51 protein-coding genes (1 of these 51 running past the window's edge) are annotated in these 57,671 nt (G+C 63.1%); 26 read left to right on the top strand and 25 right to left on the bottom strand.

What is annotated here, in order from left to right:
• From AC22G6_RS16990 to AC22G6_RS16980, 3 genes are all read right to left on the bottom strand, one after another.
• Positions 1–34, bottom strand: partial view of a diguanylate cyclase gene (locus AC22G6_RS16990; RefSeq protein ID WP_487367755.1) — the beginning only. 1,757 nt of this gene lie to the left of the window's left edge; only the first 34 of its 1,791 coding nucleotides appear in the window; it begins with the start codon at positions 32–34; the stop codon falls past the left edge of the window.
• 368 nt (positions 35–402) lie between these two features.
• On the bottom strand, positions 403–852 hold the full coding sequence (locus AC22G6_RS16985; protein ID WP_487367754.1) for a c-type cytochrome: 450 nt from the start codon (positions 850–852) through the stop codon (positions 403–405).
• Between the two features lie 107 nt (positions 853–959).
• Positions 960–3,074, bottom strand: a complete 2,115-nt coding sequence (locus AC22G6_RS16980; RefSeq protein WP_487367753.1) for a putative bifunctional diguanylate cyclase/phosphodiesterase — start codon at positions 3,072–3,074, stop codon at positions 960–962.
• A gap of 292 nt (positions 3,075–3,366) precedes the next feature.
• Between AC22G6_RS16980 and gtfA the strand changes: the two genes are divergently transcribed.
• The 3 genes from gtfA (at position 3,367) to AC22G6_RS16965 (ending at position 7,236) form a co-directional block, all read left to right on the top strand.
• Positions 3,367–4,809: a sucrose phosphorylase gene (gtfA, locus tag AC22G6_RS16975; protein ID WP_487367752.1), complete on the top strand. Its 1,443-nt coding sequence runs from the start codon at positions 3,367–3,369 to the stop codon at positions 4,807–4,809.
• 12 nt (positions 4,810–4,821) lie between these two features.
• A complete protein-coding gene (locus AC22G6_RS16970; protein ID WP_487367751.1) occupies positions 4,822–5,130 on the top strand; it encodes a DnaJ family domain-containing protein in 309 nt (102 codons plus the stop codon).
• Positions 5,131–5,403: 273 nt separating this feature from the next.
• Positions 5,404–7,236 carry an ABC transporter ATP-binding protein/permease gene (locus AC22G6_RS16965; RefSeq protein WP_487367750.1) on the top strand — a complete coding sequence of 611 codons (1,833 nt, stop codon included), beginning with the start codon at positions 5,404–5,406 and terminating at the stop codon, positions 7,234–7,236.
• Here AC22G6_RS16965 and AC22G6_RS16960 read toward each other — a convergent pair.
• Positions 7,222–8,328, bottom strand: coding sequence for a glycoside hydrolase family 5 protein (locus tag AC22G6_RS16960; protein ID WP_487367749.1), 1,107 nt, complete (start codon positions 8,326–8,328; stop codon positions 7,222–7,224). The genes AC22G6_RS16965 and AC22G6_RS16960 overlap by 15 nt on opposite strands.
• Before the next feature lie 221 nt (positions 8,329–8,549).
• Between AC22G6_RS16960 and AC22G6_RS16955 the strand changes: the two genes are divergently transcribed.
• From AC22G6_RS16955 to AC22G6_RS16905, 11 genes are all read left to right on the top strand, one after another.
• Positions 8,550–10,238 (top strand): glycoside hydrolase family 13 protein, encoded by a 1,689-nt coding sequence (locus AC22G6_RS16955; protein ID WP_487367748.1) that lies wholly within the window; start codon positions 8,550–8,552, stop codon positions 10,236–10,238.
• A 27-nt stretch (positions 10,239–10,265) separates the two neighbouring features.
• Positions 10,266–10,607, top strand: a complete 342-nt coding sequence (locus AC22G6_RS16950; protein WP_487367747.1) for a zinc ribbon domain-containing protein YjdM — start codon at positions 10,266–10,268, stop codon at positions 10,605–10,607.
• 71 nt (positions 10,608–10,678) lie between these two features.
• On the top strand, positions 10,679–11,101 hold the full coding sequence (locus AC22G6_RS16945; RefSeq protein ID WP_487367746.1) for a cytochrome C: 423 nt from the start codon (positions 10,679–10,681) through the stop codon (positions 11,099–11,101).
• Between the two features lie 431 nt (positions 11,102–11,532).
• On the top strand, positions 11,533–12,054 hold the full coding sequence (locus AC22G6_RS16940; protein ID WP_487367745.1) for a TRAP transporter small permease: 522 nt from the start codon (positions 11,533–11,535) through the stop codon (positions 12,052–12,054).
• A 10-nt stretch (positions 12,055–12,064) separates the two neighbouring features.
• Entirely contained in the window at positions 12,065–13,354 is a 1,290-nt protein-coding gene (locus AC22G6_RS16935) for a TRAP transporter large permease (protein ID WP_487367744.1), read from the top strand.
• 12 nt (positions 13,355–13,366) lie between these two features.
• On the top strand, positions 13,367–14,392 hold the full coding sequence (locus AC22G6_RS16930; protein WP_487367743.1) for a TRAP transporter substrate-binding protein: 1,026 nt from the start codon (positions 13,367–13,369) through the stop codon (positions 14,390–14,392).
• An 8-nt stretch (positions 14,393–14,400) separates the two neighbouring features.
• Positions 14,401–15,657 carry a diaminopropionate ammonia-lyase gene (locus tag AC22G6_RS16925; protein ID WP_487367742.1) on the top strand — a complete coding sequence of 419 codons (1,257 nt, stop codon included), beginning with the start codon at positions 14,401–14,403 and terminating at the stop codon, positions 15,655–15,657.
• Positions 15,654–16,910, top strand: a complete 1,257-nt coding sequence (locus AC22G6_RS16920; protein WP_487367741.1) for a Zn-dependent hydrolase — start codon at positions 15,654–15,656, stop codon at positions 16,908–16,910. The genes AC22G6_RS16925 and AC22G6_RS16920 overlap by 4 nt, the downstream gene beginning before the upstream one ends.
• Complete coding sequence (locus tag AC22G6_RS16915) at positions 16,907–17,854, top strand: N-carbamoyl-D-amino-acid hydrolase (RefSeq protein WP_487367740.1); 948 nt, start codon at positions 16,907–16,909, stop codon at positions 17,852–17,854. Before AC22G6_RS16920 ends, AC22G6_RS16915 begins: the two co-directional genes overlap by 4 nt.
• Before the next feature lie 77 nt (positions 17,855–17,931).
• Complete coding sequence (locus AC22G6_RS16910) at positions 17,932–18,792, top strand: MurR/RpiR family transcriptional regulator (RefSeq protein ID WP_487367739.1); 861 nt, start codon at positions 17,932–17,934, stop codon at positions 18,790–18,792.
• Positions 18,793–18,870: 78 nt separating this feature from the next.
• Entirely contained in the window at positions 18,871–19,206 is a 336-nt protein-coding gene (locus AC22G6_RS16905) for a 5-carboxymethyl-2-hydroxymuconate Delta-isomerase (protein ID WP_487367738.1), read from the top strand.
• Positions 19,207–19,398: 192 nt separating this feature from the next.
• Here the strand turns inward: AC22G6_RS16905 and AC22G6_RS16900 are convergent, their stop codons facing one another.
• From AC22G6_RS16900 to AC22G6_RS16890, 3 genes are all read right to left on the bottom strand, one after another.
• Positions 19,399–19,944: an AbiU2 domain-containing protein gene (locus AC22G6_RS16900; protein WP_487367737.1), complete on the bottom strand. Its 546-nt coding sequence runs from the start codon at positions 19,942–19,944 to the stop codon at positions 19,399–19,401.
• 72 nt (positions 19,945–20,016) lie between these two features.
• The gene (locus tag AC22G6_RS16895) at positions 20,017–21,651 is read right to left on the bottom strand and encodes a TIGR04141 family sporadically distributed protein (RefSeq protein ID WP_487367736.1); all 1,635 of its coding nucleotides are present in this window, start codon (positions 21,649–21,651) and stop codon (positions 20,017–20,019) included.
• 101 nt (positions 21,652–21,752) lie between these two features.
• On the bottom strand, positions 21,753–22,334 hold the full coding sequence (locus AC22G6_RS16890) for a hypothetical protein (protein ID WP_487367735.1): 582 nt from the start codon (positions 22,332–22,334) through the stop codon (positions 21,753–21,755).
• Between the two features lie 1,402 nt (positions 22,335–23,736).
• On the opposite strand from AC22G6_RS16890, the gene AC22G6_RS16885 reads away from it, so the two are divergent.
• The 3 genes from AC22G6_RS16885 to AC22G6_RS16875 all read left to right on the top strand — a co-directional run bounded on the left by AC22G6_RS16885 (position 23,737) and on the right by AC22G6_RS16875 (position 27,022).
• Positions 23,737–25,284, top strand: coding sequence for a GGDEF domain-containing protein (locus tag AC22G6_RS16885; RefSeq protein ID WP_487367734.1), 1,548 nt, complete (start codon positions 23,737–23,739; stop codon positions 25,282–25,284).
• Positions 25,285–25,430: 146 nt separating this feature from the next.
• Positions 25,431–25,919, top strand: a complete 489-nt coding sequence (locus tag AC22G6_RS16880) for a 5-carboxymethyl-2-hydroxymuconate Delta-isomerase (protein ID WP_487367733.1) — start codon at positions 25,431–25,433, stop codon at positions 25,917–25,919.
• Between the two features lie 71 nt (positions 25,920–25,990).
• The gene (locus AC22G6_RS16875; protein WP_487367732.1) at positions 25,991–27,022 is read left to right on the top strand and encodes a GGDEF domain-containing protein; all 1,032 of its coding nucleotides are present in this window, start codon (positions 25,991–25,993) and stop codon (positions 27,020–27,022) included.
• Between the two features lie 170 nt (positions 27,023–27,192).
• Here the strand turns inward: AC22G6_RS16875 and AC22G6_RS16870 are convergent, their stop codons facing one another.
• The 6 genes from AC22G6_RS16870 to AC22G6_RS16845 all read right to left on the bottom strand — a co-directional run bounded on the left by AC22G6_RS16870 (position 27,193) and on the right by AC22G6_RS16845 (position 33,086).
• The gene (locus AC22G6_RS16870) at positions 27,193–28,215 is read right to left on the bottom strand and encodes a TRAP transporter substrate-binding protein (protein ID WP_487367731.1); all 1,023 of its coding nucleotides are present in this window, start codon (positions 28,213–28,215) and stop codon (positions 27,193–27,195) included.
• A 44-nt stretch (positions 28,216–28,259) separates the two neighbouring features.
• Positions 28,260–29,195, bottom strand: coding sequence for a hydroxymethylglutaryl-CoA lyase (locus AC22G6_RS16865; protein ID WP_487367730.1), 936 nt, complete (start codon positions 29,193–29,195; stop codon positions 28,260–28,262).
• Positions 29,196–29,207: 12 nt separating this feature from the next.
• Positions 29,208–30,446 carry a CaiB/BaiF CoA transferase family protein gene (locus AC22G6_RS16860; RefSeq protein ID WP_487367729.1) on the bottom strand — a complete coding sequence of 413 codons (1,239 nt, stop codon included), beginning with the start codon at positions 30,444–30,446 and terminating at the stop codon, positions 29,208–29,210.
• Positions 30,447–30,694: 248 nt separating this feature from the next.
• Positions 30,695–31,582 carry a LysR family transcriptional regulator gene (locus AC22G6_RS16855; protein ID WP_487367728.1) on the bottom strand — a complete coding sequence of 296 codons (888 nt, stop codon included), beginning with the start codon at positions 31,580–31,582 and terminating at the stop codon, positions 30,695–30,697.
• A gap of 218 nt (positions 31,583–31,800) precedes the next feature.
• The gene (locus AC22G6_RS16850; protein ID WP_487367727.1) at positions 31,801–32,787 is read right to left on the bottom strand and encodes a zinc-dependent alcohol dehydrogenase family protein; all 987 of its coding nucleotides are present in this window, start codon (positions 32,785–32,787) and stop codon (positions 31,801–31,803) included.
• Positions 32,788–32,861: 74 nt separating this feature from the next.
• On the bottom strand, positions 32,862–33,086 hold the full coding sequence (locus AC22G6_RS16845; protein WP_487367726.1) for a hypothetical protein: 225 nt from the start codon (positions 33,084–33,086) through the stop codon (positions 32,862–32,864).
• A gap of 112 nt (positions 33,087–33,198) precedes the next feature.
• On the opposite strand from AC22G6_RS16845, the gene katG reads away from it, so the two are divergent.
• A complete protein-coding gene (gene katG, locus AC22G6_RS16840; protein ID WP_487367725.1) occupies positions 33,199–35,409 on the top strand; it encodes a catalase/peroxidase HPI in 2,211 nt (736 codons plus the stop codon).
• 50 nt (positions 35,410–35,459) lie between these two features.
• On the opposite strand, the gene AC22G6_RS16835 is transcribed toward katG, so the two are convergent.
• Positions 35,460–36,344 (bottom strand): Dyp-type peroxidase, encoded by an 885-nt coding sequence (locus AC22G6_RS16835; protein WP_487367724.1) that lies wholly within the window; start codon positions 36,342–36,344, stop codon positions 35,460–35,462.
• A 159-nt stretch (positions 36,345–36,503) separates the two neighbouring features.
• Between AC22G6_RS16835 and AC22G6_RS16830 the strand changes: the two genes are divergently transcribed.
• Positions 36,504–36,836 carry a Rieske (2Fe-2S) protein gene (locus AC22G6_RS16830; protein WP_487367723.1) on the top strand — a complete coding sequence of 111 codons (333 nt, stop codon included), beginning with the start codon at positions 36,504–36,506 and terminating at the stop codon, positions 36,834–36,836.
• 24 nt (positions 36,837–36,860) lie between these two features.
• Here the strand turns inward: AC22G6_RS16830 and stpA are convergent, their stop codons facing one another.
• From stpA to AC22G6_RS16795, 7 genes are all read right to left on the bottom strand, one after another.
• On the bottom strand, positions 36,861–38,138 hold the full coding sequence (gene stpA / locus AC22G6_RS16825) for a glucosylglycerol 3-phosphatase (protein WP_487367722.1): 1,278 nt from the start codon (positions 38,136–38,138) through the stop codon (positions 36,861–36,863).
• Between the two features lie 67 nt (positions 38,139–38,205).
• Positions 38,206–39,498: an MATE family efflux transporter gene (locus tag AC22G6_RS16820; protein ID WP_487367721.1), complete on the bottom strand. Its 1,293-nt coding sequence runs from the start codon at positions 39,496–39,498 to the stop codon at positions 38,206–38,208.
• Positions 39,499–39,593: 95 nt separating this feature from the next.
• Entirely contained in the window at positions 39,594–42,974 is a 3,381-nt protein-coding gene (locus tag AC22G6_RS16815) for a PAS domain-containing protein (RefSeq protein WP_487367720.1), read from the bottom strand.
• A 114-nt stretch (positions 42,975–43,088) separates the two neighbouring features.
• A complete protein-coding gene (locus AC22G6_RS16810; RefSeq protein ID WP_487367719.1) occupies positions 43,089–45,014 on the bottom strand; it encodes a putative bifunctional diguanylate cyclase/phosphodiesterase in 1,926 nt (641 codons plus the stop codon).
• A gap of 2 nt (positions 45,015–45,016) precedes the next feature.
• Positions 45,017–45,550: a YfiR family protein gene (locus AC22G6_RS16805; protein WP_487367718.1), complete on the bottom strand. Its 534-nt coding sequence runs from the start codon at positions 45,548–45,550 to the stop codon at positions 45,017–45,019.
• An 11-nt stretch (positions 45,551–45,561) separates the two neighbouring features.
• A complete protein-coding gene (locus tag AC22G6_RS16800; protein WP_487367717.1) occupies positions 45,562–47,520 on the bottom strand; it encodes a TonB-dependent receptor plug domain-containing protein in 1,959 nt (652 codons plus the stop codon).
• A 125-nt stretch (positions 47,521–47,645) separates the two neighbouring features.
• A complete protein-coding gene (locus AC22G6_RS16795; RefSeq protein ID WP_487367716.1) occupies positions 47,646–48,302 on the bottom strand; it encodes a c-type cytochrome in 657 nt (218 codons plus the stop codon).
• A 247-nt stretch (positions 48,303–48,549) separates the two neighbouring features.
• Between AC22G6_RS16795 and AC22G6_RS16790 the strand changes: the two genes are divergently transcribed.
• From AC22G6_RS16790 to nusB, 7 genes are all read left to right on the top strand, one after another.
• Entirely contained in the window at positions 48,550–49,107 is a 558-nt protein-coding gene (locus AC22G6_RS16790; protein ID WP_487367715.1) for a histidine phosphatase family protein, read from the top strand.
• Positions 49,108–49,211: 104 nt separating this feature from the next.
• The gene (gene cutA / locus AC22G6_RS16785; protein WP_487367714.1) at positions 49,212–49,547 is read left to right on the top strand and encodes a divalent-cation tolerance protein CutA; all 336 of its coding nucleotides are present in this window, start codon (positions 49,212–49,214) and stop codon (positions 49,545–49,547) included.
• A gap of 15 nt (positions 49,548–49,562) precedes the next feature.
• Complete coding sequence (gene dsbD, locus AC22G6_RS16780; protein WP_487367713.1) at positions 49,563–51,380, top strand: protein-disulfide reductase DsbD; 1,818 nt, start codon at positions 49,563–49,565, stop codon at positions 51,378–51,380.
• Positions 51,381–51,554: 174 nt separating this feature from the next.
• Complete coding sequence (locus AC22G6_RS16775) at positions 51,555–52,172, top strand: riboflavin synthase (RefSeq protein ID WP_108972162.1); 618 nt, start codon at positions 51,555–51,557, stop codon at positions 52,170–52,172.
• 19 nt (positions 52,173–52,191) lie between these two features.
• Positions 52,192–53,280: a bifunctional 3,4-dihydroxy-2-butanone-4-phosphate synthase/GTP cyclohydrolase II gene (gene ribBA / locus AC22G6_RS16770; RefSeq protein WP_487367712.1), complete on the top strand. Its 1,089-nt coding sequence runs from the start codon at positions 52,192–52,194 to the stop codon at positions 53,278–53,280.
• A 102-nt stretch (positions 53,281–53,382) separates the two neighbouring features.
• A complete protein-coding gene (gene ribH, locus AC22G6_RS16765) occupies positions 53,383–53,853 on the top strand; it encodes a 6,7-dimethyl-8-ribityllumazine synthase (RefSeq protein ID WP_108950256.1) in 471 nt (156 codons plus the stop codon).
• A complete protein-coding gene (gene nusB, locus AC22G6_RS16760) occupies positions 53,850–54,296 on the top strand; it encodes a transcription antitermination factor NusB (RefSeq protein ID WP_108950255.1) in 447 nt (148 codons plus the stop codon). The genes ribH and nusB overlap by 4 nt, the downstream gene beginning before the upstream one ends.
• A 113-nt stretch (positions 54,297–54,409) precedes the next feature.
• Here the strand turns inward: nusB and AC22G6_RS16755 are convergent, their stop codons facing one another.
• The 4 genes from AC22G6_RS16755 to AC22G6_RS16740 form a co-directional block, all read right to left on the bottom strand.
• A complete protein-coding gene (locus tag AC22G6_RS16755; protein WP_487367711.1) occupies positions 54,410–55,753 on the bottom strand; it encodes a DEAD/DEAH box helicase in 1,344 nt (447 codons plus the stop codon).
• A gap of 448 nt (positions 55,754–56,201) precedes the next feature.
• On the bottom strand, positions 56,202–56,498 hold the full coding sequence (locus AC22G6_RS16750; protein WP_267896515.1) for an HU family DNA-binding protein: 297 nt from the start codon (positions 56,496–56,498) through the stop codon (positions 56,202–56,204).
• A gap of 220 nt (positions 56,499–56,718) precedes the next feature.
• The gene (locus AC22G6_RS16745; RefSeq protein ID WP_487367710.1) at positions 56,719–57,318 is read right to left on the bottom strand and encodes a hemerythrin domain-containing protein; all 600 of its coding nucleotides are present in this window, start codon (positions 57,316–57,318) and stop codon (positions 56,719–56,721) included.
• A 106-nt stretch (positions 57,319–57,424) separates the two neighbouring features.
• On the bottom strand, positions 57,425–57,671 hold a 247-nt coding region (locus AC22G6_RS16740; RefSeq protein ID WP_487367709.1), incomplete at its 5' end, for an ABC transporter ATP-binding protein C-terminal domain-containing protein.

Raw genomic sequence — 57,671 nt, 5'->3', positions numbered from 1 at the left:
GCACAAAGATGGCAGTGCGGCCCGGCGTCAGCATGGCTCTGATCGGGATTTCTGGCCCCCGGGGGCCGGACCGTTCGTGAATCGTTTCAGGAATGTGCGCATCAATGCCCAGCTGCCTCATGACTGCGGTGTGCCGCACGACACAAGCCGCAAATCATATTTCATAAACCCACGCAAATGCAGTGGATTTAAGTTTTAGCGAGACCGAATGCATCAGTTTGTGCACAAATACAACGCCCAGCAGAATGACGCTGGGGACGGGCAGACCCGCGCCCGCGGGGATCGCGCATTGCAGGGCGGAAACAGGCGACGCCGGTCAAGGCTGCAGCGAGCGAAGCTCAGCTGCGGGTCACACCATCAGTGGAGAAATCCGGCGCAGGGCCACGACGGATCCTCCTCGGGTCACTTCTTCTTGAAGTCGTTGTGGCAGGACTTGCAGCTGTCGTACACCTTTTCGTACGCGGGCCCGACCTGCTCGAGCTCACGCGTCTGCGCCGCTGCAAGCAACGCGTCGGTCACCGCGAAGAAGGCCTCGCGCTCGCGCTCGAATTCATCTGCACGCTCCCACACCGCGGCCGTGGCCTTGGTCGGCGGATAGAGCGTATCGGCGGTGAAGTACGCCCACGGTGCATCCCGGCGCGCCACCAGTTCGGCGGACAGTTCGGCGAATCTTCCGGCGTCGTACTGTTTGTCGCGAAGCATGACGCCCATCGGCTCGAAGGCGCGGAGCATCGCCTTGAACGCGTCCTGGCGATGCTTCACCGGTTGCCCCGGCCCGGTATCCTCCACAGTCTGATTACAGGCAGTCAGGGCAAGCAGGACAAGAATGGAAGACAGGATCAATCGCGACATGCAGGGCATCCGGTGAGGAGTGGGTCGGGTAACAGGCAGCCCGATGGAGGGGCGCATTATAGGTGCTTCCACGGCGCCGGAAGTTCCCCTGCACCCGACTGGGGCGTTCAGACCGGCTTCTTCGGGATCACACCACCATCGGCGAGCAGCTGGCTCAGCGCGGCCTCGGGCACCGGCCGCGACAACAGGTAGCCCTGGAATTCGTCACACCCCTGAAAGCGCAGGAAGTCGAACTGGGCCTGGGTTTCCACGCCTTCGGCAACCACCGTCTTGCGCAGGCTCTGCCCGAGTGAGATCGCGGCACGGGCAATCATGGCCACTTCCTCTTCATGCTCAAGGTCGGTCACCAGCGAGCGATCGAGCTTGATGATGTCGAGCGGAAAGCGCCGCAGGTAGCTCAGTGACGAGTAGCCGGTGCCAAAGTCATCCATCGCCAGGCTGACGCCGAGCGACTTGAATTCGCGCAGGATACTGACCGCCCTGTCGCTATCGCCGAGAAAGACGGTTTCGGTCACCTCAAGCTCGACCTGAGATGGCGACAGACCGACTTCGCCCAGCAAGCAAGCGACATGCGCGACGACATCACCGCTCAGGAAGAGCCGCGGCGACAGGTTCACCGCCACGCGCAGGGGATGCTCGCGGCCGAGGTTCCAGCGCCGCGCGGCTGCAAAGGCCTGGCGCAGGATGGTCGTGGTCAGCGGGACGATGAGACCCGTCTCCTCGGCGACGGGAATGAAGCGGTCAGGACCGATGGACCCGAGCTGGGGGTCATTCCAGCGCGCCAGCGCTTCAACGCCAACGATGCGGCGCAGGTGGTTCACCTTCGGCTGGTAATGCACTTCGAAACAGCCCCGCTCGAGCGCGGCACGCATTGCCGCTTCAAGATTGAGCCGTTCTTCGGCGACCCGGTTGAGCTCCCGGGTGAAGAACTGGAAGTTGTTTCGCCCCCGATCCTTGGCCGCATACATTGCGACATCGGCGTGCTTGAGCAGGCTCTGCGCATCACGCCCGTCGTCGGGATAAAGCGCCACGCCGAGGCTCGCACCAACCTGGAATTCGCGCCCGGACAGCGCCACCGGGCGGCCGATCTCGGCCAGCACCCGGTCGAGTAGGGAGATGACGCTGCTGAGCTCGTCGTGATCGTTCAGCACCAGCACGAACTCGTCACCGCCCAGCCTCGCCACGGTATCCGAACTGCGCAGACAGCTTGAGAAACGTCCGGCGATCGCGGTGAGCAGATCGTCGCCAGCCTTGTGGCCCAGGCTATCGTTGATGAACTTGAAGTTGTCGAGGTCGATGAACACGACCGCCAGGCGGCAGCCAAGGCGCTCGGCGCGGGCAATGCCCTGATTGAGCCGGTCGCCCAGCAGCACCCGGTTGGGCAGACCCGTCAGCATGTCGTGATTTGCCTGACGCTCGAGCTGCGCCTGGTAATGCTTGCGCTCCGAGATGTCCTGCACCGTACCTTCGTAGCAGAGCAGCTCACCCTGCGGACCGCGCACGCTGTGCGCATTCTCCGACACCCAGATGCGCGAACCGTCATGGCGAAAGACTTCGGACTCGAAGTTGAGCACCTCGCCATGAGCCTGCATCAGGCGGTGAAATTCATCGCGCCGCTTCGGGTCGACATACAGGCGCCGCCCGATATCCGACAGGTTCTCGATCAGGGACTGGGGCGACGGGTAACCGTACAGCCGGGCCAGGGCCGGATTGGCCGCGAGGTAGCGCCCATCCTCCGTGGTCTGGAATATGCCCTCCGAAGCGTGCTCGAAGATGTTCCGGTAGCGGCTTTCGGCCTGCTCAAGCGCGCCGAGCGTTGCACGCCGCTCGGTGACATCCTCGATGAAGCCTTCGATGACGCACTCGCCATGCTCGTCGGCAACGGCCACACCGCGCTCGACCACCCACCGCAGTTCGCCACAGCGCTTGACGATGCGGTACTCCACGGCAAAGCGTCGCCCCCGGTCGGCCGCCTCGCGGATCGCCGCACGCACCCGGGGCCGGTCTTCGGCAAAGGTCAGTTGTTCCCACGAGATGCAGGTCTGATCGATCAGTTCCAACGCCGTGTATCCGGTCAGGCCTGCGCAGCCCTGACTGACGAAGATCATCGTCCAGTGTTCGTCGTCCACACAGCGGTAAGCCATGCCCTCGAGGTTGTTCATCAGGGTATCGAGGATGCGCGAACCGTCCAGCATCCTGCTCATGGTCACGTTCATGTTCATGTGCATGGACTCATTGCTGCGGTGGAAAGTTTTGGGAAGCACGGTGACTGTCGATGGGAACGGAGTAGTGCTCCCAAGCAAGGGGCAGGCCTGCCAGCAGCGCGCAGCCATCGTGCTGCACAAGCAGTGACACGCACCGCATCAGTGCGCTTCGTTCATATGCCGCCCCAGTCGTGTGCATCACGCACGGCACCGGCTTGCGCCCGGGGCGGTGGCCCCGTATCTTGTAAAAGAACGAGATGTGGTGTGCGCGCCGTGACGCGACAGGCACCTGAAAAAGGGAGAGTTATAGATGGCGCTCAAAAACAAGGTGCAGCTCATTGCCTATCCGAACCGGATCGGCACCCACCTGAACGATCTTGCCGATTTCATCGAACAGCACCTCGGCAAGGCGATCGGCGGACTGCACCTGCTGCCCCCCTTTCCGTCGAATGCCGACGGCGGCTTCTCGCCCCTGACGCACAAGGAGATCGATCCGGTCTTCGGCGACTGGGCAGACGTTGAGCGCATCGCCAGCCGTTACGACGTCTGTCTCGACCTGATTCTGAACCACATCTCGGATCAGTCGCTCGAGTTTCAGGACTTCAAGAAGAAGGGCAAGGCCTCCGAATACGCGTCCCTGTTCGTCGATGTCGACGCGCTGGGCGAAATCGGCCCTGACGATCTCGCCAAGATCCACATTCGCAAGGAGAAGGAGCCCTTCCGCGACGTCACCTTCGCGGACGGCACGCATGGCCGCGTCTGGTGCACCTTCAGCGAGAGCCAGATCGACCTCGACTACAACGCCGAGAAAACCTACGCGATGATGACCGACACCATCACCTTCCTCGGTGAACGTGGGGTCAAGCTGCTGCGACTGGACGCCTTCGGCTACACCACCAAGAAGATCGGCACCAGCTGCTTCCTGGTCGAACCCGATGTGTGGCGCATTCTGGAATGGTTCCGCAAGACCGCCGCCGAACGTGGCATCGAGATCATGCCCGAAGTCCACGACCACCCGAGCTATCAGTACGCGATTGCCCGCCGTGGCATGTGGGCCTACGCCTTCGCCCTGCCGCCCCTGCTGCTGCACGCGCTGATGGACCTCAACAGCAGCTATCTCAAGTCCTGGCTGCGGATGTGCCCGCACAATCAGGTCACCGTGCTCGACACCCACGACGGCATCTGCATTCCCGACGTCGAGGACATCCTGCCGCGCTACCACGTCGAAGCGGTCATCAAGAACGTCTCCGATCGCAGCGCCGACCCCATCCTGCGCCGCTCGGCGGCCAATGCGCACAGCGTCGGCGCCATCTACCAGCTCACCTGCACCTTCTTCGAAGCCCTGCAGTGCAATGACGACGCCTATATTGCGGCGCGCGCGATCCAGATGTTCGCGCCCGGCATCCCGCAGCTCTATTACGTCGGCCTGCTGGCCGGTCGCAACGACTTCGAGCTGATGGAGAAAACCGGTGAGGCGCGCGACATCAACCGCCACTACTACACCGTGGACGAAGCGGTCGCAGCCCTCGGCAGCGAAGTCGCCCAGCGCCAGTACAAGCTGATGGAACTGCGCTCGACGCACCCGGCCTTCGACGGCGAATTCGAGCTGCATTACTCGAACGACTCCAGCGTGTCGATGGGCTGGCGCAACGGCCCGCACAGTGCGCTGGTGTTCGTCGACCTGAACTTCCGCACCGCCACGGTGACCTGCACGGACTCGGACACCGGCCACGAGATCAGCTACCGGGTCTGAAGCCGCACGCCGATGTCGATTTTCGAGATCCTCGCCGAACAACGCATCGCAGACGCCATCCGTCGCGGCGAGCTGGACAACCTGCCCGGCGCGGGGCGTCCGCTCGTGTTCGACGACGAACTCTTCTTGTCCGGTGAACAGCGCATGATCAACCGGGTGCTCAAGAACGCCGGATTCACCCCGCCCGAGGTACGACTGCGCAAGGAACTGGCCGACCTGCGGGAGGCCCTCGCACGGAACCCCGATGACGAGCAGCGGACGCTGCTTCAGCGCGAACTCAACATGGTGCTGCTCAGACTGGGCGCACTGCGCCGCCACTGACACCCTCGCCCGGCGACACGCGCAGCGGGTGCGTTTCCGCACGGTGTGCCACGCAAAATTTTTTATCCGAACGTGCAAACTGATCACGGCAAATCCGGGCCTTTGCGATACTCTCAGCGGTATACGAAACAAGAGTGTATGCGGCGAAGGCGCGATGATCATGAGGGCTGCAGACAAGAGCGCTAACCGGCTGCAGTTGCAGCCACATCCCCCCGCTTCCGCGGCCTGCGGCCTGCCACATCGCGGGGATCCGCTGCGACCGGAATGACACAGATGCAAGCGGACGCAGCCTCCACATCGCCTCCACCCGCCGTACGCCGCGACGCAGCGTGGCAGTTCGCACGCATGGCCCGGGACTACTGGAACTGCGAGCGCAAATGGACCGTCCGCGGCGCGGTGCTGTCGCTGTTCGTGCTCACCGCGGCCCAGGTCGGCCTGGTCATCTGGGTCAGCTACTGGCATCGCGAGCTCTTCGACGCGCTTGAGGATCGCTCGCTCAGCGAGTTTCTGCGCCTGATCCTGACCTTCCTGCTGATCTTTGCCCTCACCATGGGGGTCACCGCGCTGCACATGCACGTCAAGCGCTGGGTCCAGCTCGACTGGCGACGATGGATGACAAGCCTGCTGCTCGACGAATGGCTGTCGCACGCCAACCATTACCGCCTGCAGTTCTCCAGCGGCGAGCACGACAATCCGGACGGGCGTATCGCCGAGGACATCCGCATCGCCACCGAGGCTGCAGTCGGGCTGGCGCATTCGCTGCTGTACTCGATTCTCATCCTCGGCAGCTTCATCGACATCCTGCTCAGCGTATCGGGAAGCGCGAACCTGCCCGGCACCGAGTACTCCGTACCGGGTTACATGGTGCTGATGGCTTTCGTCTATGCCGGTGTTGGCACGATTTTCGGCTTGCTGCTGGGGCGACCGCTGATCCGCACCACCAACCGTTTGCAGTCAGTTGAAGCCAGCCTGCGCTTCGGCCTGGCGCGCGCCCGCGAACACTCCGAAGCCATTGCCCTGATGCATGGCGAGCCATTGGAGCGGCGCAGTGCCGATCGCCTGTTCAAGGACGTCGGTCGCGGCTGGGACCGCCAGACCTTTGCCTATCTGGGCATCATCTCGTTTTCGACCGGCTACGGCACGCTGCTGCCGGTGTTTCCGATCCTGATCGCCGCGCCGCAGTACATCGCCGGTGCAATGAGCCTCGGCTTGCTGATGCAGGCCGCACAGGCCTTCCAGCGCCTGACCTCGGCGCTTTCGTGGCCGATCGACAACCTCGGCGAGCTGGCACGCTGCCGCGCCTCCATCGACCGTATCGTCAGCCTGCATGAGGAAATGCTGGAGCTCGAAGCGCAGGATCGGCAGAAAGTGACCGGCAAGGAAAAGATCGAGCTGCAGCAATCGGTCCACGCCGAACTCGACATCCGCCACCTGCAACTGGCCTCGCCTTCGGGGCAGGTGCTGCTGGACGATTTCAACCTGCACGTACGACACGGCGAACGCATCCTGATCACCGGCGACCCTGCGGTCACCATCAGCCTGTTCAAGGCCGTGGCCGGACTGTGGCCCTGGGGCAGCGGCGTCATCAGCCTGCCTGCGGGACACAACATGATGTTCATTCCGCAGCGCCCCTTCCTGCCCGAAGGCAGCCTGCGCGCGGTGCTCAGCTACCCGCATGACGCCAGCCACTACACCGCTCCCTGTCTGCACCGTGCCCTGGAGTGCGCCGGCATTGCCTGGCTTGCGCCCCGGCTGGACGATCATGACGACTGGGGACGGGCACTGCCACTGCGGGCACAGCAGCGCCTCGGCATCGCACGGCTGTTCCTGCAGCAGCCGGGCTGGGTCTTCATCGAGGAAGCGACCGACGCCTTCGATGCCAAGGACGAAATCGACACCCTGGAACTGCTGCACCATGAGCTGCCCAGTGCGACCCTGCTCAACATCAGCCTGCACAACGGCCTCGATCACTTCTACGACCGCAAGCTGGTGCTCAATCGCCTGCGCGGCGGACGCGTGCGTCCGCCACAGGCGGCTGCGACCGAACCCAAGACCGGCGCGGCAGGCACCACCGCGCCGGCGACGAAGCTCTTACCGGAAACTTGACGGCAGCCAGCCGCGCTCGACCGACTCGCGCAAGCACCAGGCGGGCGTGGTTTCGGTCTTGTAGCTCCAGAAGAACCAGCCGAACAGCTTCTCGAAGGCCAGCAACTGTGCCGAGGCATAACCACGGCTGGCCACATCCTGCTGGAACGCGTCCATGTGCTCGAGCGCGTGGTTGTATGGCCCTTCGGCCCACAGCGACACCACCCGCAGATCCAGCCCCAGGCTCCACTCTCCGCACACCGCGGGCAAGCCCATCGCGGCGTTGATCGAATCGGCCTCGTCGCGCCACTCGACGGCAGCCTTGGTCATGTGGCCGTAGATGTCGGTATCGATGTCGCGGCGGTCGAAGCACTGGTAGCGGTGGTAATCGAAGATCACGTTCTGCCACTGCGGCGCCTGCATGAAGCCAAGGAACTCGCGGTAGGAGCGGAAGCCGTCATGAAACACCACCGCCACGCGCTCTGCCGGACAGTGTTTGCGGATGCGGTCGTAGGCCGCAAGGTAGTAGGCCTTCAGGTACTCGGTCGGCACGTCCCAGCGCGGCTCGTTGAGCACCTCGATCGCATGCAGCGCGGGGTGCGCGCGGTAGCGCTCGGCCAGGCGCTCGAGCACCAGCAGGGAATGCTCAAGGTACTCCGGTTTGGTATGCCACTCGACCACCCCCATGATGCCGCCGTTGTCAAAGCCGTTCTGGCACCCTGGCGCGGCATGGAGATCGAGCATGACCCGCAGGCCGAGCTTCTGCGCCCAGTCCATCGCCCGGTCGAGCACATCGATGCCGCCGGTGACGAAGGGGTGGCGGTTCTCGCCATAGCTGGGGTGGTAGGGATAATCGGGGCCGAAGATCCAGTGCCCGACCGGAATCCGCACCGCATTGAGACCGCGCTCGGCAATCCAGGCGAAGTCCTCGTAGGTCACGAAGCTTTCCCAGTGCTTGCGCAGCCTGTCGCTCGCTCCCGAACCCATCTCCGCACACCAGGTGGTTTCATCGGTCGCCGCCAGCCCCTCGAACACGCTGGGCACCATCCACTTTTCCAGCAACAGCCAGCTACCGAGGTTGACGCCACGCAGTTTCATGCCTGTCGCATCCATCGCACACCTCCCGCAAAAGGGTCATCTTCACGCGCCCTGAACAAGGAACGCACATGCGCTGCCATGCCGACAAGATTACGCCTGGGCGCGCGCCTTGGGGCGATTACCCGCGTCATCCGGCGCGAAAATCCTCGCGCAGAATCCACTCGCCGGCGGCATGCACGAAGCCTACAATCGACGACGCAGCAGGATCGCAGAATGGCACCCGGGAGCCGCGAGAAATGAAGAACAAATGGTGGCGCGAAGCGGTTGTGTATCAGCTCTACCCGCGCAGCTTCATGGACACCAACGGCGACGGCATCGGCGATCTGCCCGGCGTGCTCGCCCGCCTCGACTATCTGCAATGGCTCGGCATCGCCGTGATCTGGCTGTGCCCGATTTTCCGCTCGCCGAACGACGACAACGGCTACGACATCTCGGACTATCAGGCCATCATGGACGAGTTCGGCACCATGGCCGACTTCGACCGCCTGATGGCCGAGACCCGGCGCCGCGGCATGCGCATCATTCTCGACCTGGTGGTCAATCACACCAGCGACGAGCACCCGTGGTTCATCGAGTCGCGCAGCTCGCGCGACAACCCGAAGCGCGACTGGTACGTGTGGCGCGACGGCAAGGACGGCCACCCGCCCAACAACTGGGAGAGCATCTTCCGCGGGCCGGCCTGGCAGTACGACGCCGCCACCGGCCAGTACTTCCTGCACCTGTTCACCGCGCGCCAGCCCGATCTCAACTGGGAGAACCCGGACGTGCGCGGCGCCATCTGCGACATGGTGCGGTGGTGGATGGACAAGGGCGTGGACGGTTTCCGCATCGACGCCATCACCCACATGAAGAAGGCGCCCGGCCTGCCCGATGTGCCCGGTGCGCCACCTCACAGACCTGCGCCGGCCTATGACTTCCACATGAACGTCGACGGCGTGCTCGACTACGTCGACCAGATGGCCCGCGACGCCTTCGACCACGGCGACATCATGACGGTGGGCGAAGCCAACGGCATCAGCGCGCATCAGGCCGAAATCTGGGTGGGTGACACCCGCGGGCGGCTGTCGATGATCCTGCAATTCGAACACTGGCACCTGTGGTCGGGCAACCCGCGCGCCGGGCTCGATGTGCGCCGGCTGAAGACCATCCTGAGCCGCTGGCAGCGCGAGCTCGACGGCCGCGGCTGGAACGCGCTCTACCTCGAGAACCACGACCTGCCCCGCGTCGTATCGCGCTGGGGCGACCCGCGCCATCACCGCCACGCCAGCGCCACCGCACTCGCCGCGATGTACTTCCTGATGCAGGGCACGCCCTTCATCTACCAGGGGCAGGAGCTCGGCATGGCCAACACCGTATTCCACAGCCTGGCCGACTTCGACGACGTGTTCGCCCGCCACCGCATCGCCGAGATGCGCGCCAGCGGCATGAACGAAGCCGCCATCTTCGACGAGATGGCGCTCACCGCACGCGACAATTCACGCACGCCAATGCCTTGGGACGACAGCCACAACGCGGGCTTCAGCACCGGCAGGCCATGGCTGCCGCTTAACCCCGACTACCCTGAGGTCAACGTCGCGCAGCAGCAGCGCGATCCGCACTCGGTGCTGAACTTCTACCGCAGCATGATCGCCCTGCGCGCCGCCGAGCCGGCGCTGGTGCATGGCCGCTACACGCTGCTGCTCAGGGACAACCCGCAGATCTACGCCTACACCCGCGTGCTTGGTGACGACGGCTTCGTGGTGATCTGCAACCTCAGCGCGCGGCCGGCACGCTACCGCCATGCCGGCTTCACCCTTCGCCATGCCGATTGCGTACTGACCAACACAAAATTCACATCGCATGACGATTTAATGTCTTTTGAATTGAGTGAATATGAAGTACGCGTGTATCGGATTTCCCCGCACGGGTCCGATAACCTAAACTAGCGGGCTCACTGTCACTGGAACACGATCATGTCCGCCATACCCGCCTGCCCCCAATGCACCCTGGAGAACACCTATCCGGACGGCGAAAACTACGTGTGCGCGGACTGCGGCTACGAATGGCCGATGGCCGAAGTGGCCGGCGCCGACGAAGATGACGAGGCTGCTGTAAAGGATGCCAATGGCAACGTCCTCGCCAACGGCGACTCGGTGGTGCTGATCAAGGACCTGAAAGTCAAAGGCTCGTCGACCACACTGAAGGTCGGCACCAAGGTCAAGAGCATCCGCCTCGTCGGCGGCGATCACGAGGTCGATTGCAAGATGGACGCCGGCAACTTCATGCTCAAGGCCTGCTACCTGCGCAAGGTCTGAGCCCGGGCGCATGCCCTCCGGGGCGGCAGGCAGAGCGCGCATTGTTCGATTACGAATGGATGGATAACGCCATGAAAAGACTGCTTCTGCTTGCTGCCCTGCTCACACCCCCCGCCCTCGCACAGGACACGCGCTTTCTGGCGCCGCTGCCGCCCGCAGCACAGGAGACCCTGCGCAAGGAAATGCTCGACAACCTCATCGCCCTCAACGAGATCATCACCCTGATGGCATCCAACAAGGTGCGCGAAGCCGGCGAAGTGGCCGAACTGCGCCTTGGGCAGACCGCCATGGGCAAGAACGCCGCCCTGCCCTACGACGCCCGCCCCGGACCGCAGATGCCGATCGAGATGCACGGCCTCGGCCGCGACGGACATGCCGCCGCCAGCGCGTTTGCCCGCGCAGCCGCCACCGGCGATGCCACCAAGGCCATGGCCGCCCTGCCCAGGCTGACGGGCTCCTGCGTGGCCTGCCACGCCCTCTATCGCACGCGCTGAACGTTCCGCGAACCGCCCCTCGAACCGCCGGGCGTCTGCCATACCTGGTGTGCCGGGGCCGGCCGCAAGCGCAGCCGGCATCTTCGGACGGCCTTCACCGACTTCGCCAGTTCCCGCGTCTGCTGCAGGAAAAATGCAGCGTCGTCTTCGTCACGGGTCGCGCCGCTCCGCGCGTGACACACCACTTTTCCCTCGCAGTGCAGCATGCTTCGTTTCAGTGCGCACCCGCGCCGTGCAGGCTCCATTAACCCCATTTTCTCTTATCACTCAATACCTTGCAGCGCACAATGCTGGTGCCCTAAGTACGACGAACGCACCACATTGGAAACAATAATTTCAATCTTGCGATTCTGAAATTTGTGTTTTAGAGTGAATTCAACACGTCGCCCCGACGACAGCGAAACACTCTTCACATTATTCAGGAGTCATGCATGAGCTTGACCGCGTTGGCGCAAAGGATGGAAGGCATCGGTCGCCGCTTGAACCGGGTGGTCGAATGGCTGTGCGCCGGCCTGATCGCGGTCATGGTACTGGTGGTGTGGCTCGGTGTCGGCGGGCGCTACTTCACCCAGGACGGCATCAGCTGGACCGAAGAGCTTTCGCGCTACCTGATGATCTGGGCGGCCTTGCTGGCTGTCTCATGCGGCGCATGGTGGCGCGAGCATGTCGGCCTCGACCTCATCCCCTCCCGCCTTCCCGAGACCGCACGCCGCTTTCTGAAGCTGGCCACCGATGGCCTGACCGTCGGCTTCTTCGTCTTCATGTTCATCTACGGCATCGACATGACGCTCGAGGGGCGCACCCAGTTCTCCACCCTGTTTGGCATGACGATGGAGATCCCCTTCGCCGCCGTGCCGGTGTCCTCGGCGCTGGCCGCCTTCCAGTTCGGGGTGCGACTGCTCACCGACTTCGTCAACCTGCCGCGCGCCGAAACGGCCGCTGTTCCCTACTGAGCCCGCCACCATGTGGATTGTTGCAGTCGCCTTCTTTGGTCTCATGTTGCTGGGCATGCCGATCGGCGTCGTCATCGGCATCTCTGGCGCGATCGGGCTGGTTCAGCTGGGCGACGTGTCCTTCCTCGCCATGGCGCCCAAGCGCTACTTCGAAGGCCTGGACATGTTCACCTTCATGGCCATGCCCTTCTTCATCCTCGCCGGCGAGTTGATGAACGCCTCCGGCATCACCCAGCGCCTGATTGCCTTTGCGCTGTCGCTGGTCGGCTATCTGCGCGGCGGCCTCGCCCACGCCAACATGGTGGCCTCGGTGCTGTTCGCCGGCATGACCGGTGCCGCCGTGTCGGATGCAGCAGCGATGGGCAACACCCTGGTGCCGGCCATGGTGAAACAGGGCTACAGCAAGCCCTTCGCCTGTGCGGTGACCGCAGCGGGCTCGATCATCGGCCCCACCATTCCGCCATCCAACCTGATGGTGATCTACGGCTCCATCATGGGCGTGTCGATTGCCGGCCTGTTCGCTGCCGGCATCGTGCCCGGCCTGCTGATCTGCGCCATCTGCATGGCGGTGATCGCCGCACTCGGCAAGAAGCTCGGCCTGCCCAAGGGCGAGAACCGCCCCAGCCTGATGTCCATTCTGGTCAGCTTCAAGGACAGCCTGATCGGGCTCACCATGCCGGCGATCATCCTTGGCGGCATCCTGTTCGGCATCGTCACCCCCACCGAGGCGGCCTCGATCGCAGTGGGCTATGCGATGTTCGTCGGTTTCGTGATCTACCGCAGCCTCACGCTGCGCCAGGTCGGCATCATGCTGATCCGCACCGCGCGGATCACCGGCAGCGTGTTCCTGATCATTGCCGCCGCCTCCATCCTGTCGTGGTGGCTGACCTTCCACCAGATCCCGCAGATGATCGCGCAGGCCATGCTGTCAGTGGCGTCGAGCAAGGAAGGCGTGCTCGGCCTCATCCTGTTGCTGCTGCTTTTCGTCGGCATGTTCCTCGACATCACCGCCGCGCTGATCATCCTCGCCCCGGTGCTCGGCCCGCTCACCGCGGCCATCGGCATCGACCCGGTTCATGCCGGAATCATGATCATCCTCGCGCTCAACATCTCGCTGATGACCCCGCCGGTCGGCGCCTGCCTGTTCGTGCTGTGCTCGGTCACCGGTGAGCGGATGGAACGTATCGCCCGCGCCCTCATGCCATTCCTGCTTGCCGAGGTCGCGATCCTGTTCCTGATCACCTACTGGTCAGATCTCACCCTGTTTGTCCCCCGCCTGTTCGGTTACGTCCAACCTTAAGGAGTTGCATCCATGAAGCTCAAGACCCTGCTTACCGCCGTCGCCACCACCATGGTCTTTGCCGTTGCTCCGGCGCACGCTGAAAAAGTGCTGAAACTGCACCACCTCAACGTCGATGATCCGTTCGAGAGCACCACCGGTGCACTTGTCACCGTGTTCAAGAACCTGGTTGAAGCCGGCACGGGTGGCTCGGTGAAGGTGCAGACCTTCCCCAGCGGCCAGCTCGGCAAGGACAACGAGGTGCTGTCTCAGGTCAAGGCCGGGCTGGTGCAGTCGGGCGTGTTCTCGGTGGGTGGCTTTGCCAGCACCTACCCGATGATCGGCGTGCTCGACATGCCCTTCGTCTTCCCCGACATCTCCACCACCTACACCGTGTTCGACGGCCCCTTCGGCAAGAAGCTGGGCGACGACATCGAGAAGAAGACCGGCATGGAAGTGCTCGGCTTCGGTGACTCGGGCGGCTTCTTTGCCATCACCAACTCCAAGAAAGCGATCAAGACCCCGGACGACATGAAGGGCCTGAAGATCCGCACCCAGACGCTGGAATCGCACAAGCGCGTGATCAGCAGCCTCGGCGGTCAGCCGGCGGCCATCGCATGGGCCGAGGTCTACACCGCACTGCAGACCGGCGTTGCCGACGGCCAGATGAACCCGATCCCCATCGTGGCCATGGCCAAGTTCAACGAAGTGCAGAAGCACATCACCCTGACCGACCACCTGTTCGCACCGTATGTGTGGGTGATCAACCGCAAGTTCTTCGACAGCCTGACGCCTGAAGAGCAGGTGGTGGTGAAGAACGCCGCCAAGAGCGCCATCGTTGCCAACCGTGGCATCAGCCGCATCATCGAAGCTTCGTCCAAGGGTCTGCCGGAACTGGCCAAGACCATGACCGTGACCACGCTGACCGCCAAGGAGAAGGCCGCTTTCCGTGACGCTGCTCAGCCGGCCGTGAAGGCCTACATCGTCGATACCTTCGGCAAGGAAGGCGAAGAGATGCTGGGCGCCCTGCAACAGGCTGTCGAGGCCGCCTCCAAGTGAGCATGTCCATGTCCACGCTAGACCTTCCCGGTCAGCTGGCCGTCCTGCCGCTGGCGCATTGCGCCGGCGTGGCAGGGCCGGCAGCAGGCCCCTACCCGGATCGGCTCAAGCCCATCCTCAGCCTGGCCGCACACGCCGAAGCCATGACCGAGATCAGCGAGTGGCCCGGCTACGCGCCGACGCCGCTGGTGAACCTTGCCGGCATGGCCCGCGCCGCCGGCGTGGATGCCATCCACTACAAGCACGAGTCCAGCCGTTTCGGCCTCGGCAGCTTCAAGGCCCTGGGCGGCGCCTACGCCGTGCTGCGCCTGCTGAAAAAGGAGATCCTGCGCCGTACCGGGCAGGACGCCAGCAGCCGCGACCTGATCGACGACAAATTTGCCGACATCGTTTCCGGCATAACCGTCACCTGCGCCACCGACGGCAACCACGGCCGCTCGGTGGCCTGGGGGGCACAGACCTTCGGCTGCAAGTGCGTGATCTACATTCACGCCACCGTGTCCGAAGCTCGCCGCGAAGCGATCGCCCGCTATGGCGCCGAGGTAATCCGCACCACCGGCAACTACGACGACGCCGTGCGCACCGCTGACGTCGACGCCAAGGCGCACGGACGCTTCATCGTCTCCGACACCTCCTACCCCGGCTATACCGATGTGCCGCGCGACGTCATGCAGGGCTATTCGGTCATGGTGGAAGAAGCGCTGCGCCAGTGGCCGGAAGACCAGCCCCCCACCCACGTCCTCATCCAAGGCGGCGTTGGCGGACTGGCTGCAGCCGTGTGCGCGCAGATGTGGGAGCGCCTCGGCGACAAGCGCGGCCGCTTCATCGTGGTCGAACCCGATCGCGCCGCCTGCCTTTACGCATCGGCGCTGGCCGGCGCCCCGACCGCCGTCCACGGCGATCTCGACACCCTGATGGCGGGCCTGGCCTGCGGTGAGGTATCACTGATCGCGTGGGAAGTGCTCGAGGCCGGCACCAGCGACTTCCTCACCATCCCCGACGCAGCGGCCGTCACCGCCATGCGCCTGCTGGCCGATGCGCCCTTCGGCGACCAGCCGCTCGCCGCCGGCGAATCCGCCGTTGCCGGGCTTGCCGCGCTGCTGATGGCGTGCTCCCGTCCGCAGATGGCAGCCACCCTTGGCCTCGGCCCGGACAGCCGGGTGCTGCTCTTCGGCAGCGAAGGCGCCACCGACCCCGAGTTGTACACCAAGCTCGTGGGGCGCAGCGCCGAGGCGGTGGAAGGACAGTCTGGAGCAAGATCATGAGCGCCACCCTGCGCATCAAGGGCGAACGCCTGCAACAGCGCATCGCACAGCTGGCCGAAGTCGGCGCCATCGACGGCGGCGGTTGCGCCCGTCTGGCCCTGTCCGACGAGGACAAGGCCGGGCGCGACCTGGTCTGCGACTGGATGCGCGAACTCGGGCTCAGCCTGACGGTGGACGCCATCGGCAACGTGGTCGGCACCCGTGCCGGCCGCGTGCCGGGCGCTGCGGTGATGACCGGCTCGCACATCGACACCGTGCGCACCGGCGGCCGCTACGACGGCAATCTGGGCGTGCTCGCCGGGCTGGAAGTGATTGCCAGCCTCAACGACGCCGGCATCGAGACCGAACGCCCGCTCGCGGTGGCCTTCTTCACCAATGAAGAGGGCGCACGCTTTGCCCCCGACATGATGGGCAGCCTCGTGTTCACCGGTGAGCTCGCGCTCGACGATGCGCTGCAGACGCAAGGCATCGACGGCAGCACCGTGGCGGACAACCTCGCCCGCATCGGCTATGCCGGCACCGCACCGACACCGGCCGCCGCACCGCACGCCTTTGTTGAACTGCACGTGGAGCAAGGCCCGGTACTCGACCGCGAAGGCATCGAGATTGGCGTCGTTGAATCCGTGCAGGGCATTTCCTGGACCGAGATCGAGATTCTCGGCACCTCCAACCACGCCGGCACCACGCCAATGTCGCTGCGTCGCGACGCGGGTTGGGCGGCGGGATCGATCATCAGTTTCGTGCGCGAACTGGCGCAGGAGTTTGGCGGCGACCAGGTCGCCACCGTCGGCCGTATCGAGTTCTTCCCCAATCTGGTCAACGTGGTGCCCAACCGCGCCGTGCTCACCGTCGACCTGCGCAACACCGACGAAGCCCTGCTGCAACGCGCCGAATCCCGGCTGGCCGCGCACCTCGACGCCCTGCGTGACGCCGAGAAGGTGGACATCAACACCCGCAAGCTCGCCCGCTTTGCCCCGGTGCCCTTTGCCCCGGAAATGACCGACCGCATCGAACGCCACGCCCTCGCCCAGGGCCTGAGCACCCGGCGCATGCCCAGCGGCGCCGGCCACGACGCGCAGATGATGGCCCCGGTGTGCCCGACGGCCATGATTTTTGTGCCCAGCGTCGACGGCATCAGCCACAACGTCCGCGAATACACCCACCCCCAACATATCGAAGCCGGAGCCAATGTGCTGCTCGCCGTTCTGTGCGAACTCTCGGGCGCCACACTGCCGGCAGGAGAACCCGCATGAGCCGCAAGATCACCGTCGGCGCCGCCCAGCTCGGCCCCATCGCCCGCACAGAGTCGCGGCGTCAGGTCGTCGCGCGCATGATCGACCTGATGCGCGAAGCCAAGTCCCGTGGCTGTCACTACGTGGCCTTTCCCGAACTGGCACTCACCACCTTCTTTCCGCGCTGGTACACCGAGAACCAGGCCGAGATCGATGCCTGGTTCGAAACCGAGATGCCCGGCCCGGAAACGCTGCCCCTGTTCGAGGAAGCCAAAAAGCTCGGCATCGGCTTCTACCTCGGCTACGCCGAACTGGCGCAGGAAGACGGCGTCACCCACCACTACAACACCTCGATCCTGGTCGACCCGACCGGCACCATCGTCGGCAAGTACCGCAAGGTGCACCTGCCCGGCCACCGCGAGAACGAACCCTGGCGCGCCTTCCAGCACCTCGAAAAGCGCTACTTCGAGCGCGGCAACCTCGGCTTCGGCGCCTGGCGCGCGCAGGCCGCCGCAGAAAAGGGCATTTTCGGCATGGCGCTGTGCAACGACCGTCGCTGGCCCGAAACCTACCGCGTGCTTGGCCTGCAGGGCGTGGAAATGGCCTTCATCGGCTACAACACCCCCATCCACTACCCGCCGGTGCCCGAGCACGACCACCTGCAAGGCTTCCACAACCACCTGGTCATGCAGGCTGGCGCCTATCAGAACGGCATGTGGATCGTCGGCATCGCCAAGGCCGGCAAGGAAGAAGATTGCGATCTGCTCGGCCAAAGCTGCATCATTGCGCCCACCGGCGAAATGGTGGCGATGTGCTCCACGGTGGAAGATGAACTGGTGACCTCGGTGTGCGACCTCGACCGCTGTCGCGAGCTCAAGGACAATGTCTTCAACTTCGGCCTGCATCGCGAACCGGAAACCTATCGCCTGATCGTCGAAACAAAGGGCCCAGTCGAACCCGCCTGAGCCCTTGCCGGCGCCGCGGGTGGCGCCGGCAGCAACACCCCGTCCATGAGAACCCACGCCCGAGAGCAGCCCCGCGCATGACGCCCAAGCCCGCCAAACGCTTCAAGCCGATCGACGAACGCATCGAAGCGCTCAGCGAAACCCTGCCCGACTCCGAGCACAAGCTCGCGCAGCTGCTCACCGCGCAACCCGCCCTGCTCGCCACCCACTCGGCCACCGAGCTCGCGGCCATCGCCGGCAGCTCCAAGGCCGCGGTAACGCGCTTCATCCAGCGTGTTGGCTACGACGGTTTCGCCTCCGCCCGGCGAGAGGCACGCGAAGCACAGCGCTGGGGTGCGCCCGGCCTGCAAGCCGCATCCGATCTGCCCGCCGCCTCGGAAGAAGCCTTCGGCGAACACCTCAGGCGTGACCTGCAGAACCTTGCCCGCACCTTCGAGAAGCTCACCAGCGGCGTCGTAGAGCCCGCCATCACCAGCCTCGCCCGCGCCCGCCGCGTTGGCGTGGTCGGCTACCGCAACAGCCACGCCTTGGCGCAATACTTCGCCCGCCAGCTCGTGCTGCTCAAGGACCACGTCGCCCTGCTCCCCCAGGCCGGCCAGACCATCGGCGAAGACCTCGCCGCCTTCGGCCCCGACGACATGCTCGTCATCCTCGCCTTCCGCCGCCGCGTGCCAGTGGTCGCGGAAATCGCCCGCCACGCCAAGAAAGCCGGCGTGCCGGTGCTGGTGCTGATGGACGCAACAACACCGGCAAAAGAAGTCGACGCCACCTGGCGCATCGCCTGCGAAACGAGCGGCTCCGGCCGATTCGACTCCTACGCCGCGGCAATGAGCGTACTCAACCTGCTCGTATCAGCACTGGCAAACCGGCCGGAAGTCGAGGCGGGCAACCGGCTGCGGGCAGCGGAAAGGCTGCATGAGGGGCTGGAAGAGCTGTAGCCATCGCATCAAGGACGATGCAGTGCAGATTTCGCGGTTGCGGTTTCAGCAGTGATCGTCAGCTTGAAGGAACACGAGATGCCACAGTGCATCATCGAGCACTCGCCGGACCTCGATAGCGGCCAGCTAGTCAGTGAGGTCTTCACCGCGGCCCTGAATTCCGGCCTTTTCGATCCGGAGGGCAAAGACATCAAGGTGCGGGCGCTGAGCTTCGGCAGCTATCTGACTGGGCAACAAGAATCTGCCTTCATTCACGTTGTGCTGAAGATCCTGTCCGGGCGGACCCTTGAGCAGCGATCACACTTAGTCAGTTCTGTTGTTGCGCGGTTACGCACGCTTGGCTTCAGTGGCACCTCGATTACGGCTGAAGTTGTGGAGATGGAAAGGGGTAGCTATTGCAAGGTGGTCGTGTAGTTGAAAGCTGGTGCTGGCGAGGCCGATCAATCGACTCAGCCCCCTTTGATCCCTAGTCTTTGCAGGTCTGATTTGGCACTTAGCCTCCGATTAGATACCTAACGTAGAGCTAACCGGCGCTGCGCGGCTTTATCGCGCAGCGTCCAGCGACTGAAAGGAGCGAGGTTGAGCGCCGGGTTGCGCAACAGCGGCTCATTTGAGGGCACGAAGCAGCTTCAATGTGGCTTCACCGAGCCTTCCGTCGCGAGGAATGCCGACAGCACCTTGATTAGGGGCACCAGCGAGTTCTTCAACGAATGCGGCAGAATCGTAGATGATGTTTCGAATTTCATTCCAAGTGATCTTGAGCGGACCAAATACGTCCTTATCGGATAGGCCGGCATCAACATGAGCGACCAACTTGTGGCGCACCGTAACGAGTGGAGCCGCGCGACGAGCCAACTCCGAGAAGCGTGACTCAATATTCTGAAATCTCGTCGGGTCGGTGCAGCCGCGTATAGCGGCCAGATAGGTTGGTAACGACGATGAGTCGGAACGTTTGTCAAATAGGTGAGCCAAGTAAATGAAGCAAGCCGTGTAGTGGGCGTCTTGTGATGCACGGAAGAAGTCGTTGTGTTCATTCATGACACCAACGTATTGCGGCTTACCGTCACTCATTTGTGCCCACCAAACGTCGTAGTGGGCTTTGGCGCCTGTTGCCGAGCTTATGAGGTCAGCAAGTATCTTCGATGGTTTCATTGAGGTGCTCAACGGCGCGCTCTGCGGAAATTCAGGAGTCCCAGCGAATAAATTTTCCGTAGCAGCGCCTTGTTATGCATTAGGCTTTGGCTCCGTCCCTACGCCAGCAATGCTTACTTCAAAGCCTCTTTGCGATAAATTTTCGAACGCCTTTGACAGATTAACTTTACTAAAGAATGGCAGATTTCTCTTTAAGCTTGCTGAATTCTCTCCCAGAATCAAAAAAACAACTTCAACACCATCGCTTTTAAAGCTATCAAGAGGGACACTATCCTGCAAGCCGCTACTCACTCGCCTTAAAACAGTTCTTGCTTTTTTCCTGAACTCTTTGTCGCCGATTAGAATCTCAGCTGAGACACTGCCTTGTGCGAAAAGGTGACTTAAACCAGCTGATCCGCCTTTCCTATGTTTAACATGAATAAATTTCTTGTTATCTGTCATTAAATCACATAGCTCGATAGGCGTAGTGGTTCTATTGCTCTTTATCAATTTCTTATCAAGCAAATGATAGCCATGACTAATCGAAGCGCGCTCGTTGTAATCACCCTCTGATTCAATCTTTGATTTTTCTTTTCCGTCTTTGACTTCGTCCCATACATAAACCCTAGGAAAAGATAAAGACGATATATTTATTTGATCCAGCGTAGAGTCGACTCTAGCCACAAAATTATTATCGATTTCATACCATAATCCCGCAAAAAATATGTAGGATTTATCTGCTTCCTTATGTTCGAAATAGATGCTCTTATATATTTGATGCTCATACTCATTTTCATGAACATCATAAACAAATACTCTGTCACGTTTGATTGAGTCAACCGAAATTGTCACTGCATCTATGTTGTCGAGATACTCTTTCGGATCAATTGTTGGCTTTATGACGCTCTTAGTACGACTGAAGCTGAAACCATAAATGCTGTCCCATTGAATAACCTCGGGAATAGTTATGGTTATCTCGGTGCTCTTTGCTTTGATCTTGTCGATTAACTTAGAGTCTAACCGATCAATTTCGGATTTCTCTTTGACCTTCCTAATATTATCGACCCAAGAGAAGTTGCTTTTATATGAATCATTTTCATAGTATCCAGAGAGCAAATCAACTAGCTTGGATATTTCATTCACATCCATTTCTACGCCAAATGAATAAACAGCATCCCCGCCGGAGATGTTCTTCAAGTTCACTCCATCTTTAGGTGAGCCAGTGACAGCTCTGAGAACATCCCTCGAAATGTCAATACCAAATACACCGACAGAAGACTCTCTAGAAGCTTGCGACTTTTTCTGGACTGCCTGTTCCTCTAGCGTGAAAAGGTCAACGCTTCGCAAACTGTCATGATTAAGTGTGTTAAGCGCTGTTTTTATCCCAAAATCATGCACGAAATATTTCGTATCTATCAGGAATCGACCATAGCCGAAGGTAAAAGCCACTGTAGCTGTGGATGTTTTTATAATAAGAACTGCTGAGCTGGAACGATTAGCAAGCTCATCTAGTGAAACGCCTGCAATACTCTCCGTAAAACCACTCCATTTTGGCTTTTTCTCTGCAGGTACTTTTACGAATAGACTTCCTTCAAGCTCATGTTTTCTATCAAGTTCATAAGCATTAACTTGAGACGCTTGCTTTAGGTAGTCTGCTGTATTCAGCGAAGCATGCTCATCTTTGGCCAAGAATGCGTTCAAATATAAGTATGGCTTTTTATCTTCCACTGAAATCAAATCCTTGCTGATGCATAACGTTTGACATGAGGGGCGGCCGAGGGCGATAGCCCTTGGACGTCCCTATCGATGGAAGGGTTAGGCCGCACCGTTCACCTCTTCAGCAGCTTTTCCAAAGACTGGCGAAGCCTCTCCACTTCTTCTGCGACTGGATCATGGGTCACGGCGCTGTGCATGAGCGGGCGAAGATCAACCGTCGTGGCCTCTGCATAGGTTGCTCCAGAGAAGGAGTAGGAAGCCTGCACTGCGAACACTTTGGGGCATGAGTCCTCGACTCCTTCGCCGAGAACCTTGTGCCCGACACCCAGAACAAACTGAAGCTTCACGCCTGGAGCTAAGCATTCAATGGTTTGTGTGAAGGCTGGAAGTTTCGCGAGATTCTGGTTCTCATGCTTCTCGGCATGTTGGTAGAAATCCTTGTCGAGCGTGAGTCGTAACTTCTCGGCGGGCGACTTGCCCGTGTTTTGTACCTCTAAGAGCAGCAACGTTGTTCCAGTTCGTGCGAATGCCGCTGTCACGATGTATGGACGAAGCTGCGCTTCGGTTTGCTCCTTCATTGCAGACACGACCGCTTGATTGGCGCGCAGGATCTTGAAGGTTGCCCAAGCGTAGAAAGCCGTTATGAGTACGAGCGCGAGAGTGAGCCAGTCTGTATTTGTGAGCGTGGTACTCATAGAGCGTTCCTGTGCGGCCTAACGTGTTGCAGACCGCAAATCTGCGGACTCATCTGCTGCGTTGCGGTACATCTGGCCCGAACCGCAGCCGTAAGCATCTGATGTAATTTATTTTTCATGACAAGCCATGTTTATTAACATTTATAAACAGCCTGACAAACCACGCGCGGATCCTTGAGAGGCGCCAACTCCCTCGTGACAGTTCATTCACTTTCTCGACAAGTTTCGAACACGCAGTCGCCATAAACATTTCAGCTATCAATATGATCCTCAATATGCTTTTTGGGCTCGTGTTTGCATGCAAGGTTCGGATTCGGTTGAGAATGCAAAGTCCCCTCAAAACCCACATTTCAGCCCCCACATCTCATCCTTAACTTCCTTTCTCCGCGTCTTCAGCCGCTCCTGCTGCTGCGCACTGAGTCCCCTGCGTGCTGCAGCATCTATCCGCGCAACCTCCTTCTCCAAGCCAGCGCACAGCACAACATTCCCGCTACCAAGACTCGGTGTGCGCGAAACGAATCCAACCCTGCCACCTTCAGCCTGCGCCAGTGGTGCTGGTGCAGGGGCTGACCTCGCAATGGGCGGTGGGCTGACGACGCTCATGGTGCCGCGGTCGACTTGGGCCTGGCGGGCGCCCGATGGGCAGGGGCTGGACTGATAGGTGACGGTGCCACGGTGTTCGCAACGGAATAGCGCGTTGGCCTCTGGTGCGGGACGGGTTGCTTTCGGGGGCGGTGCTGGAGTCTGTGCGAATGGGCGTGCGGGTGGCTGTGCTGGCTGAACATGCGGAGCAATCGTCGCCACGGGCTGTTTGTTCGCATCCCACCACAGGAACACACCAGCCCCCGCTGCAATCAGCAGTGTCAGACCTATCGCAAGCGCTCTCTCGTTCGCCAATCTGCTCTCCGGAAGTTCGTCCCGTGCTTGCTCGCGATCAGCCAACGCGCGTTCAATGGGTTCAGGCTATGAAATAGCACATGGCAATAATGCGAGGCAAGTACTACCTTACATGCCGTCAGCACATCACCGCTGCAAGCGCTATGCCTAAAGCAAAACGGACCACCCGAAGGCAGCCCGCTTTTCAAAGGGGTCAGAGTCGTTTGAAGCCGCAGGAAAAGCCAGAGCGGTCGGAGCATCTTGGCATTTGCGCATCCGTGAAAGGATCAAACGACTCTGACCCTTTTGATTCTCTGACCCTTTTGATTCTTCCTTGAAGGGGAAATTGCCCGCGTGCGGCGGAGCAACGGCATGAAAGCAGATGGTCTGAGAGGTTGCGGCTGCGCGCTCTATGGCTTTCGTCCAATTTACATCGCCCCGAAAGATAGCGACGATGCAGAGCCCCTTTCAGTATCACGACTGTTCCTGTTTACAGGGCGTTTCCGGGCAAGGATCACGACCCGACATGGTCACAAAGCTGAACTCTCTTGCCGATTACAAGCGGGCGCTGCTGCTGCCTCTTGCCGCAGGCTTGCTGACCTTGCTGCTGGTGGTCGGCGTGGCAGAGTTCTTGCGCGAACGCGGGGCGATCGACGAACAGCGTGCGATTGCGGTTGAAGGCGTCAAGTCCGCCCTGAAACTTGCAATCGACCGGGACTCCGACAAGCTTAGCGGCCTGCTCGAAGTGCTCACGCGAAATGCCAACTTGCAGCAGGCCTTCGTCCGCCGTGATTTTAACGGACTGCTCGCGGTGGCACAGCCCTATTACGACGTCCTGCGCGCCAGGCACAACATCACCCATTTCTACTTCATTGCGCCGGATCGCCGCATGTTCCTTCGCGTGCAGGCTCCGGAACGCCGCGGTGACGAGATCAACCGCTACACGCTCAGCGAGGCCGAGCGCACGGGCAAACCGAGCGCTGGCCTGGAGCTGGGGCCGATGGGCATCTTTACGCTGCGCGTGGTCCATCCCTGGACTGACGCCACCGGCCAGCGGATTGGCTACATCGAACTCGGAATCGAGATTGACCGCACACTGGAGCAATTGCATTCGCTGACCGGCGTAAGGCTCTATTCACTGATCGAAAAGAAATATGTCCAGCGCGAGCGCTGGGAGGCCGGCATGCGCATGATCGGGCGCAACCACGACTGGGACCGTTTTCCCGACCACTTGGTGGTGGGGCGTCCCGAGGGCTCCGACCGTACCGATATTCCACACAGCCTGCTGCTGGCTGCGACCTCTTCCACCGAAGTAACACGTGCGCGGGTGGCCGCACGCAGCCTGGTCGTGGAGGCCACGCCACTGAGCGACGCGTCCGGACGCAGTGTGGGACGGATGCTGCTGGTGATGGATGTTTCTGCAAGCGAAGACCGATACGGCCGCGCGATTGCACTCCTGGTGGGGGCGGGCCTGCTGATCGGGCTGGGCACGCTGCTGATTGCCGACCGGGTCATCACCCATGTCTATCTCCGCCTGAACGAAACCCGGCAAGAGCGCGATGACTATTTGGAGCGCGCAGAGCGCGATGCGCTGACCGGCCTGCTGCGGCAGGATGTCTTCATGCGGGCCCTGCACAATGAATTGCAGCGCATCCGCCACGATGACAGCACATCCGGACTGCTGATGATCGACATCGATTTCTTCAAGCGGGTCAACGACACTTACGGCCACCGCAGCGGCGACCACGTGCTGCAGTCCGTGGCCCGCCTGATACGTGACTGCGTGCGTCCGCAAGACCTCGTCGCACGCTACGGCGGGGAGGAATTCACCGTCATCCTGCCCGCCGCAGGGCACGACACCGCCTGGGCTGTCGCCGAGCGCATCCGCAGCAGCGTCGAGCAGTTTCCCTTTCTGGTCGACGGCACAACGCTGAAGATCACCCTGAGCATCGGCATCAGCATCGCGCACGGAGGCGGCACGACCACCGAAGCCCTGATCCGAACCGCCGACCGTGCGCTCTACGATGCAAAGAACAGCGGCCGCAACCGCATCATCAGTCACGCAAGGAGCTGAGGCACGCCTCCTCCCAGAAGAACCGCGCACGCAGGATCAAAGGGCTCAGACGCCTTCGTTCGAGGAAAAACGGGTAGCGAGGAGCGCCGGCTGACCGCGCCCCCACCAATGAGGGACGGCCCCTGCGCCAGCTGAAGACGGCATCCATGCTGTCCGCCCCCATTGGTACTGCGGTATCGTCTATCGTATCGGGGGCGACGCGATGCGGATTGCGCGGTCGCGGTTTGACTACTGAGCGTTTGAGCCAGGGCGCTCCCCGCATTCCTCAGGCCAGGGACGTTTCATCCAGGGAACACAATATGCCACATTGCATCATCGAGCACTCGACAGACTTTGATAGTGACCAGCTGGTGAGCGAGGTATTCACTGCAGCCCTGCAGTCCGGTCTTTTTGGCACGGATGGCAATGACATAAAGGTGCGGGCACTGAGCTTCAGCAGCTATCTGACAGGTCCGCGGAAATCCGCTTTCATTCACGTTACGCTGAAAATCCTGTCCGGGCGGACACCCGAACAGCGATCACATCTGTCCAGTACCGTTGTCGCGCAATTGCGCGCACTTGGCTTCAGCAACACCTCGATCACAGCCGAAGTTGTGGAAATGGAACGAGCTAGCTACGGCAAAGTGATCGTATAGATGAAAGCCGCTGCCAACGCCACCGATCAAACGACTCTGACCCCTTTGATCCCGTCAAGATGGCCGGACCCATGCCACCTGAACGCCAGCGCCTGATCCAGTCCCTGTTCGAGGACTACATCGAGATGTATGCCTCGCGCGACGAGCGCCTGATAGCGAGCTTCAGCGAAAATTTCAGTGGCTACGCAGGCAGCAGCGATCTTCTGGTCACCGACAGGGCTGAGTGGATTCGCATCACCAAGCTGGATTTCGCACAGGTGCCCGAGCGCCTCCACATCGAAATGCTGGATCTGGCGCTTCAGGATCTGGCCGACGATGTGGTCGCGGTGACCGCTTTCTTTCACATCCACCTTCCCTTTCCGGAAAACATTCTGGCGCGAGAAACAGCGCGCCTGGTGCTGGTCTTCCGCCTCGAAGGCGATGCCTGGAAAATTGCACACAGCGGCATCTCAATTCCATTCGGTCTCGCCGGGGACGATGAAATCTACCCGATGGTTAACCTGCGTGAGCGCAATCGCGAACTCGAAGCGCTGATCGAAACGCGCACTCACGCCCTGGCGGAAGCAAACAGAAAGCTTGAGGCTTTGAGCAACACCGACGGCCTGACCGGCGTCGCCAACCGCCGGAGCTTCGATCAGGCGCTTTCCCGGGAATGGGACCGCGGGCAGCGCTCCGGCGCGCCGCTGTCGCTGATCATGCTCGACGTCGATCTGTTCAAGCATTTCAACGACACAAATGGACACCTCGCAGGCGACGCGTGCCTGCAGGCGCTGGCCAGGTTGCTGGCGCGGTCGGGACGCCGCGCGGGAGACCTGGTGGCACGTTTCGGCGGCGAAGAGTTCGTGGTGCTATTACCCGAGACTGGCGAAGATGACGCAGTGAAGTTCGCCACCCATCTGCTGGATGAAATCCGTTCATTGGCACTGCCACATGCCGGCGTACCCGCAGGCATCGTCACCGCCAGCCTTGGCGTGGCCAGCCTGACGCCTTCCCGGCACAACCCACCCGAGTATCTGGTGGAGCGAGCCGACCGGGCGCTGTACCGCGCCAAACAAGCCGGGCGCAATTGCATGTGCGCCGCCGACGGGCCGGTCATGGACTGAGGCAACATCGACGGCATCGTGCAGGCGATCAAAGATTCGGGCCAAGACTTTCAGCGCCAAGATCACTCATTCCGGTCGCGAGGATCAAACGACTCTGACCCCTTTGATCTGCTGCCGGCATGGGCGCATGTGTCAGCACATCGTGAGCACCATGCGCTGACACCCGTCCTTCACTTCTTGGCGACTTCGAAACCCGTCTCACGATAGATCGATTCGAGGAATTCCTGGCCAACGCGAGGTGCCATCGTGGCGTGCACCTTCACCATCGCGCGCTTCCACTCGTTGCGCTCCTGCGGGGTCGGCGTGAACACCGCCATCCGTCCGCTGCTCTTGATCATCTCGAGAGCTGCTTCGTTGTCCTTGCGTGCGACGTCGTTGGCGAATGCGGTCGCGTCCTTCATTGCGCCTTCGAGTTCAGTGCGGATCTCAGGCGGCAGCTCGTCCCAGAACTTCTTGTTGGTCACTACCGCGTAGCCCGTGTAGCCGTGGTTGCTGACCGTCATGTGCTTTTCGACTTCATAGAACTTCTGCGTCCAGATGTTCGGAGTCGATTGCTCGTCACCGTCGATAACGCCCGTCTGCAGCGCGGTATACAGCTCGGAGAAGGCCATCACCTGCGGCAGCACACCGAGAGACCGCATCTGCTCTTCGATGACCTTGGACGACTGGATGCGAATCTTCATGCCCTTGAGGTCTTCCGGCTTGTGCATCGCCCGGTTGCCGGTGAATTGCTTGAAGCCGCTGTCCCAGAATGCGAGGCCGGCCAGTCCACGTGTTTCCAGCTTCTTCAGCAGCCCACCGCCGATCGGGCCCTGCAGCACCTTGCGCACATCGTCGTAGTTGTCGAAGATGAAGGGCAGCGCGAAGGCGTCGAACTCCCTGAACCCGAGCGGGCCGAACTTGGCGGTGGACGGCGCAAGCATCTGCACCGCGCCCAGCTGCAGCGCCTCGAGCTCTTCCTTGTCCTTGTAGAGCACGCTGTTCGGATAGACCTCAACCTTGACGCGACCGTTGGTGCGCTCTTCCGCGAGCTTTCTGAACATCTCGGCAGCCTTGCCCTTGGGCGTCTCGGCGGCCACGACGTGGCTGAACTTGATGACGATGGGCGCAGCGTTCTGAGCCTGGGCCGACGCGCCGAAAAGGATGCCGGTCGAGGCGATCAGGGCGGCAAGCAGTTGGTTCGTTTTTTTCATAGTCTCCTCCGAGATGAGTGTTGTTGCGGGTACGTGAAAGGTTCTCAGGCCGCTTCGGGGCAAGCCTGACGTTGTGTGCGCTTGCCTGCCTGCAGCACCTGCCCGGGTACCGGGTGGCCAAGCAGCGTGGGCAGTTCGCGGGCAAGGTCGAGCAGCGCATCGAGGTCCACACCCGTGTCGATGCCGCAGGCCTCGAGCATGTGCACCGTGTCCTCGGTGCAGATGTTGCCGGTGGCGCCCGGAGCATAGGGGCAGCCCCCGATGCCGCCGAGCGAGGCGTCGATGCTGTCGACACCTGCATCGACCGCAGCAAGCACGTTCGCGAGACCCATGCCGCGCGTGTTGTGGAAATGCGCGGTGACAGGGACGCCCGGAAAAGCGGTGCGCACGGCGCGGCAGAAGTCTGCCACCTGCTGCGGGTGTCCCATGCCGGTGGTGTCGGCCAGCGTCAGGCTGTGCATGCCCATCGCAAGATATTCGCCGGCCGCCCACAGCACGCGATCGAGCGGCTGCTCGCCGTCGAAGGGGCAGCCGAAGGCCGTCGCAATTGTGCCATTCACGCGCACAGGCGAAGCGGCCACCAGCTTCATGATGTTGCGGAACTGCGCGAGCGACTGATCGCAGCGCATGCGCATGTTCGCGAGGTTGTGCCGCTCACCGATCGACATCACCAGGTTGATCTCGTCGGCAGCACAGGCGAGTGCGCGCTCGGCACCCTTCTCGTTCGGGACCAGCGCGGTATAGATGACGCCGAGCACGCGGGTGATGCCCTGCATCACCTCGGCCGCGTCGCGCAGGTTCGGAATCGCTTTCGGCGACACGAAGGACGTGACCTCGATCCGGGCCAGGCCCGTGGCGGAGAGCGCATCGATCAGACGGATCTTGTCTTCGGTCGGGACGAAAACCGCTTCGCTCTGGAAACCATCACGCACGGAGACTTCATTGAGGCAGACGCGCCGGGGCGCATGTTCGAACAGCATGGTGGAACTCCTTCAGATCACGCCGTCGGCTTGCAGCGCCGCCAACTCGGTAGTGTCGATGCCCAGGCCTGCGAGCACTTCGGCGGTGTGTTCGCCAAGTGCGGGGCCGAGCCAGCGCGTCTTGCCTGGCGTTGCCGACAGCTTGGGCACGATGCCCGGCAGCTCGATCGGCTCGCCGTCCGGCATCTCGTAACGGCCGATCATTTCGCGCGCGGCGTAGTGCGGGTCTTCGTGGATATCGGCGGCGGTGTAGATGCGACCGCTCGGCACCTCGGCGGCCTCGAGTGCGCCGAGCACCTCCTCCAGCTCACGCTGCGAAGTCCAGGCGGTGATCGCGGCGTCGAGCATGCCGTTGTGCCTGACCCGGCCGTCGTTGCGGGCCAGTTCCTTGTCCTCGGCCAGATCGCTGCGCCCGATCGCGACCATCAGGCGGCGGAAGATGCTGTCGCTGTTACCAGCGATGATGACGTAGCGCCCGTCCTTGCAGATGTAGGTGCTCGACGGCGAAATGCCGGGCAGGCTCGCGCCGGTGCGTTCGCGGATATGGCCGAGGGCGGCGTATTCGGGGATCAGGCTCTCCATGATGCCGAACACCGCTTCGTACAGCGCAACATCGATGTACTGGCCCTCGCCCTTGTTCACGTTGATGTGATGCAGCGCGAGCATGGCGCCGATGGTGCCGTAGAGCGATGCGAGGGTGTCGCCCAGGCTCACGCCGACGCGAACCGGCGGACGGTCCGGATAGCCCGCGAGGTTGCGCAGCCCGCCCATCGACTCGGCGATTGCGGCAAAGCCGGGACGATCCTTGTACGGGCCCGTCTGGCCGTAGCCGGAGACGCGCACCATCACGAGTTTCGGGTTGATCTTCGACAGTGCATCCCAGCCGAGCCCCCAGGCTTCAAGCGCACCGGGGCGGAAGTTCTCGATGACGATGTCGGTGTTCCTGACCAGATCCCTGACGATCTCCTGCGCACGCGGCGACTTCAGGTTCAGCGTGACCGACTTCTTGTTGCGGCTCTGCGAGTACCACCAGTAGGACGTCCCCTTGTGCAGCTTGCGCCAGCTGCGCAGCGGGTCGCCGCCGCCGGGCGACTCGACCTTGATGACCTCGGCGCCGAACTGCGCGAGCAGGCTCGCTGCATAGGGGCCGGCGATCAGCGTGCCAAGCTCGAGGACCCTGACGCCAGCGAGCGGCTGCGGTTGATCCTTGGTGGAACTGTCAGCCTGCTCATTGGAGTTTGGGCTCGCCATCACGCATCGGTCCTTTCGCATCTGTTGAGGTCGGACAGTCGTACGCGAGCTGTCCGTTTCGGGACGCGATAATGACGAAGACAAGGCGGTGTGAAAATCGACATTTCGCGAGCTTGCCATCGCGGTTTGAGATGGCAAGCCGAAATCTAACGATATTGCACCGCACAATTGCCGTAACGCGATAGCTGAACCACCGGATAAAGGATTCGGGCGCAGTGGCGATCCAGGGCAAGGGGGCCGGCCCGATCTCAGTCGTCTTGACGCAGGTGATCCAGCAACAGCCGCGCCGCCACCGGGAGTGCGGCGCGGGAACGAACGCACAGTTTGAGCTCGCGCTCGGCCCACGGTTCGTCCAGACGCAGCTGTGCGATTTCCAGGGTGCCGAGGTAGCGCCGCGCGACGGCTTCAGGGAGGACGCCGATGCCGAGACCGGTTTCAACCATCAGGCACAGCGCCTCGTAGCTTGTTACCTGAATGCGCATGCGTACCGTGCGCTCGAGGTCGGTCGCGGCCTTGACCAGCTGCAGGTTGATCGCACTGCCGACATGCAGGCCGACGAACTCATAGTCCAGCGCCTCGGCAAAACTCACTTGCCCGCGCGCTGCCAGCGGGTGGTCACGCGGCGTGATCAGGACAAGGTGATCCTTGCGGTAGCGGTAGGTCTCGACCTCCTGCCCGAACGGCACGTGGGCGAAGATGCCGATATCGGCCTGATTCTCGGCCACCGCCTTGGTGACCATTGTGCTGATCAGCTCTTCAAGGTGAATCTGGACCTGGGGATGCAGCCCGAGGAACTGCTTGATTTCGCTGGGCAGGAACTGCGTGATCGCAGACAGGTTCGCTGCAACGCGCACCTGGCCGCGCACCCCTGTCGAGTACTCGGCCATCTGCGCCGCGATCTCGTCAAGGCTGTGGAGTACGCCACGCGCCAGGTTCAGCAGCGCGAGTCCGGCGGCAGTCGGCTCCACCCCTTTGTTGGTCCGTCGCAGCAGTGTCGTCTTGAGCGCCGTCTCAAGATCGCTGATACGCCGGCTCACCGCAGACGCGGCCACATGCTCGCGCTCGGCTGCTGCGGAGATGGTGCCGGTTTCGACGATGCTGACGAAGAGCTTGAGTGAAACCGGGTCGAGGCGCATCGAGGATCCTGAAAATTCGTAATCTGAATGGCCCATTCTAGTGGCTCGCCCTTCAGATGGCGGAACCCGGGCCATGGCAGAAGCCTTGACCCGGGTTCTTCAAGCAAACCACGGTATTGGCGACCTCCCTGTGTCAGCGGAGGCGCTGGTTTCCCGCACCCCACCGCTAGCTGCCAGGTGGGGGCACCCCGTCATTCGACGGGGTGGTTCAGTGGCACTCAGACTTCAACCACCACCTTGCCAATCGCCTGTCCGCTGCTCAGACGGGCGTGTGCCTTGCCGACTTCATCGAGGCCAAAGCGGGTTTGGTCCAGCAAGGGCTTGAGTGCGCCCGCGTCGACGATCTCGGCCAGCTTGGCCAGGATGGCGCCGTGCTGCTCGCGCTTGTGCGTGTACAGCATCGGGATGAGCATGAACACGACGTGCAGCGACAGGCCCTTGAAGTGCGCGGGCGAGAGGTCAAGCTCCAGCAGGGATACGGTAGTGGAGACCTGTCCATTCAGGGCGGCGGCCTCGAAGGAGTTGCTCATGTTGGCACCGCCAACGGTATCGAAGACCACGTCGAAGCCTGCACCGGCGGTATGTTTTGCGACGTAGTCGGCAACTTTCTCGGTCTTGTAGTCAATGGCGGTCGCGCCATAGCCTTCAATGATCTCGGCCTGCTTCTGACCGCCGCAGGTGGCATAGACGTCTGCGCCAAGGTGCCTGGCCAGCTGCACCGCAAGGTGTCCGACACCACCCGTGCCGCCATGAACCAGCACCTTCTGCCCGGCCTGGGCGCCAGCCCGCTGCAGGCCTTCGTAGGCGGTGATGCCGACCAGCGGCAGTGCGGCCGCTTCGCGCATCGAAATGCTCTTCGGCTTGTGGGCGATCAGCCTGGCGTCGGCCAGCATGTATTCGGCAAGCGCACCCTGCAGATCGGCGAGCCCGCCGGCGCAGCCGTACACCTCGTCGCCCGGCACGAAGCCGGTTACGCCCTCGCCCACCGCCTCGACGGTGCCGGCGAAGTCCATCCCGAGCACGGCGGGCAGGTCCGGCGAGAGCGGCAGATCCTTGCCCATCTGGCGGATCATGGTATCGACCGTGTTCACGCTGGTGGCGGCAACACGCACGACCACATGACCTGCCTTTACGGCGGGCTTGGGCAGGTCTGCGACCTGGAATTCGGAACTGGCGCCATATTCATTGAGGACCATCGCTTTCATCGAAACTCTCCTGAGGCTGTGTGATTAGCTAGTGCATGCAAGATATCTTTCGATGAGACGATGTAAAAGCCCCACTAAATGAGTTCAGTATTCGACAAATCCATATAATCAGATGCGTTCTCTGCGGCTCCCGAAGCCGGTGCGATCAGGTGGATCGCGGCCAAGGCATCGATCAAACGACTCTGACCCTTTTGATCCTCATCTGCTGCGCCGCAGCGCCGTCCACGGTAAACGGCGTCAACGTCGAGAGAAATCTGGCGATAGCCGGGGTTAATTAATGCTGCGATGCGCCAATACAACGTAACTATGCAGCCGATGAATTTAATTCGTTAGAAGTAGTCATATCGCACAGCTATTGTGACCACATGGCGTACCGCTTACCTCGATCAACAGTAACAACGGGAGACAACCATGAGTAACGAAAGCAAGTGCCCCTTCGCAGGACATCATGCCGCGAGCGCTGCGGCTGGAACGCGTTCCAACCGTGACTGGTGGCCGCATCAGCTGAACCTGAACATCCTGCACCAGCATGCGCCGGCGTCCAGCCCGCTGGGCGAGGACTTCGACTACGCTGAAGAATTCAAGAAGCTCGACCTCGCTGCGCTGAAGAAGGATCTCGTCGCGCTGATGACGACTTCGCAGGACTGGTGGCCCGCTGACTGGGGTCACTACGGCGGCCTGTTCATCCGCATGGCCTGGCACAGCGCCGGCACCTACCGTACGGCGGACGGCCGTGGTGGCGCGGGTACCGGCAACCAGCGCTTTGCGCCGGTCAACAGCTGGCCTGACAACGGCAACCTGGACAAGGCGCGCCGCCTGCTGTGGCCAATCAAGCAGAAGTACGGCAACAAAATCTCGTGGGCCGACCTGATGGTTCTGGCCGGCAACTGCGCAATGGAATCCATGGGCTTCAAGACCTTTGGTTTTGCTGGCGGCCGCGCCGACATCTTCCAGCCCGAAGAGGACATCTACTGGGGTGCCGAAGCGGAATGGCTGGCCACCAGCGACAAGCCCAACAGCCGCTATTCGGGCGACCGCGAACTGGAAAACCCGCTCGCCGCAGTGCAGATGGGCCTGATCTATGTGAACCCGGAAGGCCCGGACGGCAATCCCGACCCAGTAGCATCCGGCCGTGACGTGCGTGAGACCTTCGCCCGCATGGCGATGAACGATGAAGAAACGGTCGCGCTCACCGCAGGCGGCCACACCTTCGGCAAGGCGCACGGTGCGGGAGACCCCGCCCTCGTCGGCCCTGAGCCGGAAGGTGCGCCCATCGAAGAACAGGGTCTGGGCTGGATCAACAGCTTTGGCTCCGGCAAGGGTGGCGACACCACCACCAGCGGCATCGAAGGTGCGTGGAAGCCCAACCCGACGACGTGGGACAACGGTTACTTCGACATGCTGTTCGGCTACGAATGGGAGCTCACCAAGAGCCCGGCCGGCGCCCACCAGTGGGTGGCAAAGGACGTGAAGCCGGAGCACATGATTCCCGACGCCCACGACCCGTCGAAGAAGCACCCGCCGATGATGACCACGGCCGACCTGTCGATGCGCTTTGATCCGATCTACGAACCGATTGCGCGTCGCTTCCACAAGGATCCGCAGGCCTTTGCCGATGCGTTTGCGCGTGCCTGGTTCAAGCTCACTCACCGTGACATGGGGCCGAAGGCGCGTTACCTGGGCCCGGAAGTCCCGGCTGAAGACCTGATCTGGCAGGACCCGGTCCCCGCGGTCGACCACCCGCTGATCGACGCCAACGACGTCGCCGAACTCAAGGCCAAGGTGCTGGCATCCGGCCTGTCGGTTGCCGAGCTGGTGTCCACCGCATGGGCTTCGGCCTCGAGCTTCCGTGGCTCGGACATGCGCGGCGGTGCCAACGGTGCGCGCATCCGGCTTGCGCCGCAGAAGGACTGGGAAGTCAATCAGCCCGCCCAGCTGGCCAAGGTGTTGTCGACGCTCGAAGGCATCCAGCAGGCTTTCAACGCCGCGCAGAGCGGTGGCAAGAAAGTGTCGCTGGCCGACCTGATCGTGCTGGCCGGTAACGCCGCTGTCGAGGCCGCCGCCAAGGCAGGTGGTCATGCGGTGGACCTGCCCTTCACGCCGGGCCGTACCGATGCGTCGCAAGCGCAGACTGACGTGGAATCGTTCTCGGTGATGGAGCCGGAGGCCGATGGTTTCCGCAACTACCGGAAGGCGAACTACACCGTGCCGCCCGAGGCCATGCTGGTGGACAAGGCGCAGCTGCTGAAGCTGAGCGCGCCCGAAATGACGGTGCTGGTCGGTGGCCTGCGCGTGCTTGGCGCCAACACCGGCGGCTCGAAGGACGGCGTGTTCACCCAGCGTACCCAGACCCTGAGCAATGACTTCTTCGTCAATCTGCTCGACATGGCTACGACCTGGAAGCCGACCTCCGAGAGCGGGGAGAAGTTCGAGGGACGCGACCGCAAGACGGGCGCGGTCAAATGGACCGGCACGCGCGTGGATCTGATCTTCGGCTCCAACTCGCAGCTGCGTGCGCTGGCCGAGGTCTATGCGCAGGAAGACGCGAAGGAGAAGTTCGTACGCGACTTTGCGGCAGCCTGGACCAAGGTCATGAACCTCGACCGCTTCGACCTGAAGTAAGGTCCAGTAGCGAATTCGGCGCAGGCCCACGGGCTTGCGCCGAACTCGTTTCAGCCCGTCAGCACCCGAAGATCCATCTGCCCGTCGCACATCGGCGGGCACCAGTAATAGCCACCCGTCGTCGGCTGGCTGAAACGGAACAGCGCATCGGTGATGCCATCGTCCAGCCCCGCCATGCGTCGCAACTGCGCCTCAAAGGCGTCGAGCGAATGGCCGAAGGCAACGAACAGCAGCCCCGCCTCACGCCCCTCCACCCACGGCATCGAGCGCCGCAGCACGAAGGCTTCGGGCTCGAAGCTCTCCTGCGCCGTGCGCTTCACGTGCGCGGACGACGGCGCATCGTCGAGTTCCTCGTTGTCGCTCCTGCGCCGCCCGATCACGTTGTCCTGCTCCGCTGCAGGCATGGCCGCGAAGGCGTCGAGCGCGTGCCGCCAGTGCTGAACCGCAACATAGCTGCCACCTGCCGCACCCGGTCCTGCGCCCTCTGCGACAAAAGCTGCGGCCAGCGCGTCGTCGCCTTCGGGGTTCTCGGTGCCGTCTTCGTAGCCGGTCAGGTCGCGACCGTTGTCATAGCAGAAGGTGTCGGTCGCCTGCACCAGCACCAGCGCCGGAGCCACTGCAGCCTCGATCGCGCGTGCCCGGTGCAGCAGCTCACCGCGATCCTCGCCGCGCAGCCAGCACCACAGGGCATGCTGGGTCGACGGTACGTCGACACCGACGCCCGAAATCGGCGGGAACACCCGCAGCCCGTCCAGCGAACCCGACAGCGCATGACGCACCGACTCGCCGAAACCCGCTACCGTCGACTCGCCGTCGACCAGGGACGCGAGCGCATCGAGCGCAGCCGGCAGTGCCTCGGTCGACTCGATGGCGAAGAAGAGATGGCGCGCCTGCGCCGGCAGCGGGGCGAGGATGCCTTTCTGGAATTGGCTCATCGCATATCCTGTCAGATAAAAGGGTGATTCTACGTCGCACGCCACCCGGTGCAAGCACGGACAAGGACGAAACGCCGCAACAGGCCTCGAAATTGCTCGGCATCCGGGTTCGAGGGCAAACTCCCGCCTTCCTGCCTCAAACCCTACGGAGATCGAAACATGCCTTACACCCCGGTGTGCAGGCTGAGCAGCCTGATGGAAGGCGATGCGGCGCCCTACACCGTTGAAGGACGCGAAGTCATCCTGCTGTGGCCGGAAGGCGGCGAGCTGCAGGCCTTCAACGGCCTCTGCCCGCATCAGAACGTGCCGCTCTACCGTGGCGAGTTCAACGGCCGCTACCTCACCTGCCCCGTCCATGAGTGGGTGTTCGACGGGCGCGACGGCAGCTGCGTGCGGGGCGAGAAATGCACCCTGCCGAAAATCCCGCTGCGCGTGGTCAACGGAATCGTGGAGATCGAATCGCGCGCCAGCACAGCACCGTCAGCGGCGTAAGCCAGCAACACTCGCGCGCCCTGGTCAGCGTGGTGCGCGACGCTCGGCCAGTGCGCAGAAAAAGGGCACGTACTGCGCGTGACCGCCACAGAACACAAAATCGAGCCGCAGCGGGTCGGCGGGGTCGGTGATGCCTTCCAGCGCGGGCCAGGGTTCGAGCACCGGGTCCGCAGCACGCTGCTGCAGGTGGGTCGCGTCAAGTCCGGGACGACGCACCTCGCCACCGCTGCTGTCGATATAGATCACCGTACTGCCGGCGCCCAAGGTTTCGCCCAGCGCCTGCACCAGCGTGAGAAAGCCGCGATCGCTGCCGCCGCGCAACTGGAGGCGCAGCCCGTCCACCGTCTGCGTACTGGACGTGACCGTATCACCGACCCCCACGATGTGCGGCATGTGCGCGGGATCGAAGTGCGCGCGCGCCAGTTGCAGCAGCTCGCCATGATCGCGCGGCGCCTGGCGGGCGTTGAAGTGCTCGCCCAGCGGATAGTGGCCGGTGTGCTCAAAGTAGTACTGATTGAGGATCACCAGCACGCCGACTTCCTTGACCGCACCCCGGATCATGAACTGGAAATCGGTGGTGCCGGCGCTGCTGTCATCTCCATGCCTGATGCGCTCCCGTCCCTGCGCATCCGTGCCGAGGTTGGGCGCGAGGTGCACGAAAAAGGCCTGCTCCAGCCCGGCGCTCACCGCCTCGCTTTGCAACCCGTCCATGAACGCTTCCACTGCCTGCTGCAGCTGGCGGTAGCGCGCGGGCTGTGCGCCCAAGCGGTGGTAGAGCTGGTTGATGTTGATGGTGGGCGAAGCGATGTTGTCGAGCACGGTCGACGCCACTGCGTCGTCAATCTCGCCCGCATCGAGCCCGTACGGTGCCGTCGCCAGCAGCTCGCGCAGAAAGCGCTCCGCCCGCGCGGGCACGGCCTGCAGGAAGGCCAGCTCATCGTCACTCACGCCGGGGTGCGACACCGCGCCGTAACGATCCTGAAACTGCACGCCACCGGCGGCCAGTCCAGGCAGGTAGAGGCCGTGATCCTGCGCACCGGCAGGTGCATCGAGTGCCTTGTCGACGATGTCATTCACGCCGCGACGGCCGACGTGTTCGCCATTGGTGAGCACGTAGAACTGCCCCGCGAGACTGCGCGCCGCTTCGACGTAGCGGGACTCTATGCTGCGGGTCAGCGGGTCGCGAACCAGGCCCATGCAGACACCGTCCAGGTCCTGGATGATGAGCAGCCTGTCGTGGGCGGCAAGGGTGCCGAGCAGGCCGGCATGGTCGAGCGAAAAGGCAGGAGCGGCATGTGTCATGGCCTCATTCTATCGCCTGCAGCAGGCCACACCCGAACACCACGGCTGCGGGCCCTGCCCGCGCGCCTCAGTCGAGCCGCGCCAGCGCCGGGTAATACCAGCCGAGCGAGAAGGTGCGCGCCACGTAGTTCACATAGAGCGCAGCCCACAGGCCGTGATTGCCCCAGGGCTGCAACAGCCACCAGGCCAGCACGAAGACCGCGGTCGAGAACAGCATGGCGTTGCGCATCTCGACGCTGCGCGTGGCACCGATGAAGATGCCGTCGAGCTGGAAGGCCAGTACGCCGGCAAGCGGCGCCAGGGCCGCCCACGGGAGATAGATGCGGGCCGCCGCACGGGTGTCCGGGTCGGTGGTGAGTGCATCCACCACCCAGGGCCCTGCAATGAAGTAGACGCTGCTGACCAGCAGGGCCACCAGCACCGCCCACAGGGTGCTGACACGGACCGCCGCGCGGAAACCGGCGCGGTCGCGCGCACCCAGCGCACGCCCCACCAGCGCCTCTGCAGCAAAGGCGAGCCCGTCGAGAAAATAGGCGCTGATCGATACGAACTGCATCAGCACCGCATTGGCAGCCAGCGTGACGTCGCCATAGCGTGCGCCCTGGGCCATGAACCAGACAAACACGAAGATCAGCGCCAGCGAGCGGATCATGATGTCGCGGTTCACCGCCAGCGTGCGCTTCAGCCGGTCGGTCACCAGCAGATTGCCAAAACGCAGCTGCGCGCCGTGACGGCGCATGTAGCGCACGGCGATCGCCAGCCCGACCAGGGCGGCGAAGTATTCGGCAAACAGGGTGCCGAGCGCCACACCGCGCACGTCGAGCCCCAGCCCGAGCACGAAGAAGGCGTCGAGCGCGATATTGACGAGGTTCAGCACCAGCTGCAGCACCAGACCGATGTCGGTGCGGCCCAGCCCGATGAACCAGCCCAGCAGCGCATAGTTGGCCAGGGTGGCAGGTGCGGCCCAGATGCGGATATCGAAATAGCTGCGCGCGAGGCCCTCGGTCCTGTCGCTGGCTTCGAGCAGCGCAAAGGCGATCTCCCGAATCGGCCACTGCAGGCCGACCAGCGCCGCACCGACCACCGCAGCGATCAGCAAGGCCCGCCCCAGCCCGGCCACCAGCTCTTCGGTATCGCCGCTGCCTAGCGCCTGCGCAGTCAGGCCCGTGGTGCCCATGCGCAGGAAGCCGAAGCCCCAGAACACGAAGGTGAACACCAGTGCGCCCAGCGCCACTGCTGCGATATAGGCGGGATCGGGAATGCGCCCGACGATGGCCGTATCGACAACGCCGATCAGCGGCGTAGACGCGTTGGAGAGCATCACCGGCAGGGCGATGCGGAGAACAGTGCGGTGATCCATGAAAGACAGGGGGCGTTGGGGGCGACCGGCCGAAGCCTAACCGTTCAGGCGTGGCGGTGGAATGAAGGGCAGGAAATTCCTGCCTTACCCGGCGCTCAATAGACGCCCGACCACATGCACACCCGGTTACGCCCGCCTTCCTTGGCCTCGTAAAGGGCCTGGTCGGCACGCGAGAGCATGCTCTCTGCCGGAGCACCATCGAACACGGCCAGGCCAATACTGATCGTAATCTGGATCAGGCCACCGTCGCAATCGAGCGGCGCATTGCATACCGCCCGCCGCAAACGTTCGGCCAGGCCGAAGGACGTCTCGTTCGTCGTGCCGCGCAACAGGACGGCAAACTCCTCGCCCCCCAGACGCCCGGCGACATCCTCTCGCCGCAGCACCTTGGTGATCAGGTCTGCCAGGTGCTTGAGCACGCGGTCGCCTACCGGATGACCGTACGTATCGTTGACCCGCTTGAAGTGGTCGATGTCGAGCATCAACAGGGCACCCGGGCGGTCGTCCACGCCCTGCTGTTCGGCCACCGTGCGTTCGAGCTCGGCCATGAAGCTGCGGCGGTTGGGCAGCGTGGTCAGCGGGTCCGTGGCCGCCAGAGTGGCGAGCTTTCTTTCGTAGAGCTTGCGCCCGGTAATGTCGCGCACCAGCCATACATGGCCGAGGCGCTCGTCACCATGCATGATCGTCACCCAATCGACTTCAAACGACTGGTTGCCCGCCGCGTCGACTTCGATCGTGTGCGCCAGCCCGACGTGTGTCCCCTCTTCGAGCTGCAGCCATCTCAGGTCGAGATCGGGGAAGCGCTCGCCCAGCGACTGTCGCGTCATGCCCACCAGCGAAGACGACGGCAAGGGAATCGACAGCAGCTCGCACAGGCCCTGGTTGACCATCACGATCCGGTCGGCCGAGTCTTCCAGCAGCACGCCACCGGGAAAGCGCTCGAGCAGTGCGGTCAGACGTGTGCGCTCGGTGATGAGCGCCGCTTCTGCGGCCTTGCGTTCGGTGATATCCACCAGGGTCCACAGCATCTCGCTGTCAGGCTGCTCCTGATCGAGCAGCGTGCCGTGCATGTCGAACCAGCGCGCCTTGCCGTCGGCGTCGCGCAGCGGATACTCGAAGCGCGCGAACCCGCTTGCGCGCAGCCCTTCGACGTACTCGCCCATGGCCTGCCACGACGCATCGTCGACATGCAGGGTGCGCAACCCCACCCCCTGCAGCATCTCCCCCGGCGGCGCAAAGATCTGGTGTGCGCGCTCATTGGCATACAGCACATACCGATCAGGGGAGGACACCACGATCGCGGCTGCGTTCTGATCCAGCAGCGCACGCCGGAACTGGTTGGCGGCCACCCTCTGGGTGACATCGGTAATCGTGCCGATCATCTTTTTCGGGACACCGTGTTCACGCTCGACGACGCTTCCCCGCCATTCGATCCACAGCCAGTCGCCCGATCCCTTCTTTACCCGGAACTCTTCGGTGGCGACCTCATCCGGCCTGAAGCGGATCTGATTGGCCAGGCTCGACTTGATACGCGCCCGATCCCTGGGATGAACGAGCGCCATGAACGCGTCGTAGGTGGGCTCGATGGCGCCCTCTGCATATCCCACCATGCTGTAGCAGCGCGCATCCCATTGAGCTTCGCCACTCTCAAGATTCCATTCCCACAAGCCGTCCTGAACCGCGGCCACGGTCAGACGCAGACGCGCTTCGCTGTGGCGCAGGGCGTCGGCCGCTGCATGGGCCTCGGTCACGTCCTGAATGTAGCCATGCCACAGCGTATGGCCCTCGGGCGTGCGCTCCGGGTTGGAATGCCCGAGCAGCCAGCGCACCTTGCCGTCTTCGGTACATACGCGATACTCGCAGCGCCAGATGGAGAGCTGACGGGCCGAGTCGCGAATCGAGGCCTTGACCCGCAGCAGATCGTCCGGATGAATGACGGCAAAGACCTTTTCTGCCGAGACCTCGACCTCGGCCGGCGAAATGCCATAGATGTCGATAACCCCGGGGCTGACGTAAGGAAAGCAGGACGTGCCGTCGGTGCGTTCGAGATACTGATACACCATCCCCGGCACCTGCGCGACCAGCTTGGACAGCCGCACCCGCAGATCGAGCTCGCGCGCTTCGGCCAGCTTGCGCTCCGTAATATCCAGATGCGTGCCAACCATCCGCACTGGGTCGCCGTTCTTGTCGCGGGTCATGATCTCGCCACGGCTGTGCACCCAGACCCAGTGACCGTCGCGGTGACGTGCCCGGTAATCGGCTTCGTAATGGTCGCGTTCGCCCCGGAAGTGCGCATCGAGCGCAGACTTCACGGCGTCCCAGTCGTCCGGGTGCGCGAGCCTGGACAGAGACTTGAGGTCATGCTCGGCCTCGTCCGCGTCATAACCCAGCATCTGCGCCCAGCGCGCATTGCCCTGAATCCTGCCACTCGAAAGATCCCAGTCCCACGATCCGAGGTCTCCCCCGCGCAGAGCGAGTTCAAAGCGCTCCCGGCTTTCGTTCAGATGCGCATAGTCGCGGCGCTTCTGCGCAAACAGCCAGGTAATCCAGGCCGCGGCCAGCACGAGCAGCGCCGAACCGAACAGGTTGTGCAGGACCGCCGCATCGACGGCTTCCGCGATCCCACCCATCGCCACGCCTTTGTCCAACCCCAGGCTGACGACCACCGGGTAAGCTGCCACGCGCTGCCAGGCGTAGAAGCGCTCCACACCATCGACGGCGGCCACGGCATCGTAACTGCCGTGTGGCGCTCCGAGACCATCGATGAAGGGCCGTGCGTCAGGAACGCGCTTGCCCAGCACCTCCTCCAGCATCTGCGAACGCGTCAGATATGCGCCGTCTTCGCGCAGCAGCATCACGACGTCGGACGGATCGGGGAAGATCTGACGGAAAGACTGGGCGAGATACTCCGGCGAGATCGAGATCACGACGACGCCCGCAAACACGCCATGCGTCAGGACCGGCCGGGAGAACTGCACCGACCAGCGCTGCGACACACGACCAAAGACCGGGTGACTGATGTAGAGCGCAGGCACGATGCCGGACCCGTGCGCCTTGAAATGAGCACGGTCGGCGATGGACACCCGGGATTCACCGTCAGCGGGCAAGCCGAGAGTGGAGAACACCATGTGGCCCTCGCCGTCGGCCACGCTGGCCTGAACCAGCGCCCCTTCAGGAAGCGCGTCGCTCGCCTCGGCAACGGCTTGGCGCAAGCGCTCATCGTCACCCGAAATCCACGCCGACGCCATGTTGCGGGCAATATGGTCGATATCGAGCACCATCGACTCGACCTGTGCGGCCAGCGCCTGTGCCGTCTGGCCGGCGCGCAGGCGGGCCTGACGCTCGGCATCGAGAAGTTGCTGCTCATTCGATTGCAGCAGCGAAGCCCAGTAGATGAACAGGGCGACAAGCAGCACCACCCAGCCGATGACGACACGCGGAGACAGCACGTACTTGAGCGAAGCCAGAACTCTCATTGGCTCCCCGCTCCCTTCATTGCACGAGGCGATAATGCTTTAGCTATAAACATGATCGGACGCATCATAGCCGACACCTCCACCTCCCTTCCATGCGATTTTGCGCAGCGACGATCAGACCGGATGCCCGGCATGCACGCTCTTTGCAAGCGTCCGGTGCTTGCGCAGATAGTTGGCAAGTTCGCTGACCGGCAACGGTACGCCTAGCAGATAGCCCTGCAACACGTCGCATCCGTTGGCACGCAGGAAGTCTGCCTGAGCCTCGGTTTCGACACCCTCGGCCACCACGTTAATGCCCAGTGCATGCGCCATCTGGATGACGGCGATGACGATCGCCGCATCCTCCTGGTCCGCCGGCAGGTCACGCACGAAGCCCTGATCGATCTTCAGCGTACTCACATCGAAACGCTTCAGATAACCCAGCGACGAGTAGCCGGTGCCAAAGTCGTCGATGGACAGCTTGAAGCCGGCAAGGCGAAACGCCCCGAGCACCGTGGCACCACGCGCATCGGTCAGCGCACTTTCGGTGAGCTCGAACTCGAACCTGCACACGGCTTCGCCGTGGACGGCAATCGTGTCGCAGAAGCGCTCAACCAGGGCCGCACCCTGAAGCAGCTGGTGCGAGGACACGTTGACCGCGACCGTGGGCAGCTCGAAACCGGCAGCTCGCAGAACGCCGAGATCCGTGCAGATCCGTTCCAGCATGCAGTCGCCGAGCGCGGAGATCAGGCCCGTGCGCTCCGCCACCGGAATGAACTCGCCCGGTGAAACCGCCTGACCATCCGGCATGCGCCAGCGCGCCAGCGCTTCCACTCCGACCACCTCTCGCGTTTTCGCGCACAGCTTGGGCTGATAGGCCACCCAGAGACCTGTGCCGTTGTTCTCCAGTGCCTGGCGCAAGGCGGACTCGAGCCTGAGGTCCTGGCGCACCTTGCCGTCGATCGATTCAGAGAAGAACTGGAAGCGGTTCTTGCCCTGCGCCTTGGCGACATACATCGCCATGTCGGCATGGCGCAGCAAGGCAGCCGGATCGTCGCCATCGACCGGCATCATGGCGATGCCCACACTGAGCCCGATATGGGTCGGCGTGGGCTCGGTCGAGAACGGCTTGCCGATCGCCGCAATCAGGTTACGGGCCACCATTGCCGCATTGTCCGGGCCACCGATATCGAACAGCACCACGGCAAACTCGTCCCCGCCAATGCGCGCAACGACATCGCCGTTGCGCACGGTGTGCAACAGGCGCTGCCCGATCATGCACAGCACCTGATCACCGACCTCGTGGCCGAACGAGTCGTTGACCTTCTTGAAGTCGTCGACATCCAGGAAAAGCAGCGCAGCCGAATTCGCGTCGCGCCCGACACGGCCAACAGCCTTGCGCAGCTCCTGTTCGAACAGGCGCCGGTTGGGCAGGCTGGTAACATGGTCGTACAGGGCGAGGCGCTCCAGGCGTCGTTCAGTGCTGGACACCTGCTTGCGCAACCTGCTGGTGAGACGATAGGCGAGGCTCAGCGCCACCGATGCAATCCCGAGCACACCGCCCGCATATTCGAGCAGGCGCCAGTACAGGGAGCTGAAATCCACATTCAGGACCAGGGTGCCGACGGTGCCATCCTCCACCCGAACCGATTCGCGCATCACCCCACCCATCAGCCCCAGCGTGGTTTTGCTCGGCAACGCATTCGCGCCAAGCCAGTCGCCGTCGATGTCCGGCTCCAGCGAGGGCGGAAACGCCGGATCATTCTCCGGCCACGAGGCAAGAAAACTGTTATCGGCACGGTACAGCGCGCCCGACAGGATGCGCGGCGTCAGGCGGATGGCCGCAATGATCTCACCCGCTGCGCCGGCATCATTGAACACCACCGCAGCGTTGCTGTTCTCGGCAATGATCGCCGCTTCGGTCGCGAGGTCTTCAAGCAGGACCTGGCGACCGACGAAATACTGATGAACGATCAGCAGGACGAAGGCAATGAGCAGTGCCAGGCCGGTCGACAGGAAACTCAGGCGATGAGCGCGCGGAATGCGGTGTGTGAAGGCCATGCCTACTCCCTCACCGAACGCGCAAGACGCAGCGCCTTCGAGCTCAGGCTCAGCCCGGAGCGGCGCAGCGCCGGCAGGTCGACATCGAAGGCGACCTTCCCCGCGGCCAGCTCAAGGTTGATCATGACCCCACGGTCAAGATAGCCCGGCGTGTCACCGGCAAGCAGCACGCCGCCGGGCAGCAGGTCGCCGCGCATGCGGCCCAGCAGCACATCGTCGCCCGGCGCAAGATAGGCTGCATGACAACGCCCGAGCGCACTGGCATCGACCTGCTTCACGCTGAGCAGCCTGTTGCGGATCATCCTGCCATCGAGCGCGACCAGCGCGTCCGCAACTGGACTGTCCCTGAAGTAGCACACCGACAGGGCTTTGCCCGACTGCGCATCGGACGCAGGCCAGTCGATGAACAGCAGCATGTTGATCAGGATGGCCGCCTTGAGGTCGGGCTCGGGCGCCCGATGCTGAGCCATCGCATGGCCGGGCAGCGCAACCGCGAACGCGAGCACGGCGGCGCAGACCAGAACGAGAAAACGCATCGCAGACAGGCTCACAGCGCCACCTGCCAGCGCACGCGAATCCGCCGCCGGTCCTGGTCGATGCTGTCCTGCACGAAGGCAGACGAAACCGGGGCGGCGTAGCGCTGATCCGTGAGGTTGTAGATGCCGACGCTCCACTCGCCCCACCCGCCAAACGGGGCCGACGACAGCGCGACGTTGAGCACGCCGTGACCGGGAACCCGATCCGCTTTCGACTGGCGGGACGTCATGCCCAGCCACTGGCCGGACAGCTTCCAGCGCAGATCCAGCGGCATCGAGAACACCAGCTTCCCGAGCAGGGCCGGCGAGTTTTTCAGGCTGCCGCCCTCGTTCAGGCGCGAACGCTGCCATGCAACGCTGCCGCGGAGCACATACCCGCCCGACCAGCTGTGTTCGGCATCGACTTCGACGCCATGCACCCGCACTCGCGGCAGATTGGCATAGGCCCACATGCCGTCGTTCGCGTCGAGTTGCTCGGCAATCATGTCGTAAATGTCGTTGCGGTAAATGCTGACGCCAGCCCGGCCGCTGCGACCGAGACGAACATCGGCCGCGAGCTCGACGCTGCGGATCCGCTCCGGATCGAGATCGGTATTCGCCTTCTGCAACACCCCGTCGGCGTAGTAGCGTTCGTAGGCATTGGGCGGCCGATACGAATGCATGTAGGCCGCTCTCAGGGTGAGGTCCCGGTCGGGCTGGTAGATCAGCGCAAGCCGGGGCGAAATGATCGCGGCGTAGTCGCTGTGCTTGTCGTGACGCAGGCTCAGATTGAGCAGCCACTGCGGGCCGAAACGCCATTCGTCCTGCACGAACACGCCGAACGTGCTCGACGGGTTGTTAGTGTTCAGGACCTCTGTGTACGGGTCTCGATCGAAATTGCGCTGTTTCAGGGTGGTGTTCCACTGCGCTTCGGTACCCAGCATCCAGCGGTGATTTTCGCCTGCGGTTCCGTTCAGCCGGTAGTTCAGTCCGCTCCAGTCGGCGACAGCCTCGTCGCGATTGGCAACCCCGCCCACATAGCGGTAGTCCCCCCGGTAAAGGTAGGCACCGCTGAAGACCGAAAAATGCTGCTGCCACCCGGTGCTCAGGGTGTCATCGTGGGACAGCTCAATCAGCGAACTGCGGTCGAGGATCTCGCTGCCGGGTTCGCCGAACACCGTGCCATAGGGCGCGCCCGGCATCGCCTTGTCACGCGACGCGAAGCTGCCCAGCAGACGCCAGTTGCCAAGCCTCAACTTTCCATAGACCTTGCGGTAGTGCTCACCGTCGAGGCCACGCGCCCAGCCGTCGCTCGGGCCGCCGTCGTATTCCTGGTAGTAGCGGTCCTTGCCCTCGGCACCGTAGGCGGCGAAGCCGAGAAACCAGTCGCCCCCGCCCTCCATGCGCTGGCCGGCGACCACACCAACGCGCCGGCTCTGCCCGCTGCCCGCATCGACACTGACTCGCGTGCCATTGACATCGCCACCGTCGAGCATCACCAAGTTGATGATCCCGAACAGCGCGTTGCCGCCATAGACCGCCGAGGACGGGCCGGACACGAACTCAAGGCGCTTGATCCAGTCGATCTCGACCGGAGACTCATTGCCGATCAGGGCCTGATCGAAAAGTGCGTCGTTGCGCCGGGCGCCGTCGGTGACCAGCAGCACGCGGGAGTTGTAATCGCCGGAGCGGTTGAAGCCCCTGACACCGAGGTACGTATAGTTCTGATCGCTGGACGTAAACACGCCGGGCACGGTGGAAAGCGCCCCACCGGGATTGCGATAGCCCTGGTTCCGCAGCTCGTCAGCACCAATGACGGTGACCGAGGCGGGGGTGTCGGCCAGCGGCTGCGCGTAGCGCGTCGCACCCACGACCTCGATTCGCAACAGGTCGTCGAGTGACAGCTCGGCGAGCTCGAACTCATCAGCCACTGCGGCAGACACGCCACTGCCATGGGACGCAAGTCCGAATGCAAGGGCGAGAAAAAGCAATCGTAGCCGCCGGTCCTGCGTCAGTTTTTGTGCGGCATCTTGATTCATTGTTCCAAGCCGGTTTCGGCGTTTGTTTCACAGGCCGAAGGTGCGGCACATGCCGTGACGGTTTGCCTCACGCGCTCCTACTTCAGCCCGGAGAGGTAGTCGGCGACGGCGTCGATGTTGTCTCGGCCGAGCTGGGTGACGGCTGCCGTCATCGGCGCATAGAAACGTTCTCCCGACTGCGTCAGATAGCGCGTCAGACTGAGGCGGACATATTCGCGCTGCTGCCCGGCCAGACGGGGAAACGTGTCGCCACCGCGTGCATCGTCGCGGTGGCAGCGCGCGCACAGCCTGGCAAAGTAGGCCTCACCCTCCGCGGCACGGGGGCCGGGCGCAGTCGCGGGCTGCACCGGAGCGGCCGCATAAAAAAGCACGATGGCTGCCTTGTCACGTTCGCTGAGCACCTTCATCAGCCCCTGCATGAACTCATTCTTGCGCTTGCCGGTCAGAAAGGCATCGATCTGCCTGAGCAGATAGTCGGGATGCTGAGCGGCCAGGTTGGGGACTTCGGGATAGCGACTCATGCCGGTCTCGCCGTGGCAGTTTGCGCAGAATGCCGAGGACTTTCTGCCCTCGGCCTGCGCCGCCTGCAGATCGGCCGGGCTGCTTTGCAGTTGCGCAACCAGCTTGTCTGCCGCAACCGCATCTGCCGCGCCGAACGACGGTAGCGGCAGTCCGCCGAGCACAAGCAGGCAGCAGGCCAAGGCCAGAAACGGCCTGGCATTCGTATGAAGCATCAACATTCTCCTGACAATCAACAGCCCTGAACATGCCATCGAAATCTATACCTTTAGACATAGCATTCGAAAATCATGCTGCGGCCCTCAGCATAGCTCTACGCGCACGGGTGCGCGCTCGGGGATTCTACCTAGGGCCTAACGGTGCAGGCTTGATCAGGCGCAAACCCGGCGCGCGCCGGACGCAAGCCGGCATTGCCGCGTACCCGCACAGCACCTGTCGTGAAACGCAAGAATGGAGACCGGCATGAGAAGCCTGATGACCTGCCTGTTGTTGCTGTTCAGCACAGGGGCGATCGCCGATGACGAATCCCTCTGGGCGGCCCTCCGTGCGGACGGACATGTGGCGCTGATGCGCCATGCTCCCGCCCCCGGCATTGGAGATCCGACGGGCTTCGTGCTCGGGGACTGCAGCACCCAGCGCAACCTCTCCCCCGCGGGGCGCGCCCAGGCAGCCACTACCGGCGAACGCTTGCGCGCACAGGGCATCACCCGCGCCACCATCCTCTCGAGTCGCTGGTGCCGCTGCCTCGACACCGCGCGCCTGCTCGGCCTCGGCCCGGTCATTCCGACGCCGGCGCTGGACTCCTTCTTCAACGAACGCGACCAGGCCGCGGAGCGCAGTGCCGCCGTGCGCGCCCTGGTGCGGGACGCGGACACCGCAGCGGGACCACTGATCCTGGTCACGCATCAGGTGAACATCACGGCGCTGAGCGGGGTCTATCCAGCTTCGGGCGAGCTCATCGTCATGCGCATCGCTGGCGACGAACTCGAACTCGTGGGCCGCATTCCACCCTTGCCGTGACCCGCGCAGCGACGGGACGTGATCGCGGCCGAATTGACTGAAGGCAAGCCGCGATCGTCGCGACTCCGCGATAATGGCGCTCACGCTCCCGCACGATCCCCGACATGACTCCGAACCTGATCGTCCTCACCAACCTGCCCGACCAGCCTGCGGCCGATGCGCTCGCCGGGCACCTGGTCGCCCGGCGCCTGGCCGCCTGCGTCAACATCCTCGCCCCATGCACATCGGTGTATCGCTGGCAGGGCAAAACCGAGCGCAGCATCGAGGTGCCGATGCTGATCAAGACCACGGCCACGCGCTACGCCGAACTCGAGGCGGCAATCATCGAAGCGCACCCTTACGAACTTCCCGAGATTGTTGCAGTCCCTATCGAGCTTGGCCTCGCCGCCTACCTCGGCTGGATCGAGAACGAAACCGCGCCCGACGCACCTGCCCCCTGACACGAAAAGAACACGATGCAACGTCTGCTGATCCTGCTCGCCCTGCTGGCGAGCCTGTTTTCCCTGCCCGGCCAGGCGGCCGACCCCATCGAGCCGGAAAAGGCCTTTGCGATGACGGCCCGCGCGCTCGACCCGCAAACGGTCGAGGTCGTGTTCGACGTGGCGCCCGATTATTACCTGTACGGCAGCAAGTTCCGTTTCGACGCCGAACCCGCGAGCGTGGTGCTGGGCGAACCCGACCGCCCGCCCGGCAAGATCAAGCAGGACGAATTTTTCGGCGAAGTCGAAACCTATCGTGGTGAGCTGCGCATCCTGCTGCCGGTCACCGCACCTGCCGACGTCAAGCGCTTCGTTCTCCATGTGAGCAGTCAAGGCTGCTGGGACGGCGGCATCTGCTATCCGCCCACACCGCAATCGGCCGACATCGACCTCACCACGAGCGCCGCACCGGCTGGCAACAGCCTGCTGCAGCGTGCGCTCGACCAGGCGCCGAATGCGGCGTCGACACCGGCCACAACGGCATCCGGCGCAGCATCTGCGGTCAGCGGCGACGAGAGCGGCCGCATCGCCGGCCTGCTCAGGAATGCAAGCATCCCGCTGGTGCTGGCGAGCTTCTTCGGCTTCGGTCTGCTGCTGGCCTTCACCCCGTGCACCTTCCCGATGATCCCCATTCTGTCGGGCATCATCGTCGGTCACGGCCATCACATCTCGCGCGGCCGCGCCTTCATGCTGTCGCTCGCCTACGTGCTGGGCATGGCGGTCACCTATGCCGCCGCCGGTGTGGCCGCCGGCCTCACTGGCACATTGCTGTCGGCCGCGCTGCAGAACGTCTGGGTGCTGTCGAGCTTTGCGCTGGTGTTCGTGGCGCTGTCGCTGTCGATGTTCGGCTTCTACCAACTGCAGCTGCCGTCTTCGCTGCAGAGCAAACTGGCCGATACCGCCAGTCACAACAAGGGCGGCCACCTCGGTGGCGTGGCGGTGATGGGCGTGCTCTCGGCACTGATCGTCGGCCCCTGCGTCGCCGCGCCGCTGGCCGGAGCCCTGCTCTACATCGCACAGACGGGCAACGCGGTGCTCGGCGGATTTGCGCTGTTCGTTATGGCGCTCGGCATGGGCATGCCGCTGCTCGCCGTGGGACTCGCTGCACGTTCGGTCCTGCCCAGGACGGGGCCGTGGATGGAAGGCGTCAAGAAGGCCTTCGGCGTACTCCTGCTGGCGGTTGCGGTGTGGATGCTGATGCCGGTGCTGCCCGCACTGGCCAGCATGCTTGCGTGGGCCGCACTGCTGCTGTTCTCGGGCATTTTCCTGCACGCCATCGACCCCCTGCCGCCCGGCGCAAAGGGCTGGCAGCGTTTCTGGAAGGGCGTGGGCGTGATGCTGCTGATTGGTGGCGCTGCAATGCTGGTGGGCGCCATGGCCGGTTCGCGCGACCCGCTGCAGCCGCTTGCCGTTCTCCGCGCCGAAGCCGCCACCACCCCCGCACCGGCCTTCGAGAAAGTCGGGTCGATTGCCGAACTCGACGCCCGCCTTGCCGCCACAGACCGTCCGGTGATGCTCGACTTCTACGCCGACTGGTGCGTCTCGTGCAAGGAGATGGAGCGCTACACCTTCTCCGACCCGCAGGTGGCCGGACGCATGAGCCAGATGCTGCTGCTCAAGGCCGACGTCACCGACAACAACGACGAACACAAGGCGCTGCTCAAGCGCTTCGGCCTGTTCGGGCCCCCCGGCATCATCTTTTTCGACCCCGCAGGCAAGGAGCGTGATGGTCTGCGCGTGGTCGGATTCATGCCGGCACAGGCGTTTGCCGAAGTGCTCGATCGCGCCCGCTGATGCCCCTGCACAAGCTGTTTCTGCAGGCGCGAACGGGGGCGGGTGAACGCCCGGCATTCCGCTGCCGGAAGGCCTTGACGGGCAGCTCCCGGGAGGCAAAGGGCAGTCCGAATCGCGCCGAAGCCGCCGGTTTCGCCTACAATCCCGCTTTTCCCCTTTTCCTTCAGTCCCTTCATGTTCTCAGGCATCGTCGCGGCAGTCGGCCGCATTGAACACATCGAAGCCCTCGCTGACGGCGTGCGGCTGACCGTAGACACCCGCGGACTCGACCTTGAAGACGTGATTGTCGGTGACAGCATCGCCAACAGTGGCGTGTGCCTCACCGTGATCGCGCGCGATGGCGCCAAGGTGAAGTTCGACGTTTCGCGCGAGACGCTGAACTGCACCGTGGGGCTGGATCAGCCCGGTGGCGAGGTGAACCTGGAGAAGGCACTGCGCATGGCCGACCGTCTTGGCGGTCACCTGGTAACCGGCCACGTCGATGGCGTGGGCGAAGTGGTGAAGTTCGAGCCGGTCGGCGAAAGCCACGAGCTCGTGATCCGCGCGCCGGCTGCGATTGCCGGCTACATCGCCAAAAAGGGCTCGATCACGGTCAATGGCGTCAGCCTGACCGTCAACCGGGTCGAACATCGTGATTTCTCGATCAACCTGATTCCGCACACGGTCGAGGTGACCAACCTCAAGCACCTGAAGGCCGGAAGCCGGGTCAATCTGGAAATCGACCTCATTGCCCGCTACGTCGAGCGCATGCTCGCCTGGCGCACCGAAGAAGAGCAGGCGCAACAAGCCTGACACTGGAAAGGACCCCAACATGAGCGCACTCGCTCCGATTTCCGACATCATCGCCGAGATCAAGGCCGGCAAGATGGTGATCCTGGTCGACGAAGAGGACCGCGAGAACGAGGGTGACCTCGTGATGGCAGCCGAATTCGTCACCCCCGAGGCCATCAACTTCATGGCCCGTTTCGGTCGTGGCCTGATCTGCCTCACCCTCACCGAAGAGCGCTGCCGCCAGCTCGGCCTGCAGCAGATGGTGCGCGACAACCGCACCCCGCACGGCACTGCCTTCACCACCTCGATCGAAGCCGCCACCGGCGTCACCACCGGCATTTCGGCACATGACCGCGCCCGCACCGTGCAGGTCGCCGTGGCCCGCCATGCCACGCCGGACGATATCGTGATGCCGGGCCACATCTTCCCGCTCACCGCCCAGAAGGGTGGCGTGCTGATCCGTGCCGGCCACACCGAAGCCGGCTGCGACCTCGCCCACCTCGCGGGCGTCGAACCCGCATCGGTGATCTGCGAGATCCTCAAGGACGACGGCACCATGGCCCGCCTGCCGGACCTGATCGAGTTCGCCAAGGAGCACGGTCTCAAGATCGGCGCCATCCGCGACCTGATCGAGTACCGTGCAGCAAACGAGCACCTGGTGGAAAAAGTCACCGAGAAGGAAGTCGAGACCGCGCACGGCACCTTCCTGCTCTCCGCATTCGAGGACAAGACCTCCGGCGACGTGCATTTCGCCCTGTCGCGCGGTGACATCCGCCCCGAGAACGAGACCCTGGTGCGGGTGCACGAGCCGATCTCGGTCGTGGACTTTCTCGACCCAGAAAGCAATCGTCACAGCTTCCCGGTCAATCACTCGCTGGCACGGCTTGCTGCGGCCGACGCCGGCGTGATCGTGCTGCTTTACCGCCCCCAGTCCGGTCGCGAACTGCTGGCGGGCCTGACCGGTACCGCGGACCGTCCGGTGAAATGGGATGCCCGCCTGTTCGGCGTGGGCGCGCAGATTCTGCGTGCGCTCAATGTCGGCAAGATGCGGCTGCTATCGAACCCGCGCAAGATTCCGAGCATGACCGGCTTCGGCCTCGAGATCACGGGTTTCGTCGACCAGGACTGAGCGCGAGCGAAGCGGTCAGCGCAGCTGCGCCCCGACCCTTCACCTGCGCGGGGTGCCATGCGTGGCACCGCCCACAAACCAACCTAATATTGAATCGAAACCATGCCACGTTACGAAAACATCCATGAGTACGAAAGCGACCTGAACGGCAAGGGCCTGCGTATCGCAGTCGTCATGAGCCGTTTCAATCAGGACGTTTGCGAAGGCCTGCTGTCGGCCTGTACCGCAGAGCTGCTCGAGCTTGGCGTCGCACCCGATCTGATCCGGATCGCCACCGTTCCCGGCGCACTCGAAATCCCGCTGGTGCTGCAGAAACTCGCCAGCAGCGGCAAGTTCGACGCCCTGATCGCACTCGGCGCAGTGATCCGTGGTGAAACCTACCACTTCGAACTGGTTTCGAACGAGATGGGCGCCGCCATCACCCGTGTCGGCCTCGACGCCGGCATCCCGATCGCCAACGGCGTGCTCACCACCGAGGACGACGACCAGGCCATCGCCCGTACGCACGAAAAGGGCAGCGACTGCGCCCGTGCGGCAGTCGAGATGGCCAATCTGATGAAGGTACTGCCATGAGCAAGATGGCCCGTCGTCGCGCACGCGAGCTTGCACTGCAAGGCGTGTACCAGTGGCTGCTGTCGGGAAACTCGATGACCTCGGTGCAGAAGCACCTCGAGGCCGACACCGAGAATCTCGACAAGGTCGACCGCGAACTCTTCGTCAGCCTGCTGCACGGCACCCTCGAGAACGTCGAGTCGCTGCAGGCCTCGTTCGCCAAGCTGATCCACCGCCCGGTGAATGAGCTGTCGCCGATCGAGCACGCCATCCTGCTGATGGGCGCACACGAACTGCGGCACAACCTCGAAACGCCCTACCGCGTGGTAATCAACGAAGCCATCGAACTGGCCAAGGGCTTTGGCGGCACCGACGGCCATCGCTTCGTCAACGGCGTGCTCGACAAGCTCGCCGCCAACATCCGCCCGGAAGAAGTCGAAGCCGCACGCGCAGCCAAGGGCTGACGCGACCGCCGCTCGCAGCGCGGGCGCACCCCGGCTCACGATGCACCGCGCCTTACCAGGCAAAAAAATCCCGCCGAAGCGGGATTTTTTACGTCTGCAGCAGCCCTGAAGGCTTAGCCGCGCGAAGTGCGGTCACGGCGATCGCCATGGCTGCGCTCGCTGCGGCTCGACGGATGACCGTCGCGACCACCAAAACCGCCGCCACCACCCGAGCCACGGCGTTCGCCGTTGCCGGCTGCCGGACGGCCGTAGCCACCGCCATTACCGAAGCGACGACCATTGCCTGCACCTGCCGGACGCGGGCCCGAAGGCTTGCGCGGCGACGGCTCCATGCCGGGAATGGTGTGCACTTCAAGACGGTCACCGGTGAAGCGCTCGATCGCACGGATCAGGCCAGTTTCACGCGGGCCCGACAGGGTGATCGCGATACCGTCACGACCGGCACGACCGGTACGGCCGATACGGTGCACATAGTCTTCTGCCTGACGCGGGGGATCGAAGTTGATCACGTGGCTGATGCCGGCAACGTCGATACCGCGCGCGGCGACGTCGGTTGCGACCAGTACGCCGATGCGGCCCTGGCGCAGACGGTCGAGGGTACGGTTACGCTGGGTCTGGTGCATGTCGCCATGCAGCGCTGCGGCCGAGAAGCCCTTTTCCTGCAGGCTCAGCGACAGCTCGTCGGCGCTGCGCTTGGTCGCGGTAAACACCACGGCCTGCTGCAGACCGTCGTGACCCAGCAGGGCCTCGAGCAGACGGCTCTTGTGACCCATGTCATCGGCGAACATCAGGCGCTGTTCGATCTGGCCGCGGTCCTGCTTGGCGACTTCGATCTCGATGCGCTGCGGGTTGCGCGTCATGCGCTCAGCCATGCGACCGACCACGCCATCAAGCGTTGCCGAGAACAGCAGGGTCTGGCGCTGGGCCGGGGTGGCTGCAACGATGGCGTCGATGTCTTCGGCGAAGCCCATGTCGAGCATGCGGTCGGCTTCGTCGAGGATCAGCACTTCAACGTCGGAGAGCTTGATCTTGCGACGGTTCAGGTGATCGAGCAGACGGCCCGGGGTGGCGACAACAACGTCAACCGGACGCTGCAGCTGCTTGACCTGGGCAAAGAAGGGCGCGCCACCGACGAGGCAGGCGGTGTTGAGCCAGCGCAGTGCCTTGCCGTAGGTCTGCACCGCTTTCTCGACCTGCTGGGCAAGTTCGCGAGTGGGCGTCAGCACCAGAACGCGCGGACCTGCACCAGGCGCCGGACGACGGTCGATGAGCTTGTGCAGCGACGGCAGCGTGAAGGCTGCGGTCTTGCCGCTACCGGTGTGGCTGGACACCAGGAGGTCCGAACCGGAGATGGCGGCGGGAATGGCCTGCATCTGCACCGGGGTCGGGATGGTGTAACCGGTTTGCTCAACGGCTTTGATGAGTTCGTCGGCGAGGCCGAGGCTCTGAAATGTCATGATTCTTCCTGTATTGCTGGCTGGCTTGTGGCCAGACGGATTCGGGTCCGAAAATTCGAACCACAAGGCATCGCGCCGCCACGCAACTGCGGGTAGGCAGTTCCGGAGCGTCGGGCGACAAGCGCGCGATGGGCGTGGGCCGGTCATCAGGCAAGCCTGAAGACCGCGCATCGGCACCAACCGGTTGTCGCGATGCCAATCGATCGGAAGAACGAGAGGATTCTGGCGGGAGGTCGGGGGCGATGGGGCTGTGATAACAGTCCCTGGGGCCGGTCCGGCGGAAAGATTTCCGCATCTCAACCTTGTAAGGCCCTGCTGCTGCATTGCACAACGGGGCGAATTATAAAGACTTTCTGTCCCGCTGTCGAAGGTTCATTTGCGAAAGACGTAAAAAAGGCGACGAGCACACTGCGGTGCGTCGTCGCCTCATCAGCGAACCCTGCGGATATTACTTGCCGTTTACGGCGGCCTTCAGCGTTGCGCCAGCGGTGAACTTCGGCACGCTGGAAGCGGCGATTTCGATGGCTGCGCCGGTCTGCGGATTGCGGCCGGTGCGTGCAGCGCGCTTGGACACTTCGAACGAACCAAAGCCGGTGAAGGCAATCTTGTCGCCCTTGGAGAGTTGTTCGGCAACAATGTCGAGCACGGAGGACAGCGCGCGATCAGCCTGAGCGCGGGAAACATCCAGACGGTCGGCCAGGGCTTCGACGAATTCACCTTTGTTCATGCTTTTCCTCGATTTGATTGGTGTGTACGGAATGAAATACTGGATCTACCGGCGGATTCTAGCACTGTCCCACGTGCTGGCGCAGTCAGTAACAACCCGAAAGCACTATGTAGCGTCATCTTTGAGACATTCGCCACACTCATGGCATTCGGCACCCGCCGGAGCAGCCGGAGATGGTACCCCGAAGTACTGACGAAGGTGGAATGTGTTCTGCCTCGAGCGTGCCGGAGCAGGCTCTTCAGTCAGCCTTGTAGGGGCCGCCGCCGAGGCCGATCGGTGCAGGCGCGGCCGCAACGAGCCTGGAGAAGATGCGCTGAAAGTCTTCATGCGTGGCCGGATCGCCGGTGCCCGCCATCGGATCGGCGTTTTCGCGGAAACCTGCCGCTGCCTCGGCCCAGTCGTCCGCGGTGAAGTACTTCTTCACCAGCGGCAGGATCACGTGTTCTTCGAGCAGCATGTGATTGCGATAGAACTCGGCAAAGCGCTCGAACGCCTGCGAGAAGGCGTCGAAGCCGTCGCGCGCGCCACTTGCGTACTGATGCAGTGCGGCCTCGAGCGCCTTGATGCGATCGTCGCCCACCGCGTGCTCCTGCTCGAGCCTCGCCATGGCCTCGGCGCCCTCGCTGGTGCGCTTCTTGAGGATGGCAAAAAGGTACTGGTCTTCCTTGGGGTGGTGCTTCTTCTCCGGATAGGCATCGAGATAGTGCACCATGGCCTTCAGCAGGGCGAAGTCCGGCTGCAGCGTGCCTTCGCCGATCTCCTTGATCATGTGACGGATGGCGTGAAGGATGGCCGCCAGCGACTGATGTTCGTCCTGGATGATACGCAGCGCTTCCATGATTTCTGTCCTTGTCCGACTGTCGTGTCAAACGACGTGTTAGGTGAAATGCCCGTGGCCTCGGCCGGGCACCGACGGGACGGGCAGCAGGCGCCGCCCTCCCCCTTCAGGTGGCCAGCATCGCCTGATGCTTGCCACCGAGTCCGAGATAGGCCTCGATCACACGCGGGTCGTCGCGCAGCTGCACGGCCGGTCCTTCCATGGCGATCGCGCCGGTCTCGAGCACGTAGGCGTAGTCGGCCACCTGCAGCGCGGCGCGCGCGTTCTGCTCCACCAGCAGGATCGAAACCCCGCGCTTGCGCAGCTCGGCGATGATGCGAAAGATCTCGCGCACGATCAGCGGTGCGAGCCCG

This window comes from Parazoarcus sp. PS-13 R2A (assembly GCF_057621855.1).
This window is presented reverse-complemented; position numbering and strand designations above follow the sequence as displayed.

Coding starts and splice junctions, on each gene's coding strand:
- AC22G6_RS16985 (WP_487367754.1), bottom strand. CDS start 852: ATGTCGCGATTGATCCTGTCTTCCATTCTTGTCCTGCTTGCCCTGACT.
- AC22G6_RS16980 (WP_487367753.1), bottom strand. CDS start 3,074: ATGAACATGAACGTGACCATGAGCAGGATGCTGGACGGTTCGCGCATC.
- gtfA (WP_487367752.1), top strand. CDS start 3,367: ATGGCGCTCAAAAACAAGGTGCAGCTCATTGCCTATCCGAACCGGATC.
- AC22G6_RS16970 (WP_487367751.1), top strand. CDS start 4,822: ATGTCGATTTTCGAGATCCTCGCCGAACAACGCATCGCAGACGCCATC.
- AC22G6_RS16965 (WP_487367750.1), top strand. CDS start 5,404: ATGCAAGCGGACGCAGCCTCCACATCGCCTCCACCCGCCGTACGCCGC.
- AC22G6_RS16960 (WP_487367749.1), bottom strand. CDS start 8,328: ATGGATGCGACAGGCATGAAACTGCGTGGCGTCAACCTCGGTAGCTGG.
- AC22G6_RS16955 (WP_487367748.1), top strand. CDS start 8,550: ATGAAGAACAAATGGTGGCGCGAAGCGGTTGTGTATCAGCTCTACCCG.
- AC22G6_RS16950 (WP_487367747.1), top strand. CDS start 10,266: ATGTCCGCCATACCCGCCTGCCCCCAATGCACCCTGGAGAACACCTAT.
- AC22G6_RS16945 (WP_487367746.1), top strand. CDS start 10,679: ATGAAAAGACTGCTTCTGCTTGCTGCCCTGCTCACACCCCCCGCCCTC.
- AC22G6_RS16940 (WP_487367745.1), top strand. CDS start 11,533: ATGAGCTTGACCGCGTTGGCGCAAAGGATGGAAGGCATCGGTCGCCGC.
- AC22G6_RS16935 (WP_487367744.1), top strand. CDS start 12,065: ATGTGGATTGTTGCAGTCGCCTTCTTTGGTCTCATGTTGCTGGGCATG.
- AC22G6_RS16930 (WP_487367743.1), top strand. CDS start 13,367: ATGAAGCTCAAGACCCTGCTTACCGCCGTCGCCACCACCATGGTCTTT.
- AC22G6_RS16925 (WP_487367742.1), top strand. CDS start 14,401: ATGTCCACGCTAGACCTTCCCGGTCAGCTGGCCGTCCTGCCGCTGGCG.
- AC22G6_RS16920 (WP_487367741.1), top strand. CDS start 15,654: ATGAGCGCCACCCTGCGCATCAAGGGCGAACGCCTGCAACAGCGCATC.
- AC22G6_RS16915 (WP_487367740.1), top strand. CDS start 16,907: ATGAGCCGCAAGATCACCGTCGGCGCCGCCCAGCTCGGCCCCATCGCC.
- AC22G6_RS16910 (WP_487367739.1), top strand. CDS start 17,932: ATGACGCCCAAGCCCGCCAAACGCTTCAAGCCGATCGACGAACGCATC.
- AC22G6_RS16905 (WP_487367738.1), top strand. CDS start 18,871: ATGCCACAGTGCATCATCGAGCACTCGCCGGACCTCGATAGCGGCCAG.
- AC22G6_RS16900 (WP_487367737.1), bottom strand. CDS start 19,944: ATGAAACCATCGAAGATACTTGCTGACCTCATAAGCTCGGCAACAGGC.
- AC22G6_RS16890 (WP_487367735.1), bottom strand. CDS start 22,334: ATGAGTACCACGCTCACAAATACAGACTGGCTCACTCTCGCGCTCGTA.
- AC22G6_RS16885 (WP_487367734.1), top strand. CDS start 23,737: ATGGTCACAAAGCTGAACTCTCTTGCCGATTACAAGCGGGCGCTGCTG.
- AC22G6_RS16880 (WP_487367733.1), top strand. CDS start 25,431: ATGCTGTCCGCCCCCATTGGTACTGCGGTATCGTCTATCGTATCGGGG.
- AC22G6_RS16875 (WP_487367732.1), top strand. CDS start 25,991: ATGCCACCTGAACGCCAGCGCCTGATCCAGTCCCTGTTCGAGGACTAC.
- AC22G6_RS16870 (WP_487367731.1), bottom strand. CDS start 28,215: ATGAAAAAAACGAACCAACTGCTTGCCGCCCTGATCGCCTCGACCGGC.
- AC22G6_RS16865 (WP_487367730.1), bottom strand. CDS start 29,195: ATGCTGTTCGAACATGCGCCCCGGCGCGTCTGCCTCAATGAAGTCTCC.
- AC22G6_RS16860 (WP_487367729.1), bottom strand. CDS start 30,446: ATGGCGAGCCCAAACTCCAATGAGCAGGCTGACAGTTCCACCAAGGAT.
- AC22G6_RS16855 (WP_487367728.1), bottom strand. CDS start 31,582: ATGCGCCTCGACCCGGTTTCACTCAAGCTCTTCGTCAGCATCGTCGAA.
- AC22G6_RS16850 (WP_487367727.1), bottom strand. CDS start 32,787: ATGAAAGCGATGGTCCTCAATGAATATGGCGCCAGTTCCGAATTCCAG.
- katG (WP_487367725.1), top strand. CDS start 33,199: ATGAGTAACGAAAGCAAGTGCCCCTTCGCAGGACATCATGCCGCGAGC.
- AC22G6_RS16835 (WP_487367724.1), bottom strand. CDS start 36,344: ATGAGCCAATTCCAGAAAGGCATCCTCGCCCCGCTGCCGGCGCAGGCG.
- AC22G6_RS16830 (WP_487367723.1), top strand. CDS start 36,504: ATGCCTTACACCCCGGTGTGCAGGCTGAGCAGCCTGATGGAAGGCGAT.
- stpA (WP_487367722.1), bottom strand. CDS start 38,138: ATGACACATGCCGCTCCTGCCTTTTCGCTCGACCATGCCGGCCTGCTC.
- AC22G6_RS16820 (WP_487367721.1), bottom strand. CDS start 39,498: ATGGATCACCGCACTGTTCTCCGCATCGCCCTGCCGGTGATGCTCTCC.
- AC22G6_RS16815 (WP_487367720.1), bottom strand. CDS start 42,974: ATGAGAGTTCTGGCTTCGCTCAAGTACGTGCTGTCTCCGCGTGTCGTC.
- AC22G6_RS16810 (WP_487367719.1), bottom strand. CDS start 45,014: ATGGCCTTCACACACCGCATTCCGCGCGCTCATCGCCTGAGTTTCCTG.
- AC22G6_RS16805 (WP_487367718.1), bottom strand. CDS start 45,550: ATGCGTTTTCTCGTTCTGGTCTGCGCCGCCGTGCTCGCGTTCGCGGTT.
- AC22G6_RS16795 (WP_487367716.1), bottom strand. CDS start 48,302: ATGCTTCATACGAATGCCAGGCCGTTTCTGGCCTTGGCCTGCTGCCTG.
- AC22G6_RS16790 (WP_487367715.1), top strand. CDS start 48,550: ATGAGAAGCCTGATGACCTGCCTGTTGTTGCTGTTCAGCACAGGGGCG.
- cutA (WP_487367714.1), top strand. CDS start 49,212: ATGACTCCGAACCTGATCGTCCTCACCAACCTGCCCGACCAGCCTGCG.
- dsbD (WP_487367713.1), top strand. CDS start 49,563: ATGCAACGTCTGCTGATCCTGCTCGCCCTGCTGGCGAGCCTGTTTTCC.
- AC22G6_RS16775 (WP_108972162.1), top strand. CDS start 51,555: ATGTTCTCAGGCATCGTCGCGGCAGTCGGCCGCATTGAACACATCGAA.
- ribBA (WP_487367712.1), top strand. CDS start 52,192: ATGAGCGCACTCGCTCCGATTTCCGACATCATCGCCGAGATCAAGGCC.
- ribH (WP_108950256.1), top strand. CDS start 53,383: ATGCCACGTTACGAAAACATCCATGAGTACGAAAGCGACCTGAACGGC.
- nusB (WP_108950255.1), top strand. CDS start 53,850: ATGAGCAAGATGGCCCGTCGTCGCGCACGCGAGCTTGCACTGCAAGGC.
- AC22G6_RS16755 (WP_487367711.1), bottom strand. CDS start 55,753: ATGACATTTCAGAGCCTCGGCCTCGCCGACGAACTCATCAAAGCCGTT.
- AC22G6_RS16745 (WP_487367710.1), bottom strand. CDS start 57,318: ATGGAAGCGCTGCGTATCATCCAGGACGAACATCAGTCGCTGGCGGCC.